At 42.2% G+C, this 57,671-nt stretch carries 49 protein-coding genes and 1 riboswitch (2 of these 50 running past the window's edge); of the genes, 9 read left to right on the top strand and 40 right to left on the bottom strand.

Annotated elements, in window-relative coordinates; genetic code table 11:
* The 8 genes from NQ503_RS04990 to NQ503_RS04955 form a co-directional block, all read right to left on the bottom strand.
* Positions 1-248, bottom strand: the start of a protein-coding gene (locus NQ503_RS04990; RefSeq protein ID WP_005426858.1) for a hypothetical protein. The gene continues 349 nt to the left of window position 1, outside the view; the window shows 248 of its 597 coding nt (coding positions 1-248); it begins with the start codon at positions 246-248; the stop codon falls past the left edge of the window.
* A 17-nt stretch (positions 249-265) separates the two neighbouring features.
* On the bottom strand, positions 266-748 hold the full coding sequence (locus NQ503_RS04985) for a hypothetical protein (RefSeq protein WP_005426863.1): 483 nt from the start codon (positions 746-748) through the stop codon (positions 266-268).
* A 213-nt stretch (positions 749-961) separates the two neighbouring features.
* Positions 962-1,945 (bottom strand): AAA domain-containing protein, encoded by a 984-nt coding sequence (locus tag NQ503_RS04980; protein WP_207642970.1) that lies wholly within the window; start codon positions 1,943-1,945, stop codon positions 962-964.
* A 21-nt stretch (positions 1,946-1,966) separates the two neighbouring features.
* Positions 1,967-2,899 carry an AEC family transporter gene (locus NQ503_RS04975; protein WP_005426868.1) on the bottom strand — a complete coding sequence of 311 codons (933 nt, stop codon included), beginning with the start codon at positions 2,897-2,899 and terminating at the stop codon, positions 1,967-1,969.
* 2 nt (positions 2,900-2,901) lie between these two features.
* Positions 2,902-3,462, bottom strand: a complete 561-nt coding sequence (locus NQ503_RS04970) for an NUDIX hydrolase (RefSeq protein ID WP_005426869.1) — start codon at positions 3,460-3,462, stop codon at positions 2,902-2,904.
* On the bottom strand, positions 3,446-4,735 hold the full coding sequence (locus NQ503_RS04965) for a DNA polymerase Y family protein (protein ID WP_005426870.1): 1,290 nt from the start codon (positions 4,733-4,735) through the stop codon (positions 3,446-3,448). Before NQ503_RS04965 ends, NQ503_RS04970 begins: the two co-directional genes overlap by 17 nt.
* 14 nt (positions 4,736-4,749) lie before the next feature.
* Positions 4,750-5,454 carry a hypothetical protein gene (locus NQ503_RS04960; protein ID WP_005426871.1) on the bottom strand — a complete coding sequence of 235 codons (705 nt, stop codon included), beginning with the start codon at positions 5,452-5,454 and terminating at the stop codon, positions 4,750-4,752.
* A gap of 9 nt (positions 5,455-5,463) precedes the next feature.
* Positions 5,464-7,035 (bottom strand): alpha-L-rhamnosidase-related protein, encoded by a 1,572-nt coding sequence (locus NQ503_RS04955; protein ID WP_055066418.1) that lies wholly within the window; start codon positions 7,033-7,035, stop codon positions 5,464-5,466.
* 188 nt (positions 7,036-7,223) lie between these two features.
* Here NQ503_RS04955 and NQ503_RS04950 point away from each other — a divergent pair, with 188 nt between their 5' ends.
* From NQ503_RS04950 to NQ503_RS04940, 3 genes are all read left to right on the top strand, one after another.
* Positions 7,224-8,573 (top strand): MATE family efflux transporter, encoded by a 1,350-nt coding sequence (locus NQ503_RS04950; RefSeq protein ID WP_005426875.1) that lies wholly within the window; start codon positions 7,224-7,226, stop codon positions 8,571-8,573.
* Positions 8,574-8,803: 230 nt separating this feature from the next.
* Complete coding sequence (pckA, locus tag NQ503_RS04945) at positions 8,804-10,408, top strand: phosphoenolpyruvate carboxykinase (ATP) (RefSeq protein WP_044925952.1); 1,605 nt, start codon at positions 8,804-8,806, stop codon at positions 10,406-10,408.
* Positions 10,409-10,533: 125 nt separating this feature from the next.
* Entirely contained in the window at positions 10,534-12,225 is a 1,692-nt protein-coding gene (locus NQ503_RS04940; protein WP_005426879.1) for an alpha-amylase family glycosyl hydrolase, read from the top strand.
* 108 nt (positions 12,226-12,333) lie between these two features.
* Here NQ503_RS04940 and NQ503_RS04935 read toward each other — a convergent pair whose 3' ends face one another.
* From NQ503_RS04935 to NQ503_RS04910, 6 genes are all read right to left on the bottom strand, one after another.
* Positions 12,334-12,948, bottom strand: a complete 615-nt coding sequence (locus tag NQ503_RS04935; RefSeq protein WP_005426881.1) for an ECF transporter S component — start codon at positions 12,946-12,948, stop codon at positions 12,334-12,336.
* Between the two features lie 12 nt (positions 12,949-12,960).
* A complete protein-coding gene (locus tag NQ503_RS04930) occupies positions 12,961-13,944 on the bottom strand; it encodes a nucleoside hydrolase (RefSeq protein WP_044926028.1) in 984 nt (327 codons plus the stop codon).
* Positions 13,945-14,030: 86 nt separating this feature from the next.
* Positions 14,031-14,075, bottom strand: a riboswitch (PreQ1 riboswitch).
* Positions 14,076-14,212: 137 nt separating this feature from the next.
* Positions 14,213-15,697 (bottom strand): AAA family ATPase, encoded by a 1,485-nt coding sequence (locus NQ503_RS04925; protein ID WP_044925954.1) that lies wholly within the window; start codon positions 15,695-15,697, stop codon positions 14,213-14,215.
* Between the two features lie 75 nt (positions 15,698-15,772).
* Positions 15,773-17,476, bottom strand: coding sequence for an adenine deaminase (ade, locus tag NQ503_RS04920; protein WP_118393069.1), 1,704 nt, complete (start codon positions 17,474-17,476; stop codon positions 15,773-15,775).
* Between the two features lie 89 nt (positions 17,477-17,565).
* A complete protein-coding gene (locus NQ503_RS04915; protein WP_005426888.1) occupies positions 17,566-19,755 on the bottom strand; it encodes a DNA topoisomerase III in 2,190 nt (729 codons plus the stop codon).
* Positions 19,756-19,869: 114 nt separating this feature from the next.
* Positions 19,870-20,535 (bottom strand): response regulator transcription factor, encoded by a 666-nt coding sequence (locus NQ503_RS04910; RefSeq protein WP_005426890.1) that lies wholly within the window; start codon positions 20,533-20,535, stop codon positions 19,870-19,872.
* A gap of 159 nt (positions 20,536-20,694) precedes the next feature.
* On the opposite strand from NQ503_RS04910, the gene NQ503_RS04905 reads away from it, so the two are divergent.
* Positions 20,695-21,618, top strand: coding sequence for a diacylglycerol/lipid kinase family protein (locus NQ503_RS04905; protein ID WP_118013018.1), 924 nt, complete (start codon positions 20,695-20,697; stop codon positions 21,616-21,618).
* 47 nt (positions 21,619-21,665) lie between these two features.
* Here the strand turns inward: NQ503_RS04905 and NQ503_RS04900 are convergent, their stop codons facing one another.
* Together NQ503_RS04900 and mutY are read right to left on the bottom strand one after the other, a co-directional pair.
* Complete coding sequence (locus NQ503_RS04900) at positions 21,666-22,679, bottom strand: glycosyltransferase family 2 protein (protein ID WP_005426893.1); 1,014 nt, start codon at positions 22,677-22,679, stop codon at positions 21,666-21,668.
* Positions 22,676-23,734: an A/G-specific adenine glycosylase gene (gene mutY, locus NQ503_RS04895; protein ID WP_259893513.1), complete on the bottom strand. Its 1,059-nt coding sequence runs from the start codon at positions 23,732-23,734 to the stop codon at positions 22,676-22,678. The genes NQ503_RS04900 and mutY overlap by 4 nt, the downstream gene beginning before the upstream one ends.
* Before the next feature lie 191 nt (positions 23,735-23,925).
* On the opposite strand from mutY, the gene NQ503_RS04890 reads away from it, so the two are divergent.
* Positions 23,926-24,546 (top strand): HAD family hydrolase, encoded by a 621-nt coding sequence (locus NQ503_RS04890; RefSeq protein ID WP_044925955.1) that lies wholly within the window; start codon positions 23,926-23,928, stop codon positions 24,544-24,546.
* 63 nt (positions 24,547-24,609) lie between these two features.
* On the opposite strand, the gene NQ503_RS04885 is transcribed toward NQ503_RS04890, so the two are convergent.
* From NQ503_RS04885 to gap, 8 genes are all read right to left on the bottom strand, one after another.
* Positions 24,610-24,906, bottom strand: a complete 297-nt coding sequence (locus NQ503_RS04885) for a DUF3784 domain-containing protein (protein ID WP_005426901.1) — start codon at positions 24,904-24,906, stop codon at positions 24,610-24,612.
* 23 nt (positions 24,907-24,929) lie between these two features.
* Entirely contained in the window at positions 24,930-26,705 is a 1,776-nt protein-coding gene (locus NQ503_RS04880) for a L,D-transpeptidase family protein (RefSeq protein ID WP_005426902.1), read from the bottom strand.
* A 217-nt stretch (positions 26,706-26,922) separates the two neighbouring features.
* On the bottom strand, positions 26,923-28,464 hold the full coding sequence (gene gpmI / locus NQ503_RS04875) for a 2,3-bisphosphoglycerate-independent phosphoglycerate mutase (protein WP_005426903.1): 1,542 nt from the start codon (positions 28,462-28,464) through the stop codon (positions 26,923-26,925).
* A gap of 84 nt (positions 28,465-28,548) precedes the next feature.
* Positions 28,549-29,697, bottom strand: a complete 1,149-nt coding sequence (locus NQ503_RS04870; protein WP_005426904.1) for a DUF2974 domain-containing protein — start codon at positions 29,695-29,697, stop codon at positions 28,549-28,551.
* A gap of 71 nt (positions 29,698-29,768) precedes the next feature.
* Positions 29,769-31,064: a homoserine dehydrogenase gene (locus tag NQ503_RS04865; RefSeq protein WP_005426905.1), complete on the bottom strand. Its 1,296-nt coding sequence runs from the start codon at positions 31,062-31,064 to the stop codon at positions 29,769-29,771.
* A 336-nt stretch (positions 31,065-31,400) separates the two neighbouring features.
* The gene (gene tpiA, locus NQ503_RS04860; protein ID WP_005426906.1) at positions 31,401-32,150 is read right to left on the bottom strand and encodes a triose-phosphate isomerase; all 750 of its coding nucleotides are present in this window, start codon (positions 32,148-32,150) and stop codon (positions 31,401-31,403) included.
* A gap of 17 nt (positions 32,151-32,167) precedes the next feature.
* Complete coding sequence (locus tag NQ503_RS04855; protein ID WP_005426908.1) at positions 32,168-33,364, bottom strand: phosphoglycerate kinase; 1,197 nt, start codon at positions 33,362-33,364, stop codon at positions 32,168-32,170.
* Between the two features lie 123 nt (positions 33,365-33,487).
* On the bottom strand, positions 33,488-34,507 hold the full coding sequence (gap, locus tag NQ503_RS04850) for a type I glyceraldehyde-3-phosphate dehydrogenase (RefSeq protein WP_005426909.1): 1,020 nt from the start codon (positions 34,505-34,507) through the stop codon (positions 33,488-33,490).
* A gap of 209 nt (positions 34,508-34,716) precedes the next feature.
* On the opposite strand from gap, the gene NQ503_RS04845 reads away from it, so the two are divergent.
* The gene (locus NQ503_RS04845) at positions 34,717-35,535 is read left to right on the top strand and encodes a histidinol-phosphatase HisJ family protein (RefSeq protein ID WP_081017273.1); all 819 of its coding nucleotides are present in this window, start codon (positions 34,717-34,719) and stop codon (positions 35,533-35,535) included.
* A 35-nt stretch (positions 35,536-35,570) separates the two neighbouring features.
* Entirely contained in the window at positions 35,571-37,763 is a 2,193-nt protein-coding gene (locus tag NQ503_RS04840; RefSeq protein WP_005426913.1) for an alpha-amylase family glycosyl hydrolase, read from the top strand.
* Positions 37,764-37,835: 72 nt separating this feature from the next.
* Here the strand turns inward: NQ503_RS04840 and NQ503_RS04835 are convergent, their stop codons facing one another.
* From NQ503_RS04835 to NQ503_RS04820, 4 genes are all read right to left on the bottom strand, one after another.
* On the bottom strand, positions 37,836-40,388 hold the full coding sequence (locus tag NQ503_RS04835; RefSeq protein WP_005426915.1) for a cation-translocating P-type ATPase: 2,553 nt from the start codon (positions 40,386-40,388) through the stop codon (positions 37,836-37,838).
* Between the two features lie 94 nt (positions 40,389-40,482).
* Complete coding sequence (gene nifU / locus NQ503_RS04830) at positions 40,483-40,923, bottom strand: Fe-S cluster assembly scaffold protein NifU (protein WP_005426917.1); 441 nt, start codon at positions 40,921-40,923, stop codon at positions 40,483-40,485.
* Between the two features lie 78 nt (positions 40,924-41,001).
* The gene (gene nifS, locus NQ503_RS04825) at positions 41,002-42,189 is read right to left on the bottom strand and encodes a cysteine desulfurase NifS (RefSeq protein ID WP_005426919.1); all 1,188 of its coding nucleotides are present in this window, start codon (positions 42,187-42,189) and stop codon (positions 41,002-41,004) included.
* 30 nt (positions 42,190-42,219) lie between these two features.
* On the bottom strand, positions 42,220-42,654 hold the full coding sequence (locus NQ503_RS04820) for an RrF2 family transcriptional regulator (protein WP_005426920.1): 435 nt from the start codon (positions 42,652-42,654) through the stop codon (positions 42,220-42,222).
* A 126-nt stretch (positions 42,655-42,780) separates the two neighbouring features.
* On the opposite strand from NQ503_RS04820, the gene NQ503_RS04815 reads away from it, so the two are divergent.
* The gene (locus tag NQ503_RS04815) at positions 42,781-44,085 is read left to right on the top strand and encodes an oligosaccharide flippase family protein (protein WP_005426922.1); all 1,305 of its coding nucleotides are present in this window, start codon (positions 42,781-42,783) and stop codon (positions 44,083-44,085) included.
* A gap of 186 nt (positions 44,086-44,271) precedes the next feature.
* A complete protein-coding gene (locus tag NQ503_RS04810; RefSeq protein WP_044925957.1) occupies positions 44,272-45,303 on the top strand; it encodes a 3-deoxy-7-phosphoheptulonate synthase in 1,032 nt (343 codons plus the stop codon).
* 47 nt (positions 45,304-45,350) lie between these two features.
* Here NQ503_RS04810 and xerD read toward each other — a convergent pair whose 3' ends face one another.
* The 12 genes from xerD to NQ503_RS04750 form a co-directional block, all read right to left on the bottom strand.
* Entirely contained in the window at positions 45,351-46,235 is an 885-nt protein-coding gene (gene xerD / locus NQ503_RS04805) for a site-specific tyrosine recombinase XerD (protein WP_022389273.1), read from the bottom strand.
* A gap of 186 nt (positions 46,236-46,421) precedes the next feature.
* The gene (locus NQ503_RS04800) at positions 46,422-47,015 is read right to left on the bottom strand and encodes a stage II sporulation protein M (RefSeq protein ID WP_005426928.1); all 594 of its coding nucleotides are present in this window, start codon (positions 47,013-47,015) and stop codon (positions 46,422-46,424) included.
* A gap of 110 nt (positions 47,016-47,125) precedes the next feature.
* A complete protein-coding gene (gene rny / locus NQ503_RS04795; RefSeq protein ID WP_022389272.1) occupies positions 47,126-48,685 on the bottom strand; it encodes a ribonuclease Y in 1,560 nt (519 codons plus the stop codon).
* Between the two features lie 123 nt (positions 48,686-48,808).
* Complete coding sequence (locus tag NQ503_RS04790; RefSeq protein WP_022389271.1) at positions 48,809-49,282, bottom strand: regulatory protein RecX; 474 nt, start codon at positions 49,280-49,282, stop codon at positions 48,809-48,811.
* A gap of 4 nt (positions 49,283-49,286) precedes the next feature.
* The gene (gene recA / locus NQ503_RS04785; protein WP_005426937.1) at positions 49,287-50,342 is read right to left on the bottom strand and encodes a recombinase RecA; all 1,056 of its coding nucleotides are present in this window, start codon (positions 50,340-50,342) and stop codon (positions 49,287-49,289) included.
* Positions 50,343-50,510: 168 nt separating this feature from the next.
* Positions 50,511-51,959: a glycogen synthase GlgA gene (gene glgA, locus NQ503_RS04780; RefSeq protein ID WP_005426939.1), complete on the bottom strand. Its 1,449-nt coding sequence runs from the start codon at positions 51,957-51,959 to the stop codon at positions 50,511-50,513.
* A gap of 101 nt (positions 51,960-52,060) precedes the next feature.
* Positions 52,061-52,885 (bottom strand): sporulation transcription factor Spo0A, encoded by an 825-nt coding sequence (gene spo0A, locus NQ503_RS04775; RefSeq protein ID WP_005426941.1) that lies wholly within the window; start codon positions 52,883-52,885, stop codon positions 52,061-52,063.
* Between the two features lie 130 nt (positions 52,886-53,015).
* Positions 53,016-54,218, bottom strand: coding sequence for a SpoIVB peptidase (spoIVB, locus tag NQ503_RS04770; RefSeq protein ID WP_044926042.1), 1,203 nt, complete (start codon positions 54,216-54,218; stop codon positions 53,016-53,018).
* A gap of 113 nt (positions 54,219-54,331) precedes the next feature.
* Positions 54,332-56,023 carry a DNA repair protein RecN gene (gene recN / locus NQ503_RS04765; protein ID WP_005426945.1) on the bottom strand — a complete coding sequence of 564 codons (1,692 nt, stop codon included), beginning with the start codon at positions 56,021-56,023 and terminating at the stop codon, positions 54,332-54,334.
* Entirely contained in the window at positions 56,017-56,472 is a 456-nt protein-coding gene (gene argR / locus NQ503_RS04760) for an arginine repressor (RefSeq protein WP_022389268.1), read from the bottom strand. Before argR ends, recN begins: the two co-directional genes overlap by 7 nt.
* Positions 56,473-56,499: 27 nt before the next feature.
* The gene (locus NQ503_RS04755; RefSeq protein WP_005426949.1) at positions 56,500-57,354 is read right to left on the bottom strand and encodes an NAD(+)/NADH kinase; all 855 of its coding nucleotides are present in this window, start codon (positions 57,352-57,354) and stop codon (positions 56,500-56,502) included.
* A 16-nt stretch (positions 57,355-57,370) separates the two neighbouring features.
* Positions 57,371-57,671 carry the 3' end of a TlyA family RNA methyltransferase gene (locus NQ503_RS04750; RefSeq protein WP_005426950.1) on the bottom strand. Its footprint extends 509 nt past the window's final position, so only the last 301 of its 810 coding nucleotides appear in the window; its start codon lies off the right edge, out of view; it ends in the stop codon at positions 57,371-57,373.

Here is a 57,671-nt window from a genome sequence, read left to right as displayed (position 1 = left end):
TTATATTCTTCTGCTGTATATTCCACACTGTGTTCTTCTATTAGTTTAAGAAGCTTATCTTCTGTTGTTTCTTTATTAATTTCCAGAAATATCTTTTGCAAAGCATCATATTCCTGCGTTTCCTCTGCTTTTGCTTCATTTGTTGAATCTGAAGCAGCCACGCTCCAGCATGAAACGGAAAAAGCAAGACCAGTTGCAATCCCTGTGGCAACAATTTTTAATATATTTTTTCTGATTTTCATTTTCATACAGTCCCTTCTCTTACCTAATTTCCGTTTTCTTCCCAGTAGTCATACGCATCATCGTATCCACCATCATAATCTCCGTCTCCAAATTCATCAGCCCAATCATCGGCAAAATCATCCGGGTCATCATAGTTACTGACATCATACGAATCACTCTTCCAGGAAGAATAGGAATTACCATTATATTTTCTTGGTACAGGTGTAGGAGTATTTCTCCTCTTTGGTGTATAATGATATTTTTGTGATTGGTTAAAAAGCTCAAAACTGTTATAAATTCTTTCACCATTGGAACTGCCTGAAGATTTCTTTTTGCTGTTTTCATAAATACTATTAATATGATCCCAACAGTACTGTGTTCCCGCATCTTTTAGATTCCAACACCCCGGCATTTCACAGAAACTATCATATATCTTCAAGCTCACAATCATCAGCAATAATAATCCCATGGTCACTGCGTATATTATTTTGAATTTCTTTGATTCAAAAAATGGTGGTAAAAACACATAGATTGCCCCCTTCTCTGTCGATTTACTAAATAATAAACTTTTGAGTATTCTAGCTTGCTACTTAACGAAATTCCACCGCACATGAATAATAATGAATTTCATTTTTTATTGATACTTCTCTTCCATGAGATTCCAAATACAAAAAGGATGCCAAAAAAATAGAGCGTTTTTTTCTGTTCAGTGCTTATGCTAAAATTTATACATCCACTTCTAATAAACTGAATAAGTTTTAAGATCTCGATAATTTGCAGATAAATATTCACTTACTTTATCTACTCTAATAAATTTTTGTTTTTTCCATTCATATATTTCGAAATAATCATTGATTTTTAGACATAAAAAAGTATCTTTGCCAAACATTAACTCATCCCTATAAGTCAATAAATTTTTAAACGCATTTAAAATTCCAGATACTACAAACACATTTCCCTCTGTGATATTGCTTACCGATGAATCGATCTTTTTTGCACTTCCAAGTCTGATTGCACGTATCTTAGGATTAGAAATCAATCGCTCCAACGCATTATCAACTGCCAAATTAGCTTGAGATGCAACTAAAACACGCTTATTTCGTATAACCAATTGATAAATTGCCTCTGCAATAACAGTTGTTTTCCCTGTTCCGGGAGGCCCCTGAATTAAACATACATCCGGAACAGACAATATTTTTTCTACCGCTTCTTTTTGTTTTTCGTTGATATCTGAATTCTGCCATGTACTTATTTTCTTGATTTCCTGTGGCGTTCTTGCTTTATTAATGTCAAAAAGCCATTGATCCAGTCCCTGTGAAGCAGCCTTTCCCATAACAAGATTGTTGACTGCACCTTTTAAACGATGAAGCAATGCAAAATCTCCAATTTGCGATGTTGCAATATAGCCATCTGCGTAAAGCTCTCCGGCCATTGTTTCCTCTACATCATCCTGAATGCTTCCCATTCGGCGTATCTGACGTTCAATCATTGTATTTGCATTCACTGTGAATTCAAAAACCAATTCCATCACATAAGGTTCAAAATAATTTCGATTAATTCCAGAAATCAGGGATCTTGTACCTGAATCTCGGTCATTCTCATATTTCTTTGCATAATCCTTTAATGTATCCCATTCATATGTTTCAAGTATTAAACTAAGCACAGTCATCACAAAAAACGTGCACAAAAAAAGACACCAGCCTCCCAGCCAGTGTCTTTTCAAAAACTTTCTTATTCATTCTTTCTACGCCATCATCTCATACGATCCCACCATCACGGGCATGGTCACGATTGACAACAGCGTCGTCAGAACATACAGTGAACTGGCGTATGCCGCATCTTTATCGTAGAGCTGTGCCATGGAGGTGACAGTCGCACAGGCAGGTGTTACAGATGCCAGATACACGGTCAGGAGAATCTGTTTTGCATCCATTATTCCGATAAATGCACAGATTATTTTCATCAGGAACAATACAAATATCGGATATACAATAAGTCTTAAAGCTGTAGAAACATAGTTTCTTTTTCGGTTAAAAACAGTTTTAAGCGGTACTTCTGCGATGACCATCCCAGCCAGCAGCATGCCAATTGGGCCGATCATATTATTCATCATATTCATGACATCCTGTACACCGGATGGCAGCTGGATTCTGCCAATAAACAGTACTACACCTACTATAATGGAGATGATATTCACATTCAGAAGTACCTTTTTCCATTCCAGTTTATCTTCTTCGCAGAGCATATTTTTGCAGTGTGTCCAGATTAATATAAGCTGTACTGCAATGTATGCACTTGAATAAATAACGTACTCCTGTCCGAGAAGTTCCTGCACCAGCGGAATGACAAGAATACCGGCATTTGAGTAGATTACGGTTGCCCGTTCAATTGCATCAAGATGCAGGATATTTTTTAACAATGCTGTAAGAATCAGGAATAAAATGTGTACCGCCACTGCTGCCACGCATGCCAGAATCAGACCCTTCTGGACATCTGGTGTGTATTTCACCTGAAATGCATTAATAATCACACACGGAATGACCAGGTATACCATGATCACAGATACGCTTTTGCTCTCTGAGGATTTCATAAGTCCTGCCTTTACGACTGCATATCCCATAAGCATGATTGCAAACAACTTCGCGATTTCTTCCATTAACAATAAACTGATTTCCATTTCTAGCCTCTCTTCTCCGTCATAAACTCCCGTACAATCTCCAGTCCGCCACTTGGTACGCAGAACTTCTCTCTGCTCTTCTGGCACTCTGCATAGGTTTCTTCCAGGGCAAACCATTCCACGGCCTCGACTTCTTCTTTCTGCAGAACCAGATCCGCGATATCTACCGGTTGATCATAGATATATACAAAAGCCAGTTCTTCATCTCGAAACATTTTGCCATGAAATTCTTTTGCAAACGAAATCGGGAATGTTCCGGCGAATACAAGCTGCTCCGGTGTGGCTTGTATTCCAAGTTCCTCTCCTAACTCGCGAAGTGCTGATTCCAGTGGTTCATCGCCTGCCTGGATGTGTCCCGCCGACGAAGTGTCAAATTTTCCCGGAAAAGAGTCTTTATTCATGGAACGCTTCTGAAGCAGCACTTCTGTTCTTCCATATTTCTCCCGTATGATCCATATATGTGCCGTCCTGTGTGGAATGCCTTCCGCATGCGCTTTCTCGCGGGTTACAGTCTCGCCGGTCGGATTTCCCTGTGTATCTATGATGTCAAATATTTCTTCCATTATCTTTGCCTTTCTCTGCCTGTTTTCCGCAACTTATCTCGAGTTCATTTTTCATCTGCGCGCGTGCTTTCCGCGCGATTCCGGAATTGCTGTTCATAATGCTTGCACGTGTGATCTTGTCGTTGCCGAATTTCTGTCGGATTTCGTCCATAGTTGCGTCCAGTTTTCGGTGACGTTCTTTCTTTTCATTATCTTCAAAAAGTGATAATTGCTCGAAGCTCTCGTCTGTAAGGTTTGTAAGTGCTACTCCGATCAGTCGGAGCGGTTCGCCTTTCCAGGATTCTGTAAAGAGTTTTTTCGCGTTCCTGAAGATTTCATCTGTCATATCCGTTGCATTGGAAAGTGTTGTCTGGTGCGACTTATTTTTGAAATCAAGCGTACGGAAAGTTACTGATACAGAAGTACATTTTTTTCCTTTTCGGCGCATTCTGGTGGTGACCACATCACATTGCTCCAAAAGAATCGGAAGTACCTGCTCTACTGAGACAATATCATCATTAAACGTTGTTTCTACACTGAAGCCCTTGGCTTCTTCAGGCTTTGCTTTGACTGGTGATTCATCGATTCCAAGCGCGTATTGATGCAGCTGATGTCCGGCTTTATTCCCTAATAATGCCTGTATTTCTGACTCACTTACATGTGCCATATCACCAATCGTGCGAATTCCGGCCTCTGTCAGTTTTTTCTCAAAAGCTTTTCCCAGAAACAACAGATCACGCACCGATAACGGCCACATCTTAGTCGGGATTTCCTCTGGAAAAAGTGTATGTACCTTGTCCGGTTTCTCAAAATCGGATGCCATTTTGGCCAGCAATTTGTTTGTAGAAATTCCTACATTAACTGTAAATCCCAGTTCGTCCCGTATCTTATCTTTTATCTCATGTGCTGTTTTTATCGGGTCTGGATAAATCAATGAAGTGCCTGTCATATCCAGAAAAACTTCATCTATAGAAAAGGATTCCATCACCGGTGCATACGACGCGCAGATTTCTTTAAATGCCCTGGAACATTTGATATACAGTTCAAAATCACTTTTTACAATGACGAGCTCCGGACATTTCCGAAGTGCCATTGCCACCGGTTCACCTGTCGTGATCCCATATTTTTTTGCCGGTATGGACTTTGCCACAACAATTCCTGTACGCTTCTTCGGATCACCGCCAATACATGCAGGAATATCTCTTAAATCTGACAGTCCCTGCTTCACTCTTCGTGCTGACTCCCATGAAAGAAACGCACTGTTGACATCTATATGAAAGATTAAACGGCTCATTTTTTGCCCACGTCCTATTCTTTCTTCTGATATTTCGTTCTCAAAAGCCACTTCTGATCGATCACTTTTATTTCATTTCCAAATCGAATATGCAGGGTCACAGATCCTGTCGCCTGCTCGATTTTTTCTATACAGCCTTCTCCAAACTTGGGATGCTGTACCTGCTCCCCGACCGTATACTGAACGATACTTGCCTGACTGCTTTTGTGTTCCTGCTGCCTTCGGTAGGTATCCCGTATCGCCACTGTCTTATCATGAATCGGATTTTTGAGTTTCTTTTCATAGTCATGTTTCATCAACGCTTCGCCAGCTTTGTAGTATGGTGTCGGCGCCGCTCCGACCAGGGAACAACAATATTTCCAGGCACTTCCATGAAGTCCCGGCTGCCACTGATATTCCCTTGGGATTACAATATGATGTTCCATATAATGGGCATACTCATGTTTATAAAGGTCCATACGGTCTTCTTTACTCAGGGGATTTTTTACTCCATATCCCACAAAAAGCAGAGAAAAATGGAAGTGTTCTTTTTCATGATGTCCGGTTCTTGTATAGGATCCCAGTGCATCTGTTTCAAATCCAAAAGTGATTGGAATCTGTGCCCCGCGAAGATGAAATTTCTTATCCAGTTCACGGTATAATGCCCGGATCTGCGCAGTCAGAATCGTAGTTTCTTTTTGTAAGGATGCATATAATTCTGTGTAATCTCTGTCACTCATATCATCTTATTATTTAAGGAAATATTTTCTCAGAAGGTACGTTGGTGTACAGCTCCATGCATGGCAGTAACTGTTTACGATACTGCTTCCATATGGAGACTCTGCCGGATTTTCCGGATTGTAGAGCTCCCAGAAAGTATCCGCACCGTGATTGATCATGCCGCCCCAGTAATATTTCATATAATCCATTGCCTGGTCTTTTTTGCCGCACATCAAAAGTGCTTCTACATAATGATGGTTCATGTATGGAGAGACCATTGCTTTTTCCGGTTTCAGCTCATCCAGCTTATCAAGCATTGCTCTGCCTTCTTCAATGCTGACTGCACCTGCAAGGATCAGCCATACCTGACTTGCGTAGTTGATCTGTTTTTCTTCGCCACTTACAAACAGGCCTGTTTTCTCATCCAAAAGATATTTTCTGACTGCTGCAGTCTTTTCTTCTGCTTCTTTTTTAAGCTCTTCTGCTTTTTCTGTATCACCAAGGATTTCTGCGATTTTCTGCACTTTCTTTGCGCAGTAGATATAAACACCCTGCATAGCTGTCTGTTTGTTCAGGCCTTCGGTCCAGTCAATGAATCCCCAGAAACCTTCACCGTTTTTCATAAGATTTTTTTCGTCAAACTGCTCGCCTGCGATCTCAATCTGGCGATATGCACATTCACTTAAATCCTGCAGAGTATCTTTATCGCCGGATGCTTCATAATAATCTAGAAGTGTTGCACCAAAGAACATGGAATAGTCCAGAAGAAAGGTATCATCTACGATGAATTTCGGCTCTGTAAACAGGCATGCACTTACCTGACCATTGTCTTTTGTCTGCCCTGCAAACAGGTACAGGCATCGTTTTACGAGATCCATGTTATGGAATGTTTCATAGTTTGCAAGTGCCTGAAGTCTTAAGTCTCCGAGCCACAGACGGCGGTCTCTCTTCGGTCCATCCTCAAATACGGACTGCATGCAGTTGTGCAGGGTACGAAGGCTGACCCTGTCCAGTTTACGGATTATTTCGTCATCACTCTCTACCGGTTTCACATCTTCCATGCGGACTGAAGAAACACTGGTGCAGTATACATCTTCCACTACCATCTGCCATTTCAGAGATGTGTCGATTGCCTCGATCTCCATATAACGAAATGCGTATCTTCTTGGAAGTTTCAATTCTGCCGGAAGGACATCGATATGGATAAATTCCTCCTGAATCCATCCACGGCTGATCCATCCGTCATAATCTTTTGAATCCTCGGTCATTTCTTTTGCGATCTCACCGAATTTCAGTCTGAAAAACGCCGGTGAATCCTGCGGACTTCCTACGGAATTCAGTTTCAGAGTCACATAGCCTACCTGATGATCTCCGAAATCCAGGCAGATTTTATCCCCTTTTGCAAGATGACAGGAAGAAAGATTCTCAATCTCATCTCTCTTATGGACTTCCGGAAAAATCTCTTCTGTTTTTACAATATCTACTATAGCAACAGGACGTACCACTGTCTCGATAAGTTTTGGCGTACATGCCTCTGCTTTTTTTACAAATTCATCATTGGTTACTCGAACCATATTTAAATCAATACTTACTGCTGGCATTATGTCATTTCCTTTCTAAATTCATGCAGACTGAATCTGCAAAATATCAAATTATTTTACCTTTTATTGTAAAATAAGCTATACCATTGCGTCAATATTTTTTACCTATCTTTCTCTTTACAAACCTTTCACGCTGACGTATTCTATAACAGGATGAAGAAAATATAATGTATTATTGAGGTTTTATTATGTCTGAAAATACGCAAAAAAAGGCCCGTTCCATTGAAATGGTAACGGGTTCTTTATGGAAAAATATTATTTTATTCAGTATTCCGCTGATGTGCTCGCAGCTTCTGGAAGTTCTCTTCAATTTAAGTGATGTCGCTGTTGTTGGGCGTTTTGCAGATTACAAGGCACTTGGTGCCGTGGGATCTACCACTTTGCTCGTCACATTGTTTGTCGGATTTCTGATTGGTATGGGAAGTGGAGTCAATGTCCGTGTTGCCCACGCACTTGGTGCCGGAAAGCACAAAGATACCGTGGAAACAGTCCACACAGCACTTCTTTTGTGTATGATGATGGGGCTCCTGATCGGAGCCGTCTGTTTCTTCTTTTCCGGGCGCATGCTCATGCTTTTGCATACAAAAGATGATCTGATCGGACAGGCATCTCTGTATCTGAAGATTTATGCGATCGGGCTTCCGGCCATGGGAATATACAACTTTGGTAATGGTGTCTTAAGTGCCCGTGGCGAAACAAAACGTCCACTTTATTATCTGGCGATTGCCGGTGTTTTGAACGTCATTCTGAATTTATTTTTTGTTATCGTACTTCACATGGCAGCAGCCGGTGTTGCGACTGCCACAGCAATTGCGCAATATGTTTCTGCCGGACTGATTCTGATTCACCTGCTCCGTCGCAAAGATGAATGCCGTGTTTCTTTAAAAGACATCAGATTTCACAGACACGCCGCCATTTCTATTCTGATGCTTGGTATCCCGGCCGGAATCCAGAATGCAATTTTCGCAATTGCCAATCTGTTTGTACAGACCGGTGTTAATTCTTTCGATACTGTCATGGTTTCCGGAAGTACTGCGGCTACAAACGCTGACACACTGATTTTTAATGTCATGTATGCGTTCTATACCGGATGTTCCAGCTTTATGAGTCAGAACTACGGTGCCAGAAACAAAAAGCGTGTGCTCAAAAGCTATTTCATCAGTCTGTTTTATTCATTTACAACAGGCTTGATCCTTGGTCTTCTGCTCTTTATTTTTGGTCATCAGTTCATGTCTCTGTTCGCCACAGACGCAGCGGTTATTGATGCCGGCATGCAGAGAATTAAGATCATGGCCTTTTCATATTGTGTGTCCGCTTTTATGGACTGCACAATTGCAGCATCCCGCGGTCTTGGAAAAACCGTCATTCCTACGATCATTATCATTCTGGGATCCTGTGTTTTCCGTATTGTCTGGATCTACACCATTTTTGCCTGGATTCATACAATTCCGGCATTATTCCTTCTGTATCTCTTCTCATGGATCATCACATCTATCGCAGAAATCATTTATTTCATAATAATCTACAGGAAGCTGTGATCCTGTAGATTATTTTTTTCTTTTCTTCTATATTAATAAGTAGGCTTTGTCATTTCTCCTTCATAACTGTTAAATTATTATCATTTTTTAAAAATTTCACTGTTTTTTTATTGCTTTTATTGATGAATTATGTATAATTAACTCTATGAGAAGTTGGAATGTTCCACTTCTTAGAGGTTAAAGAAGCCAGCATATAGATGGCCCTATTAAAGAAGAGAGGTAAATGTAAGATGGCAAAAATCGATTTAACTAAGTATGGCATCACAGGAACAACTGAAATTGTGTACAATCCTTCTTACGAAGTATTATTCGAGGAAGAGACTAAAGCAGGTCTTGAAGGATTTGAAGTAGGCCAGGAGACAGAACTTGGCGCTGTTAACGTTATGACAGGTATCTACACAGGACGTTCTCCTAAAGATAAATTCATCGTTATGGATGAGAACTCCAAAGATACAGTTTGGTGGACTTCTGATGAATACAAGAATGACAACCATCCTGCAACACAGGAAGCTTGGGATGCTTGTAAAGAAATTGCAAAAAAAGAACTTTCCAATAAGAAACTTTTCGTAGTTGACGCATTCTGCGGTGCTAATGCTGATACTCGTATGGCTATCCGTTTCATCGTTGAAGTTGCTTGGCAGGCACATTTTGTTACAAACATGTTCATCCAGCCAACAGCTGAAGAGCTTGAAACATTTGAGCCAGATTTCGTTGTATACAATGCTTCTAAAGCAAAAGTTGAAAACTACAAAGAACTTGGTCTGAACTCTGAGACAGCTGTAATGTTCAACATTACATCCAAAGAACAGGTTATCATTAACACATGGTACGGTGGAGAAATGAAGAAAGGTATGTTCTCTATGATGAACTACTTCCTGCCACTGAAAGGTATCGCAGCTATGCACTGCTCCGCTAACACAGACCTCAACGGAGAAAACACAGCAATCTTCTTCGGACTTTCCGGAACAGGTAAAACAACTCTTTCCACAGACCCGAAACGTCTCCTGATCGGTGATGACGAACACGGCTGGGATGACAACGGCGTATTCAACTTCGAAGGTGGATGCTACGCTAAAGTTATCAACCTTGACAAAGAATCTGAGCCAGACATCTACAATGCAATCAAACGTAACGCTCTTCTTGAGAACGTAACTGTTGATGCAAACGGAAAGATTGATTTCGCTGATAAGAGCGTTACAGAAAACACACGTGTTTCCTACCCGATCGACCACATCGAAAAAATCGTTCGCCCGATTTCTTCTGCACCGGCAGCTAAGAACGTAATCTTCCTGTCCGCAGATGCATTCGGTGTACTTCCGCCAGTATCTATCCTGACAGAAGCTCAGACACAGTACTACTTCCTGTCTGGATTCACAGCAAAACTTGCTGGTACAGAACGTGGAATCACAGAGCCAACACCTACATTCTCTGCTTGCTTCGGCCAGGCATTCCTGGAACTGCATCCTACAAAATATGCAGAAGAGCTTGTTAAGAAAATGGAAAAGAGCGGAGCAAAAGCTTACCTCGTTAACACAGGATGGAACGGAACTGGAAAACGTATCTCCATCAAAGATACCCGTGGAATCATTGATGCTATCCTGAACGGAGATATCAACAACGCTCCTACAAAGACAATTCCTTACTTCAACTTCGAAGTTCCTACAGAACTGACAGGTGTTGATACAGGAATCCTTGATCCACGTGACACATATGCAGACGCTGCTCAGTGGGAAGAAAAAGCTAAAGATCTTGCTGCAAGATTCATCAAGAACTTCGCTAAATACGAAGGAAATGCTGCTGGTAAAGCACTTGTTGCTGCTGGTCCTCAGTTATAATTTCATATTAAATAACAAAATCCAGGGGCTGCCGTTTAACGACAGCCCCATAATTTTTATCTCCCGGTGAGATACATTTTATTTAAATATGAAAAAGAAAATACTACGAAACGAGATGATGAGACATGAGTTGGTATAACGAAGCTATTTTTTATCACATTTATCCACTTGGCCTTACCGGTGCTCCCAAACAGAATGAGTACACAGAACCGGTACATCGCCTGAACACTCTTCTTCCATGGATCGACCATATCAAAGAAATCGGATGCACAGCCCTGTATATCGGACCGCTCTTCGAAAGTGTCGGCCATGGCTATGAGACAACAGATTACAAGAAACTGGACTCCCGTCTTGGAACAAACGAAGATCTGACTGCTTTTGTAAAAGCCTGTCATGACAAAAAAATCAAAGTAATTTTTGATGGTGTATTCAATCATACCGGACGCGATTTCTTTGCATTCAAAGATATTCAGCAGAATCGTGAAAATTCCAGATATCTGAACTGGTATTGTAATGTAAATTTCTGGGGAAACAATGAATACAACGATGGATTTTCCTATGATAACTGGGGTGGATACAATCTGCTTGTCAAATTAAACCAGAGAAATCCAGAAGTTCAGGATTATATCTGTGATGTGATCCGTTACTGGGTTTCTGAGTTTGATGTAGATGGAATCCGCCTGGATGCTGCCGATGTACTGGATTTTGATTTCATGCGTGCGCTCCGCCGTACTGCTGAAGAAGTCAAACCGGATTTCTGGCTGATGGGCGAAGTAATTCATGGAGATTACAGTCGCTGGGTAAATGGAGAGACTCTGCACAGTGTTACAAACTATGCTCTGCACAAAGCACTTTATAGCGGACATAATGATCACAACTATTTCGAGATCGCCCATACGGTAAAATATCTCCAGAATATGGGAAATCTGGATCTTTATAATTTCGTTGATAACCACGATGTAGAAAGAATCTATACAAAGCTATCCAATAAGGCGCACTTTACTCCGGTTCATATTCTGCTCTATACCCTTCCGGGCGTTCCAAGTATTTATTATGGTTCTGAGTTTGGGATCGAAGGACGTAAAGAACGCTCTTCCGATGACAGTCTGAGACCAGCACTTAATCTTGAAGATTACGAATCTGCCCTCAGTGATAATCCTTGCACTGCTCTCATTGCAGCTCTTGGTAAGATCAGACAGAATACACCTGCTCTGAGCTATGGAAGCTACACAGAACTGCAGCTTACCAATCGTCAGTTTGCATTTGCACGTGATCTGGACAGCGTGCGTGTGATTGTGACTGTCAACAATGACGACAACGATGCCTGGATGAATCTTCCTGCCGGAAATGCTGTTGAATATATTGGCACACTGACCGGGCAGAAAGTTTCTGTAGAAGGTGGACACATCAATGTACGCGTGGGTGCAAACAGTGGCGAAATCTGGGTACCATCAGAAGAAACATCTGTTCCTGAAACATTTTCTGAAAACAAGGACTCTATCGTTGAAGAAACACCTGTTACTCAGGAAGAAGTCAAAAACGAAGGCTCTGCAGAAACCAAAACAGCCTCAGCTTCCTCTGTACCGGAAGCTGCAAGTACAAAAGAAGACACCGATAGAACTCCTGCCTCTACTGAAAAGGAGCCTGTCAATTTCGATCCGAACAAAGCTCCGGAAGACATGTCCATCGAAGAGCTCCAGGCTGGCATCCTCGCAAAGATGGCAAACAACGGTCCCGTCACCGATCAGATGAAGAAAACAGTTTACGACAATATATGGCACGATTCTCTGGTCAACTGGCTCAAGAGCTTCTGCTGATTCATATTATAAAAGGCATACTGCATCGCAAATCGACAATTCTTTCTTAAGCGATGCAAAAAAGAGGAGTATCTCACACAATTTTCGTGTGATTACTCCTCTTTTCTTTTATATTGCTCTGTTATGCACATTCCCCGTCAGTCTCTGTCGCAATTCTCCACCGAGCATCGTCACAAATACACTTACCGCAAATACAGAAATGCATCTGTCCAGATAATCCGTCAGAAACTGTACTGCAAAGATACTTCCGGTCAGTCCAAGCGGTGTTCTGGAAAGAAGCTGGACCAGAATCGAAGATCCTGATGAGGTCACACCTCCAAATAATACTGCATTGATCACAGAACTTACAATCGTTCCCGGTACAGTGATCAGTACTGCAGCAAACAGCACTTTTACTTTCTTTACGGATAACTTACGAAAAACAAGTCCACTCATGATACCTGTGATCATACCCACAGGTGCAAAATATAACGAATAGATATCCACTGTCATACCCATAAAAATTCCACTGATCAGGTTCGGCAGCATACCAAACCACGGTCCCAGAACTGCACCTGTCAGAATAGTTCCAATGCTGTCCAGATAAACCGGCAGTTTCATAAAGAGTGCAATCTGTCCCCCGACAATATTGATTCCTACTGCCAGTGCCACCAGACAGATCTGGTAAACATTGATCTTGTTTTCTGAATAATCTTTTTTGTTTCTTTTCATTGTTATCTTCATTCTGTCACCTCTCTACAGCTCATGCAGAAGTTTAAATTCATCCTTCTTCCATCTGCTTCCATCATTTTTTCTGAGTACACGTTCCATAAAGAATGCAAAAAATCTTTCAGAATCTGTTTCTGTAAGAATCCTGCTATTCGGTTCTTTTTTCCAGAAGTTCATAGAATCTACAACAGTCTGACCACGACAAACTCCGTCAGTTGCAACGACTGTAAAGCTATCAAATCCATCGCACATGGATCGGTCAATAAAATATGCCACTGCCAGTGGATCATTGATCACGCAACCAATAATCCCCTCCTGTTCCCAGTGAAAATCCATATAAAATCCTGTGATCTTACGAATAAATTCTCCCATCTCCGGATCCAGGCGGCACATATATTCCAGCCTGTTCGGTGTCAGGACAATTTCACGCGTTACATCCAGTCCAATCATATGAATCTTGCTTCCTGCCTTTGCAAAAAGATCATACACAACGGCAGCTGCATCCGGATCACACCAGTAATTATACTCAGCTACCGGCGAACAATTTCCATGACTCTTGAAACTTCCTCCCATGGATACCATCTCTTCTACATTAGCGATCAGTTCCGGCTTTCTCGAAAATACTTTTGCTAGATTCGTCATCGGGCCAAGTGCGATAATGGATATTTTTTCTCTCTCCAGAAGTTCTGCCAGAAAATCAACTGCATTCTTCTTCTCATATTCACCTTCCACTTCCGGAAAAAAGCTTTCTCCAAGTCCATCCATCCCATGGGTATCCCTCGCATCAATATATTCTTCCCGGAGCGGAACTTCTTCTCCAATATAGATTGGAATATCCATTCTGCCAAGCTGCTTCAGAACCTTTCGTGCATTAGCCGCCCCCATATCAGATGGCACATTACCTGATACTGTTGTGATTGCCAGAATATCAAGTTCCGGAGAATTTGCAGCAAGCATGATCGCAAGTGCATCGTCAATTCCCGGATCACAGTCTATAATAATTTTACGCATAAAAAAACTTCCAACCTTTCCTTCTTCCAGGTGATTTTTATAAAAATCCTCCACAGAAAAAGGTATCGACGATCGGAAGATACCTGCATGACCTAGTTTTTTATACTGGGAGGGTTTCGAACCAGTTATGAAATTTATAAAACATTTCATAAAAATCTACTTATGAAACTTTTTGTAGTATAACAAAAAGGACTCCGGAATGCAAGTATATTTTTACATTCCGGAGTAAAATTTTAGTTACTGTGTATGAAATAAGTATTTACCGATTTTATTCAAATAACTTCTTCACCATATCCGCGTCAAAAATCACAGAAGATACATGATTTACTTCAATCTGATACAGAGCATTTGCAGCAATGTGTTCTGCCGCCTGTTCCAGATCACGGATACCGGTCGTATCAGCAAACTGATCGATCACTGCATCAAGTCCATCCGGAGCCACTACGCACTCTTCTTCTTTGAGACTCATGCGTTTTAATACTTTCGGAAGTGCAAATTTGGAGAAAATAACTTTCTTTTCTTCTGCTGTGTAATCCGGAAGTTCAATGACCGCAAAGCGGGACATTAACGGAGCACTGATCTGTGCTTTGTCGTTGGCTGTCGCAATCGGATAAACACCGCCAGTCGGAACCATACATTCCATATAGTTATCTGTAAATCCAAGGTTATCAAGGAGTGTCAGAAGTACATCCGCCGGATTACCATTTCCCTTGCCATTGGTTGCCTTATCCAGCTCATTGATAATAAATACAAGATTGGACTCGCCTGCCATGGAAAATGCTTCCATAATGATTCCAGGCTTTGCATTGGCATAGACACGGGAACTTCCGGTAAGCTGCTCCGGATCATTAATGGAACTCATATCCAATGTTGTCCACGGAAGTTTCAGGATACGTGCAACTGCATAAGCAATCTGGGATTTGCCGGTTCCTGCCGGACCAACCAGAAGCAGCCCGTATGCCGGAAGTGTATGCGTACGGTTAATCTGAATGATCGTCTCAATGATTCTCTGTTTTACTTTTTCCATTCCATAGAGTTCTTCATCCAGAATACGGCGCGCCTCTACTGGATCAATGGATTCAAAATAGTTATTTTTCCACTGAATATTCATCATAATGGACAGTGCTCTCTGTGCATGTCTGCGTTCTTCCTGCGATACCTCATGAGATTTCGCAACAGCAAGGTTTCTTCTTGCCCAGAGACGGATATTATCCGGCATGGTCCTTCCTGCACAGGTCATAAAATCCGTGATGCTCTGAATGCTGGTCAGCTTCATATCATCGCCGTCCTCATCTTCCTCATCTCCATCCGGAAGCTCTGTCGGTGCATTACTTGCCAGAAGACGTTCGATCATAAACTGCAGGAATCCATCTTCTGCTGAAAGTTTTCCGGCTCCTCCAAACGCAGTTTCACGAATCTTATAGATTGCATATCCATCTTCTGTATTCTGTCCAGATAATCGTACACTAATATGGTTTTCGCCCAGCCATTTTACGAGGCTCACAAAACGTGCATCAATTTTGAGAATATCTGCCGGGAAAACACCGTCCTGTTCTTTAAATTCAAAAGAAGATTTCTGGTTTGGATTGGAAAAGACACCACAGGAATGATGCTTCCACTGACGACTTTTATTATCAATGATCAGGATCGGTTTCTCCGGTGACGGTACTTTTTCATTCGACTGGAACGTCGTATAAGTACATTCCGGATCTTTCTTTTCTGTTTTGCTGTTGCTGAAATCAAATACTGGCATAATAAACTGCTGCTCCTCTTTTATTGTTTGTATTGTTGCAATGATTACCATGAATCTGTAATCACTTATCTGTCTTTAATTCTGATAAAACTCACCGCTGCACACATTATAGATTCCCCGTGGAGTAACGCGTATCTCTGGAATGACCGGCAGAGCCATAAAGGACAGAGTGATAAATGGCGCCATAGCATCCGGCACACCCATCTCGTGTGCCTTGCGGATCATTCGTTCCAGTTTTCTATGACTGTACTGAAAACCTGCATCACTCATCAGTCCCATTACCGGAAGTTCCAGTGTATCATATACATGATGATCTGCAACCAGTGTATAACCGCCCTGCGTACGGATCAGTTCCTGTACAGCAAGATACATATCTTCATCATTGTCACCAATTACAATGATATTGTGAGAATCATGGGATACACTTGACGCAATTGCGCCACCCTGAATACCAAATCCACTCACAACACCGACACCTGTTTTTCCAGTTGCTTTGTGCCTTTCAACCACCGCAATCTTCTGATACTGTTCATCTGCGGTGAATACTCCCATTTCATGAAGTATCTGTACATTTTTACGGACAGTTGTAATTTCACCTTCCTGCATTCCGACTACATTGAATATACCATCCGGAGATTCCAGTCGCAAGTCTTCCTTTGAGAATTCTCCAACATGAACTGTATTTTTCAGTTCTGATGGACATTCTTTTACAATGATCGCTCCGTCCTGATCAATTTTTCTGCCCTTATAGTAAACATCCTGGATCGTCATCTTTTCAAGATTATCCACAACAAGCAGATCTGCCTGATATCCAGGTGCAATCGCCCCAAGATGTGTTAATCCATAACATTTTGCAGAATTGATGGTTGCCATACAGATTGCATCTATCGGATTCATTCCGAGTCCGATAGCCTTACGTACATTATGGTCAATATGACCTTCTTTTTCAATATCTTCGATATGTTTATCATCTGTACAGAAGCAGAATCCCTCTCCATTCATCTGATTCTCTACGATTCCATTCACAATTGCTTTCAGATTTCTTGCAGCACTCCCTTCACGAATATGTACGATCATGCCATTTCGACGTTCTTTCATCGCATATGCAAAATCTGAACATTCATGATCTGTAGCAATTCCGGCCATCGCATATGCCTGCAGATCCATATCAGAAAGAAATGGTGCATGTCCATCCCTGACTTTATCCCTGAACAGTTCCAGTTTCCGGTGCATGGCTTCATCACCCTTTACAACTGATATGTAGTCCATGACTTCACCCAGTCCGAGAATTCTTTTTTTTGAAAGATAAGGTTCCATATCCTGTGCAGTAAGCGTGCATCCATTATCGTCGATTGCAGTTGCCGGAACACAGGATGGCATCATAACAAAAACATTGGCATCCACGTCTTCTGTCTGATTCAAAATATAATCAATGCCCTTTAATCCGGACACATTGGCCGATTCATGTGGATCTACGATAAACGTTGTCGTTCCATGCCTGGACGCCACTGTTACCAGCTCTGCCGGAGTCACAAGTGTAGATTCCAGATGCAGATGACTGTCTATAAATCCCGGACAGACATACCTGCCGCCCAGATCTGTTTCTTCTTCACCCTGGTAGTTTCCGATTCCAACGATCATTCCATCCTGAATCGCAATATCACCTTCCAGGATCTCTCTGGTAAAAACATTCACAATACGGGCATTTTTCAGTACAAATTCTGCTTTTCTCAGTCCACGGGTTACTTTTGAACATTTCTGATATTTCTGTAACTTCATAAAGCCCACACTCCTTTTTATTACCGCCCTTTACAGCAGTTCTATTTTTACCTTATTCTATTATTATCTGTGAAACTTCCGGCAGAAATTTAATCCAGTTTAATCCCGGAAAGTGCCTGTGCAAACGCATTGTTTACTGGTTCTGCTGCTTCTTTCTGCTGTTTTTTCAGATATTTCTGTACGTCTCTTTTGTTGACACCGGCTCCTTCTTTGGTTCTTCTGGCCTGGAAAGATGACAGCTTCTCTTTATATCCACATACACATACAAATGTTTCTTCTTTGCCTTTGACCAGCATCTCCATTCGCTTGTGACATTTCGGACATCGTGCATTTGTTGTACGTGAAATTGTCTCTCTGTATCCGCATTCACGGTCCTGACACACCAGCAGCTTACTGTTCTTGCCATTTACTGCAAGCATTCGTTTACCACAGTTCGGACAGATCTTATTCGTCAGATTATCATGACGGAAGGTTCCTGTTCCTGTCTTGATCTCAACAACGATCTCCTTGGTATATTCGCGAATTCCATCAAGAAAGACTTTCTGTTTCAGTTTGCCTTTGGATATATCAGACAGTTTCTTTTCCCAGTCTGCTGTCAGTTCCGGCTTCTTAAGCTCTTCCGGTACAAGTTCCAGAAGCTGTTTTGCTTTGGAAGTCAGATAGATTTCATTGCCTCTCTTTTCCATAAGGAAGGTGTGGAAAAGTTTTTCAATAATATCTGCTCTGGTGGCAACTGTGCCAAGTCCACCGGTTTCTCCCAGCGTCTTTGCTGCTTGTGTATCTTTTGAGGACATATATTTCACCGGATTCTCCATTGCCGCCAGAAGCGTTGCCTCAGTAAAATGTGCCGGCGGCTTGGTCTTACCTGTTGTCAGACGAACACTGCCTATCGGAAGCTTCTCTCCCTGTTTCAATACCGGAAGCTTCTGGTCTTTCAGTGTCTGCTCTTCTTCGTCATCGTCCGTGCTTCCGCCTTCGTAAACTTCTTTCCAGCCAGCACTCACAACCGTCTTGCCACTTGCCACAAAACTCTGTCCCGCTGCCTTCCCTTCCATGGAAGTCTGTTCATATTCAAATGGAGAATAAAGAACACTCAAAAATCTCCGCACAACCATATCATAGATTTTGCGTTCTTCATTTGTCATATGATCCAGCTGCACAAACTGCTCTGTCGGAATGATCGCATGATGGTCACTGACCTTTTTATCATCCACGAAACTTCCGTTTGTATGGATTGGTTTAGTAAGCAGCGCACCGGCAAGTTTTCGATATGGGCCGGTTCCACAGGCTTTCAGTCTCTCTTTGATCGTCGGGACAACATCCTTGCCGATATAACGGGAATCCGTTCTCGGATACGTAAGTACCTTATGATTCTCATATAATCTCTGCATGATATTGAGTGTTTCTTTTGCGGAAAATCCATATTTCTGGTTTGCTTCCCGCTGCAGAGTCGTCAGATCATAAAGTCCGGGAGCCATTGTTTTCTTAGGCTTTCTGTCCACAGATACAAGTTCCAGATCCGTATTGGAAATCTTCTTCTGGATCTCCTCCGCACGCTCTTTCTGAAAAGTTCGATAGCTTCCGTTCTTCGCATCTTTCCAGGTCCACTGTATTCCACCAGCCTGCAAAGTTACTCCAAAGTAATCCTCTGGTTTAAACTTACGTATTTCTTCTTCTCTTCTCGCAATGATTGCAAGTGTCGGTGTCTGTACACGCCCGCAGGAAAGCTGTGCATTATGTTTACAGGTCAGCGCTCTTGTTCCATTGATTCCAACCAGCCAGTCTGCCTCTGCTCTGGCAACTGCCGCACGATAAAGATTATCATAATCTCTGCCGTCTTTCAGATTGTGAAATCCGTCACGAATTGCTTTATCGGTTACTGAAGATATCCACAGACGGCGAATTGGTTTGTGACATCCGGACTTATCCAAAATCCAGCGGGCAACCAGTTCTCCCTCTCTTCCGGCATCGGTTGCAATGATGATATCACCGATATCTTTTCGGAACAGCTGTGTCTTCACTGCCTGATATTGTTTGGAAGTCTGTCGGATAACGACAAGTTTCATTTTATCCGGCATCATCGGTAGAGTTTCCATATCCCATTTCATATATTTCTTATCATATTCTTCCGGATCTGCAAGTGTCACAAGATGTCCCAGGGCCCATGTTACAACATATTCTTTGCCCTCAAGGATTCCGTTACCCTTCTGGGTACAATGGAGTACTCTTGCAATATCCCTTGCTACAGATGGCTTCTCTGCTATTACCAATGACTTCATACTTCTGCCTCTTTCTCAGGTTATTATCCGTTGCTGTCTGTTTTCCCAGCAAGCTTTCAGTTAAATCTGCTTTGATGTGAGTATATCATATCCCAACAAAAAAAGGAAGGTATGTCACCTTCCAATCTTATATCCTACGCCACGCACTGTTTCAATCAGATCTCCGGCGCTTCCCAGCTTCTGCCTGAGTGTCCGGATATGTACATCCACAGTTCTGCTTTCACCATCAAATTCATATCCCCATATCTGATTCAGAAGCTGTGTTCTTGATAAAACCATTCCGCTGTTTTTCAGAAGCAGCACCAGCATCTCATACTCCTTCAATGTCAGATTAACAGGTTCCTGATCCACCGTCACTATATGTCTTCCCGGACACAGATACAGGTTTTCCAGATGATATTCTTCTGCGCCTTTATCCTCTGCCCGACGAAGCCGTGCCTTGATACGTGAGATCAGCTCCATCATACGAAACGGCTTCGGGATATAATCATCTGCACCGCTGTCCAGTCCCATGACCACATCATATTCTGTGCCTTTGGCCGTCAGCATGATTACCGGAATCTTGCGTGTGTCCGGTCTGGTACGCAGTTTTCGTAAAATCGATATTCCGTCTTCTTCAGGAAGCATGATATCCAGAAGGATCAATGCCGGCACTTCTTTCTCCAGTTCTTTCCAGAACAGGGACGGTCGTTCAAATCCTTTTGCATCCATTCCCTGACTCTTTAATGTATATACTACAAGTTCACGAATACTCTCATCGTCTTCTACAAGATAGATCATTTATTTCCTCCTGCCTGTCTGTTTCTTCACAAACAGGTTCTTTTTTATCTTTTTGCAAAGTATAAAAAATGAACGTTAAATTTCCGGCCTGCACAGTGTTAAATGTTTGTAAATTTCTGTCGAACATGCTATGATAAAGAGAACATAAGGGAGGAACTCATGTACTATTTTATTATAAATCCCAACTCCCGTTCCGGCAAAGGTGCTCTGATCTGGAGGGATCTGGAGAACATTCTGCGTGAACGGAATATTAAATACCAAACTTTTTTTACAGAATATAAAGGACATGCTGTTAAGCTTTCTGCTTCCATTACTGCCTCGATTCCGGAAGATAGTCAAATCAAGCTGATTGCCGTTGGCGGTGATGGTACGATACAGGAAGTCCTGAGCGGAGTAAAAGATATTTCCCGTGTCATTTTCGGCTACATTCCCACCGGATCCGGAAACGATTTCTGCCGCAGTATGAAACTTCCACAGGATCCTATGAAGGCACTCGAACTGATTCTTTCCGATAAACGTCCACATCTGATGGACGTTCCTCATATTTCCTGTGGTTCCAACAGCAGTCGTTTCGCGATCAGCTGTGGAATCGGTTTTGACGCAGCGGTATGCCATGAAGTTGGCGTCACTCCTATGAAAAAAGTCCTGAACAAAATCGGCCTCGGCAAACTGGTCTATCTCTTTGTCGCATTGAAACAATTGCTTTTCCTGAAGCCATCTTCTATGACACTGCTCATGGATGACAATAAAAAAGAAGAGTTTTCCAAAGTATATTTTACTGCCATCATGAATCAGAAATACGAAGGCGGTGGATTCAAATTCTGTCCCGATGCCAGTCCTTCCGACGGCTATCTGGATGTGATCGTTGTAGACAGTTTGAGCAAACCCAAAGTAATATGTTGTCTTCCTACTGCTTTCTTCGGAAAACATACACATTTCAATGGTATCCACATTTTTCGCTGTAAAAAAATTGATATCCACAGTGAAGCCAGACTGGCCGTACATAAAGACGGAGAATCCGCTGGTCTTTTGCATGATTTTTCTGTATGTATGGAACCGAAACAAATCAATATGATCTCATAGAAGTAATTTCTGCAACGCAAAAAACTTCCCCATAAAGGGGAAGTTTTTTAGTTGAATCCATAGAATTTCTGACATACTTTGTAAGCAGCTACAAACATTTTGCGTCCACCTCTGCCCGGAAGATTGGCTGCACGTCCCAGAATACTGTAACGCAGTTTATGATACAGCCAGAGATCCTGTTCACGAATATACTCCAGCATTTCTTTTTTCTTATCCAGTGCTTCCTGAGTACCTGCACGTACCAGCATGATCGAGGACACGGTCGTAATGATATCCAGATAGCTGAGCATATATTTCTTAAGATGTTTACTGTCAAACTGACAATTATGGAATGCGTCCGCCATCAATTTATTGACACGGATCTGCTGGTCAATTCTCTTAATCATTACCTTTTCATTGACAGACTGATCATCTCTTCCGATAAAATAACGATAAAAATTGACATCCAGATAGTACATATTCTTCACAAACGGAAGCGGCTCAAATGCAAACAGGTTATCCACATAGAATGTATGCTTCGGCAGTTCCAATCCACATTCGTGAAGCAGTTTTGTACGATAAATAATAGAATGCATCAACAGATATTTACCTTTTGACATATGCACACTGTCCCATCCGAAAATTTCATTCACCGGAAGACAATGTCTGTACTGCATGACTTTTTTTCTGGAAGCACCCTGTTTTTCATATACAAAATTGCTGATCAGCATATCCAGTGTTTTTGGTCCTCTTGTCAGTTCTTCAAGTGTTTTTAAGATTTGTTTATATGCCTCTTCATTTACCCAGTCATCACTGTCAACAACTTTGAAATAAAGGCCTGTCGCATTACGGATTCCGGCATTTACTGCTTCACCATGACCACCGTTTTCCTGATGAATAGCTTTTATGATCGTCGGATATTTTTCGGCATAAGCATCCGCAATCTCAGCAGTTCGGTCAGAAGAACCATCATTGACCACAAGGATCTCCACTTCTTCTCCACCTTTTAACAAAGATTCGATACATTTCTCCATATATGCTTCTGAATTATAACACGGAATTGCTATACTCAACAATTTCATTTTCCAGATTCCTCCTTCATGTATTTTACATAAACTCTGAATGCAGACGGAATCGCGTACTGCTTTTCAGACTGTTTTTTCTCAGCAAAAATAAATGGCAATCCTCTGTCTGTGTCCAGCGCTGCCACCCGAATCAGATATCCGGTCATCCTCCATTCAATATGCGAAAAAATATGCTTCGCATCCGGAAGTTTCTCAATATAAAGCGGTTCCAGCTGCATATTTTTTACCTTATCCAGCACTTCCTCCCGTGTAAGATGGCCCAGGAGATTCGGAAGCTCATATAATCCGGCAAGAAGACCTTTTTCCGGTCGTTTCTGTATAGCAGTTTTCTCTCCGTCCTGAATCACAAGCACTGTCCTGTTTTGCAGAATACGCTCCTTCTTCGGTGCTTTGACCGGCAGCTCCTCTACTGTCCCGTGTCTGTATGCAAGACAGTACTCCGACACCGGACATGCTTCACAGCGTGCTGGTCCATTCGGCACACAAACCACTGCCCCAAGTTCCATCAGCGCCTGATTAAAATCTCCTGGTGTCTCTTCCGGCATTATCCCCAAAAGGTTTTCTTCAATCTGACGGCGTACTGACTGTTTCATAATATCCTGTCTGTCCTCTGTAATTCTGGATATCACACGAAGAACATTTCCATCTACTGCTGGTACCGGAATCTGATAAGCAATGGATGCGATCGCACCTGCTGTGTAATTCCCGATTCCTTTCAGACTCAGCAGTTCTTCGTAAGAAGCCGGAAGTACTCCCTCGTATTCACAAACTACCGTCCGGGCTGCCGTCTGCATATTGCGGACGCGATTATAATATCCCAGACCTTCCCAGAGCTTCATCAGCTTCTCTTCCGGGCATTCTGCCAAAGCCTGGACATCTGGAAGCTCTCCGATAAAACGCTGAAAATAAGGCTTCACGGCCTCAACTCTTGTCTGCTGAAGCATGATCTCCGATACCCACGTATAGTAGGCATTGTTCTGATCTCTCCAGGGAAGAATCCGTTTATTCTGTCTGTACCAGTCTGTAAGAGGTTGTACGATTTCATTCAGCATGCTTCTGTCTTTTATCTGATCATTTTTCATCTTTTACCCTCAGTATGTTTTAGTATAACATAATTTCAGCCAAATGCCAGTTGATTTTTTTTATTTTACCGGATAGAATGTTATTACTTGGGATTATACCTGTAAATAATTATCTCCCATTACTAAAATTAATATTATTTTTGATACGAAAGGACCCTATTATGGACAGTATTATTTTTGATGTTGATGGAACTCTGTGGGATTCAACAGAAAGTGTTGCTCAGTCCTGGACCGCATATCTGCAGGAAAAAGAACATATGGATATTACCCTGACATCAGCCCGTCTGATGACACTTTTTGGACAGACTCTGTCTGATATCGCACGCCAGATTTTCCCTGACTGTTCAGAAGCAGAACAGCTTCGCCTTATTGATGGATGCTGCCAGGCTGAACATGAAGCTCTCTTAAAAAAATGTGCCCCACTTTATGAGGATCTTGAAAAAATGCTGCAGATCATGTATAAGAAATGTCCACTCTATATTGTCAGTAACAGTCAGAGTGGCTATATTGAAGTTTTTCTTCAGACATCAGGTCTTGAAAAATATTTCAAAGGTCATCTTTGTAATGGAGATACCGGTCTGGACAAAGGCTCCAATATCCGTAAACTTGCAGACACATATGATCTGAAGTCCCCCGTATATGTCGGTGATACGTTTGGCGATTACCAGGCATGCCAGAAAGCAAATGTTCCTTTTATCTTTGCTGAATACGGATTCGGAGAAGTTCCAAAACCGGATGCACGCATCTGCAAACCAATGGATCTTGTCAATATTTCTTTATAAATTCTCTCAAACAAAACAGGCACGGAAGATTTTTATCTCCCATGCCTTGTTTTATCTTTGTATTTATTTCTTGATGCATTTCTTTTTCAGGTATACCACAAATCCTACAAGAATCGCAAGAATTGCAAGAATATAAATAAACTTTGCAGTAAGACTTGTTGTGTAAGAATCTATAAATGTCACGATACCAAACAGAATCAATGTCACTCCGGATCCCTTAGTCATTTTTTTCTCATCATACTTTTCTTTGCGAAGTTTTGTGTTTCCACCCTTCAGAAAAATATCGCCATGTCCTGTCAGAAGCATGATTCCAACGATCAATGCTATTCCCGCAAGGATAAAATCAAATGATCTGTCCATTTTTTATCTCCTGTAATTATATATTAGTAAAAGCATACGATTGGCACACCATACTGTATGATATCATACAGAACCGCTGCATTATCCGGTGGAAGATTGATACATCCGTGAGATCCGTCCGTAAGATAAATATCGCCACCGAATTCATCTCTCCATGACGCATCATGGAACCCAATACCTCCATCAAATGGCATCCAGTACTGTACCTCTGATTCATATTCATAAGTTCCGTCTGCTTTCATGGTTCCTCTCAGTACATCCGGACTTTTCTTATAGTACAATGTAAAGATACCTGCATGTGTCTGACGATCAGCATAACTCATATTTCCAGATACAAAATCTGACTCAAAGATATCGGAACCATTTTGATAATAATACATATGCTGTTCACTTAAATCTACTTCTATATAAGTGTCACCCAGATCATTCACTCCGTAAGAATTGGCCGTCTGTGAATAAACAGGCTCTCTGGTCGTCTGTGTACCAGACTGAATTTCCTTGCTCAGCTGAGCAGCCTCGGCAGCCTGATCGATTTTCCAGCCATATACAGAACTGGAAACGTAAACGGTTCTGCCACTTGTGGTCTGGAACTCACGCTCCGTACCGACCGTATCATAAGTAGCTGCAAGCTGTGCAACATAATCTGCAACATGCTGCTGGAAGGAATTATCGTCCCAGATCAGCTGACCTTTCTCATCAAACTGCAGCCAGTCTTTGATCGTGTCGCCATTCAGAGTTGTTGTCTGACTGCCAAATGTATAGGTAATACTTGCTTTTGTATAATTATTACATGCTTCCAGTGCAGACTGCAGTGCCGGATCATCCTGTGTAACCTCTGCATTCACATATGCCTCCGGTGTATCACTGAAATTTACCGAAGTCTGACCTGCATCTACAGCAGCATTCAGTACTTTATATGCTTCTTTGATATTCAGTTTACTTCCCACTGTTTCCGGTACGATCACAAACTGTCCGTTCTGATATGCAACATATGCATTTTCCGGTTCTGTCTGATTCTCTGCCTGGGCACAGCTGAGTGTCTTAAGCTGTTCTTGCAACTGTGTTCTGTTATACCCTGTATTCTCGGATACAGTATAACTTTTCTGTTCATAGAGTCCTCTGATCCACTCATATGGCTTCTGCTGTTTCAGAAGCTTCAGAACTTCTCCTGTAGAAAGGTACTGATAACTGATATCCGCTCCGGAAATCGTCTGTGGTGCCTGATCTCTGGCTGAAACTTCAATGGTATAATTCTCAAACTTTTGTTTGAAAAGATTTTCTACCTCTGCTGCCGTCATCTGAGAACAGTTCACACCATTGATCCACGTACCTTCAAAGAATCTGTCCGCAAAATAATAACTTGCAGCCGCATAAGCACTCCCGCCAAGAACTACGATCATCAACATAATAAGGCCAAAAATCCGCGCCCCTTTGTGTTTCTTCGCAGGTTTAGAATTCTGATACTCTGGTTTTGCTGATCTGTTCTTTTGCGTATTTGTTTTTCTGGATTTTTTCTTCCTGGAAGTTGACTGATCCGGCATTTCCATATCATCTACCGGAACATATACAACCGGACCTGGTCTGGCAGATTTGCGATGATGTCTTACCGGCTGTGGATCTGGTTCTTCCTCTGCAGAATCATCATAATCTCCAAGGTCATCCATCTCATCTTCGTCCGTTTCCGGTGGAGCTATGATTTTATCCATGGTTGCATTGATTTCTTCTTCAATGCCTGTATTCTCATCCGACACTCCAGAAGTGTCTTCCTGAAGTCCGTCCCTCATTTCTTTGTTGCTCATTTAATATACTCCCTGAATATAAACAATTGAATACAACCATCTATTTATCCTGTTTTTTCCTGTAACGTTTCCATTATAACATACTTCTGTATTTTTGCACCTTAATTTATTGCTTTTTTATATTCTTTTTCCGAGGGTTGGAGCATTATAGTAACAAACCCCTGAATCTTAAGACTCAGAGGTTTGTTCAAAGTTCTGTTTATTTTAGATATTGTGATTATTTCTCAACCAGAAGACTTTCTCCCGTCATTTCTGCAGGCTGTTCCATTCCCATCAGCTGAATCAGAGTCGGGATGATATCTGCGAGGCATCCGTTCTCTCTCAGAGTGTATTTCGGATCAGCGTTTACAAGAATGAACGGAACCGGATTCGTTGTATGAGCAGTCCATGGCTCTCCTGTCTCATAATCAATCAGCTGCTCTGCATTTCCGTGGTCAGCACAGATAAACATCTGTCCGTCAACTTCTTTGAGAGCTTCTACTGCTCTTCCCACACATCCATCAACTGTTTCGATTGCTTTGACAGCTGCTGCCTGTACACCAGTATGACCTACCATATCCGGGTTTGCAAAATTGATAATGATCACATCATATTTATCAGATTTGATTGCATCCACCAGCTTGTCACAAACTTCCGGTGCGCTCATCTCCGGCTGAAGGTCATAAGTTGCAACCTTCGGAGATTTAACGAGGATTCTGTCTTCTCCTTTGTTTGGTTCTTCTACTCCACCGTTAAAGAAGAAAGTAACATGTGCATATTTCTCTGTCTCAGCAATACGAACCTGTGTCATATCATGAGCCGCAAGATATTCACCAAATGTATTCTTAAGAAGTACTTTGTGGAACGCAACCTGTTTGTTCTGAATTGTTTCATCATAATCTGTAAAGCAGACATAAGTAAGATCCAGTTTCTTAGCTCTTTCGAAGCCTTTGAATTCATCATCACAGAATGCTCTTGTGATCTCACGTGCACGGTCTGGACGGAAGTTAAAGAATACTACAGAATCTTTGTCCTGGATCTTTGCAACCGGCTGTCCGTCTTTCTCAATAACTGTCGGAAGGACGAATTCATCTGTCTTATCATTATCATAGGAAGCCTGAACTGCTGCTGCAGCGTCTGTACCTTTGACACCTTCACCTTCTGTCAGGGCTTTGTATGCAAGTTCTACACGATCCCAGCGATTATCTCTGTCCATTGCATAGTAACGTCCGGAAACAACACCGATCTGTCCAACACCGATTTCTTTCATCTTGGCTTCCAGCTGTTCAATGAATTCTTTTCCTGATGCCGGCGGTGTATCACGTCCGTCAAGGAAGCAGTGTACATAAACTTTCTTAAGTCCTTCTCTCTTTGCCATCTCAAGCAGTGCATAGAGATGTGTATTGTGGCTGTGTACACCACCATCAGAAAGAAGTCCCATAAAATGAATAGCAGAATCATTTTCTTTTGCATTTTTCATTGCTGCAAGAAGTGCTTCATTTTTAAAGAAATCTCCATCGTTGATTTCTTTTGTGATTCTGGTAAGCTCCTGGTATACAATACGGCCTGCTCCCATATTCATATGCCCTACCTCGGAGTTACCCATCTGTCCGTCCGGAAGACCTACTGCCAGTCCACTGGCATTTCCTTTTACAAATGGATATTCTGCCATTAATTTATCCATAACAGGAGTTTTTGCTTCGTAGATTGCATTTCCCTCATGTTTGTCGTTCAGACCATAACCATCCAGGATCATTAATACGGTTGGTTTCTTACTCATAATGTTCTCCTTTTACTGTATACTTTTTCTGCATTTTACAGCAGTATTTACTGGTATCATTTCCTATTATATAGTACCAAAAATTTAGAATTTTTCAAGGATTTTATCAGAAAAGCTTAACGGAAGTACGGATAGTTTGTCTTTCGTATCTGCCTGGAGCTGTTCGAGCCAGCCTCCGCAGATTGCTGTCAAAAGTTCCTGCATCATCCCGCGGGATTCCGGAGCAAATTTTTCCACACGTTTCACCATCGCGGCCAGACTTTTCAGTCCTCCGGACTGTACTTCACTCAGATTCTCATAACCGGATGCCTGTAATGTTGCAAAAAGATCTTCAATCAGAAGTCTCTTCTGTTCCATATCCATACCATCGATCCATTTGTGCAGGATTTCGATAAATCGGAGTGCCGTTTTGTTCAGACTGTCTCGCCGTACCAGCGCCGGTCCCTGCACCTCCCAGGAAAATGCATCATGCTGGAGAAGTCCCTTACTGGAACTTGCAACAATAACCGGTTCTTTTTCATGCTCCAGAAGCGTCCCTATAATAGAATACTCCGGAATAATGCGAATAATCTTCGGCATCATTTCTTTCGTTTCCGGCAGCTCTTGAAATTCTCTGGAAAATCCGGGTCCGTCATTAGAATAGATTTCAAGTATCTTTTCATGAGCACTTTTGCACATCACCGAGCCATAAATCGCAAGGTTTCCACCTTTAGAATGTCCTCCGACTCTGAGCATTCCATCTGTATGTTCCGAGATTTTCTGCAAATACTCTATGGCTCTTTTTTGTGCCGGAACTACACCTGTGCTGAGATTAAAATCTTCTTTCCATCCTATGATCGTATCATCCGTTCCACGAAAAGAAACATAGGAAGTTCCGTCCTCAAGAACAATTTCCATTGCAGCAAACTGCTGCTCAGCTTCCGTTACAATATCATTCACATAATTTCTTACCACACATTTTCCAAATCTGACAGACTTCGCCATTTCCATCATCATAAACGGAGCCAGGCGGATAAAAGATTTATCCGCCTCCAGTTCTTTCATCGTATGAAGTTTCATAAATTCTTTCGTCAGCTTTTTCAGTCCGATTCCCTTCTGTTTTGTCACTGCCGAAATTCCATCCAGATTCACATATGAAAAACATGCAAGAATCAAATTGTCCACTTCGTTAAACTGCGACTGTTCAAAGGAAAGATCCCCTCTCCAACTGATGTAATCCATAATATTTCCCATAAGCAACCCCTTTTGTGAAATTTTATACTCCGTCCACAAAGCAACTTAAGGTATCTCTGATCTATACGATCTTATTCTCCATATACACGAAGCATGCTACTTACTTTACGTACTGAGCTTCTTCCACTCAGTTCTTCCATTGCCGTACGGAAATCGCCTTCGCGAACTTTGGCTGTGATGACAACAACTTCGGCACTTCCTTCTGCACGGAAAGCTTTCTGAATGATCTGTGCTACGCTGACTCCATATTTTGCAAAGACCGCAGTCATTTCAGCAAGTACACCACAACGATCCTCTACGATCAATCTCATAAAATAACGATTATAAGTATCTGCCATCTTCTTTACCGGAAGTTCTTTATAACAGGTACATCCGATTCTTGCACAGCAGTTTGCCTTAATATTTCTTGCAATATCAAAAAGATCTCCTACAACAGCGCTTGCTGTCGGAAGCTCACCTGCGCCACGACCATAGAACATGGCATTTTCTACTGCATCACCATTGACAAATACAGCATTATAAGAATCATTTACAGATGCAAGCGGATGACTGCTTGGAATCAGCATTGGGCAAACATATGCTTCAATTCCCTCTTCTGTATTCTTTGCAACTCCAAGAAGTTTTATGTCACAGCCCATTTCTTTGGCATATTTGATATCTTTTGCTGTAATCTTAGTAATTCCTTCAATATAAACATCATCAAAAACAACTCTGGAATTAAATGCTACAGACGCTAGAATTGCCACTTTTCTTCCTGCATCCAGTCCTTCAATATCTGCTGTCGGATCGGCTTCTGCATAGCCAAGTTCTGTTGCAAGTGCCAGTGCATCTTTAAATTCCATTCCATCCTGGGTCATCTTTGTAAGAATAAAGTTTGTTGTACCATTGACAATACCCATAACTTCTGCCATATGATTACCGGCAAGACATTCTTTCAATGGACGAATGATCGGAATTCCACCTGCTACAGCTGCTTCAAACAAAAAATCCACATGATGTGCTTCTGCTGCATCAAGAAGTTCTTTACCATGTACCGCAATCAGATCTTTATTTGCCGTTACGACATGTTTTCCTGCATTTATTGCTGCCAGTATGTAGCTTCTTGCCGGTTCAATTCCACCGATCAACTCGATCACAATATCAATTTCCGGATCATTTACGATCTCATCCCAATTGTTGGTCAGAACGGCCGGATCTTCAACCTTTGCAGCAGCTTTTTCCAGATTACGTACCAGGATCTTCTTGATTTCAATCTGACTTCCAAGCTTCGGAATCATGTCTTCTTTCTGCTTCTGTAATACCTTATATACACCTGTTCCTACTGTACCAAAGCCCAGAAGGGCAGCACGAATGATTTTTTTATCCATTTTGAAATAGGCTCCTTTCTCCTCGTCCCTTATCTCTTTATTCTTATATTACTGTTCACAGGTAATATCCCGCGAGGTGTTTTTCCATGAATATGGCAAAATCCCGAGACATACGGGGCAAAATGCTATCACCGAAGGTGATGTGGAATGCATTTTGACCAAGCTACTGTGAACGAAGTGAACAGTGAATATTTTACCACTTGTGTTTAATAGTATTGTATAAAGCGGATTTTGTCAAGCGCGGACATTTGTACGTCTCTGGAAACAAAAAAAAGCCAGATACCTCTTACCTGGCCGGTTTGAAGTATCTGACTCTTAAAATCATCTTATTGATAATTATTTGTAGTTAACGATCTTTCCGAAATCTGGTTTCAGGGAAGCTCCACCAACAAGTCCACCATCGATATCACCCATTGCAAACAGTTCTGCTGCATTTCCTGCATTTACAGATCCGCCGTACTGGATACGGATAGCTTCTGCTGTATCTGTGTCATAGATTTCAGCAACACACTCACGGATACCTTTGCAGATTTCCTGGGCCTGTTCGCTTGTAGCTGTTTTACCTGTTCCGATAGCCCAGATTGGTTCGTAAGCGATAACCATAGTTTTAGCCTGGTCAGCTGTTACGTTCTGAAGACCAACTTTAACCTGCTGACGGATCCAGTCCATAGTGATGCCCTGTTCTCTCTGCTCAAGAGATTCTCCACAGCACATGATTGGTGTAATACCATGTTCGAAAGCTTTAAGTACTTTCTTGTTAACGTCTTCGCTTGTTTCTCCGAAGTAATCTCTTCTTTCGGAATGTCCAAGGATAACATATTTAACACCAGCGTCAACCAGCATAGCCGGAGCGATTTCACCTGTGTAAGCACCTTTTTCTTCGAAGTACATGTTCTCTGCTGCTACAGCAATATTTGTACCTTTGCAGGCTTCAACAACCGGAACGATGTCGATTGCCGGAACACCGAATACTACGTCTACTTCATCGTTCTGTACAAGTGGTTTCAGAGTTTCTACTAATTTAACTGCTTCGCTTGGAGTCATGTTCATTTTCCAGTTTCCAGCGATAATTTTCTTTCTTGCCATTTTTATTATCTCCTTTTTTATTTATCATTAGCTGCTGCTACGCCCGGCAGTTCCTTTCCTTCCAGGAATTCCAGAGATGCTCCACCACCAGTAGAGATGTGAGTCATCTTATCGCCATAGCCAAGGATATTTACAGCTGCTGCGGAGTCACCACCACCGATGATAGTTGTAGCTTCTGTATCTGCAAGAGCTTTAGCAACTGCTTCTGTACCATGAGCAAAATTCGGCATTTCGAAGCAACCCATTGGTCCGTTCCATACAACTGTCTTAGCATCTTTTACAGCGTCACAGAAAATCTTTTCTGTTTCTGGTCCAATGTCCATTCCTTCCCAGCCGTCCGGAATGCATCCACGTTTTACAACCTGGATATTGCAGTCGTTAGAGAAGTCATCACCGATTCTGTTGTCAACAGGAAGAAGAAGCTTAACGCCTTTTTCTTCTGCTTTTTTAAGCATGTCTAATGCATACTGAAGATAATCATCCTCACAGAGGGAATTACCAATGTGTCCGCCAAGAGCTTTGGAGAATGTATAGGACATTCCACCACCGATGATCAGAGTATCAACTTTGTCAAGAAGGTTGTTGATAACAGAGATCTTGCTGGAAACTTTCGCTCCACCAAGGATAGCTACAAATGGTCTCTCCGGATTTTCTACTGCATTTCCAAGGAATGCGATTTCTTTTTCCATCAGATATCCAACAACTGCGGTATCTACATATTTGGTAACACCAACGTTGGAGCAGTGTGCTCTGTGAGCAGTACCAAATGCATCATTTACGAATACATCGCAAAGGGAAGCAAGTTCTTTACTGAACTCATCACCGTTTTTGGTTTCTTCTGCACGATAACGTGTATTTTCAAGAAGAATAACTTCTCCGTCTTTCATGTCAGCTACTGCTGCTTTTACGGTATCATCAACAACAACCGGGCTCGGAACGAATTTAACTTCCTGTCCCAGAAGCTCTGTGAGACGTTTTGCAACAGGTGCAAGAGAAAGTTCCGGTTTCGGCTCTCCCTTCGGTTTGCCAAGGTGTGAGCAAAGAATGATCTTTCCGCCATCTGCGATCAGCTTCTTGATTGTAGGAAGAGCTGCTACCAGACGGTTCTCATCTGTGATTTTGCCGTCCTGCAGAGGTACATTAAAGTCACATCTTACCAGAACTCTCTGGCCTTTTACATTGATATCATCAACGGATTTTTTGTTTAATCCCATGCTAATATTCCTCCAAATTCATAAAAAATGGGCCCGGTCCAAATCAGACCGGACCCTGACTGAGTCTATTTGTGTCATTGCAAAATGCAACAACTTACTCCACACTTTAACTTATGGACTTAATTAAGCGTTCAGAAGTTTTCCAAAATGTTTGATTGTACGAACCATCTGGCTTGTGTAGGAGTTTTCATTGTCATACCATGAAACAACCTGTACTTCTGTTGTGCCGTTCTCAAGTGGCAGAACCATTGTCTGAGTAGCATCAAACAGAGAACCAAATCTCATACCAACGATATCGCTGGATACGATTTCGTCTTCGTTGTATCCGAAGGATTCGTTAGAAGCTGCTTTCATAGCTGCGTTGATCTGCTCTTTTGTAACGTTTCCTTCAACTACTGCTGTAAGGATTGTTGTAGAACCTGTTGGGGTTGGTACACGCTGAGCGGATCCGATCAGTTTGCCGTTCAGTTCTGGGATAACCAGACCGATTGCTTTTGCAGCACCTGTGCTGTTCGGAACGATGTTAACTGCAGCTGCACGAGATCTTCTCAGATCACCTTTTCTCTGCGGTCCGTCAAGTGTCATCTGATCACCTGTGTAAGCGTGGATTGTGCACATGATACCAGATTTGATCGGTGCAAGATCGTTAAGAGCCTTAGCCATTGGTGCAAGGCAGTTTGTTGTACAGGATGCAGCGGAGATGATTTTATCTTCGTTTGTAAGTCCTTCATGGTTTACATTGTAAACGATTGTCTTAAGGTCGTTTCCAGCCGGAGCGGAAATAACAACATGTTTAGCACCTGCATCAATATGAGCCTGAGCTTTGTCTTTGGATGTATAGAAACCTGTGCACTCGAGAACTACGTCTACACCGATTTCTCCCCAAGGAAGTTCTGCAGCGTTAGCTTTTGCATAGATTTTGATTTCTTTTCCGTCAACTGTGATGGAATCTTCTCCTGCTACTACTTTGTCAGCCAGAGCATATCTTCCCTGAGTTGAGTCATATTTTAATAAGTGAGCCAGCATTTTCGGGGATGTAAGGTCGTTGATAGCAACGATTTCAAATCCTTCTGCTCCAAACATCTGACGGAATGCCAGACGACCAATACGGCCAAATCCATTAATTGCAACTTTTACTGCCATGATAAATTCCTCCTATGAAATAAATGGTTGATTATGGCGTTTGTTAAAGAAACGTCAACCTATTGCATATTGTATCGAATCTCATACAAAAATTCAAGGGGATTTTATAAAAAACATCAGAAATTTCTATTTAAAAGGAAATGAAACCATAGCATATGCGATTTTTGCATGCTATAATAATGTCAATCCATACAAAGGAGGATACAAAAATGTCAAATCAGATCTTATGGGACTGCCATATGCATTCTTCTTTTTCTGCTGACTCAGACACATCTATGGAAGATATGATCCGCGAAGCAATCTGCCGGGGTCTCACCGGCATCTGTTTTACAGAGCATCTGGATCCTGATTACCCACCTACACCGGATAATGAAATATTTGAGCTGGATCTTGATGGATACAGAGAGACTCTCTTTAGACTCCGAGAAAAATATCAGAAGGAACTACAGATTCATTTCGGTATTGAACTTGGCCTGCAGCCACATTTGCACGACTACTTTCACGAGCTTCTGGCAACAATGCCGTTTGATTTTGTGATCGGATCTTCTCACGTTGTCCATGGATATGACCCTTATTATAAGGAATATTTTAAAGGGCGCGAAGAATCTGCATGTTACCGGGAATATTTTGAATCCATTCTCGAAAATCTGCATGCATTTTCTGAGATGGATGTATATGGACATATTGATTATATTGTACGCTATGGCCCGAATCAGAATAAATACTATACTTATGAACGTTACCAGGATATTCTTGATGAGATCCTGCGCACCGTCATTGCCAAGGGACGGGGAATTGAGCTGAATACCGGCGGTTTCCACTACGGCCTCGGAGAGCCAAATCCCTGCCGTGCAGTCATTCGCCGCTATCGCGAACTTGGTGGTGAGATCATCACTGTCGGTGCTGATGCGCATGGACCGGAAAAAATTGCCTATGATTTCGATAAGGCTGCTGCAATACTTGCAGACTGCGGTTTTAAGTACTATACTGTATTCCAAAACCGTAAACCGGAATTTGTCAAATTATAATTTTCAGATAAAGATACAAAAGGAGGAGATCCATCATGGCAAAAAAACGTCTTCAGAAAAAGCGTGAAGCTGCCAAAACTTCTGCTTTCCAGGCTGCTGCTGCGAAAGCAGAAACCCCGAAAATAACTACAAAAAAAGTTCAACCAATTAAGGTTGAAACAACAAAGACTGAACCTGTTAAAGTCGAGACTAAGAAAACAGAGCCTATCAAGGTTGAAACAAAGAAAGTCGAACCTGCTAAAGTTGAAACGCAAAAAGCTGAAGCTGTCAAAGTTGAAACAGCTAAGGTCGAATCAGCTAAGGTTGAGACTAAAAAAACAGAGACTGCCAAAGTCGAAACTACAAAAGCTGAACCAGTCAAACTGGAAAATAAGCGTGATGATGATCACATCTATCGTGAGCGTCTTGCCCGTCATCTGGACGAGCTGAAATGGCTCTACTGTGAACTGTATCAGGATAACCCATATGTCACAATGCATCTCAATGATCTTCTCAAAGTCCTGAAGAAATTCTATGATATGAGAAATGATGCCCTGAAAGAATCTGATCTGAATCGCGAAAAAGATCCGACATGGTATAAACGCAACGATCTCATCGGTATGATGATGTATGTCAACGCTTTTGCCGGTACTCTTTCCAATCTGGAATCCAAACTGGATTATATACAGGAATGCAATGTCAATTATCTGCATCTGATGCCACTCCTTGACTCCCCGAGGGGACGCAGTGACGGTGGTTATGCAGTTGCTGATTTCCGAAAGGTTCAGGAAGAACTTGGAACCATGGATGATTTTGCAGCACTGACTGCTGCCTGCCATAATCGCGGCATCAACGTCTGCCTTGACTTCGTCATGAACCATACATCCGAAGACCACGAATGGGCAAAACGCGCCCGTGCAGGAGAAAAAGAATATCAGGACCGTTACTTTTTCTTTGATAATTATGATATTCCTTCATTATATGAGCAGACCTGCCCGGAAGTGTTCCCGACAACTGCACCTGGCAACTTCACCTGGCTGGAAGACCTTCATAAACATGTTATGACTACTTTCTATCCGTATCAGTGGGATCTGAACTACCGCAATCCGATCGTCCTGAACGAAATGATCTTTAACATGCTGTACCTGGCTAACCAGGGTGTAGATATTGTCCGTCTGGATGCTGTACCATATATCTGGAAGCAGCTTGGGACGAACTGCCGTAACCTGCCACAGGTTCACACCATCGTTCGTATCATGCGTATGATCTGTGAGATCGTATGCCCTGGCGTTCTTCTTCTCGGAGAAGTTGTCATGGCTCCTGAAAAAGTTGTTCCATATTTCGGAACTGTCGAAAAACCAGAATGTCATCTGCTGTACAACGTTACGACTATGGCAAGCACATGGCACACAGTTGCAACAAAAGATGTCTCCCTGCTTCGCCGTCAGCTGGATATCATCTCCGAACTTCCGAGAGATTATGTATTCCAGAATTATCTGCGTTGCCATGACGATATTGGATGGGGACTGGATTATGAATATCTTGAAAACTTCGGTATTCAGGAAGTACCTCATAAAAAATATCTGAATGATTTCCTTACAGGAAAATATCCAGATTCTTTTGCACGAGGAGAACTTTATAATGATGATCCGCGTCTTGGTGATGCAAGACTGTGCGGAACAACAGCTTCTCTCTGTGGTATTGAGCGTTTTGGATTTGAAGGAAATCAGGAAGGTGTGGACAGAGCTGTCCGTTATGATATTACACTGCATGCATTCATGCTCTCTCAGTCCGGTATCCCGGTAATTTACAGTGGTGACGAGATCGGTCAGGTGAATGATTATTCTTACAAAGATGATCCGGAAAAATCCGATGATTCACGTTATCTTCACAGAGGAAAATTCGACTGGAAGCTGGCTGAAAACCGTCATGATCCTGCTACTGTACAGGGCAAACTTTTCCCTGTGCTTAATAAACTGGAGCATATCCGTTCAAGCCACAGTGTATTCAACAGTAATGTTCCAATTCGCACCATTGACACCTGGGATACTTCTGTTCTTGCTTTTATACGTGAGAATAATAAGGAGAAATTTATCGGTATCTACAACTTCAGTGAGAATGATAAAGTTGCATGGATCAATGAAGAAGATGGTATGTACACAGATCTTATCTCCGGACGAGAGATGGAAGCCAGGGGTGTGCAGATTCCGGCATTCGGATGTTACTGGCTGTGCAGAAATAAACAATAATTTTTAAGTACATAAATATACCAAAAGGCTCCGGTCACAATTGACCAGAGCCTTTTTATTCGAATTCCTATTCTATTTACGTAATTTATCAATAAATGCAGTAAATTTTCCTGGGTTTTCTTTATCCAGAGAACGTGCATAGATTCCCTTCAGCCAGACAGTGATCACATCGATCAGTACCGGTGCAAAGGTCATCAGTATGAATACCAGGATGATCATTCCAAAATCCAAAGAACCAAGAGAAAGCAGTTTCTGGAAAATAACGGCCGCCGCAAAGAATATAAACTGCATACCGTAAATGATCGTCTTACGATAGGTATTCAGTGGTGCATAAACGGTCTTCAATGCAGCCATATAGTTCCATCCTGTAACAAGAACACAGGCTGTATTCAACATTTCTGTGGAATGATATACATTCTGACAAACGAGCATGACCGCAAACACACACGATGTAATCGTGAGTGCTGCCGGAAACGCATTGATAAATACATGCCTCAGGAACGTATGATCAATCTTCTCGTAATTGTTTTCCTGTGCAAGCAGGAATGTCGGAATACCTACCGCACACGCGCTGATCAGTGACATCTGGATCGGTTCAAACGGATACGTATTTCCAAAGAAGATCGTCAGCAATGACAACATAACGGAAAACATCGTCTTGATCAGGAACATGGATGCCGCCGTACGGATGTTGTTTACGACTCTTCGTCCCTGATTTACAATATGCGGCATAGATGCAAAATTTGAATCCAGAAGAACGACATTTGCAATATTCTTTGCAGCATCACTTCCCTGTGCCATGGCAATACTGCAGTCAGCCTCTTTCAGGGCAAGAACATCGTTGACACCGTCACCAGTCATAGCTACTGTATGTCCCTGGGATTGCAGTGCCTGAACCATCGCTTTTTTCTGCTGTGGCGTCACCCGTCCGAACACGCTGTACTCTGCAACTGCATCCTGAAGCATCTCATCGGATGTCAATGTCGTCGCATCTACATATCTGTCGGCATTTTTAAGTCCGGCACGCTTTGCAATCGCTGCGACCGTCACCGGATCATCACCGGAAATGACCTTAAGATCTACCTCCTGGCTTTCAAAGAATGCCAGTGTATCTGGTGCTTCCTCTCTGATCACATCTGTCATAAGCATCAGTGCAAGCGGTTCCAGTCCCTCTGGAAGTTCTGTTCCTTCTACCATCTGGGAACTATGCGCCAAAACCAGTACTCGAAGCCCGTCTTCAGCATATACCTGACATCGTTCTGTCAGCTCCTGGTTATCTTCTGGAAACAGGAACTGTGCTGCTCCCATCAAATATGTGCCTTTTTCTTCAAAAACGGCACCACTGTATTTTCTGTCGGAAGAAAATGGAATCACATGTTCCAGTGTCATACCCTGCTTTGCCGGAAAACGTTTACGCAATGCATCGATCGTTGCATTCTGATCTTTGAGTACGTACATCATATTGCACATGATCTCGCCGACTTCGTCCATAAATGCCGGACCTGCGTCTGTTTCATCTGCCGAAACCTCAGTTACAGAAACTTCTGTTATTTCTGTATCGGATACTTCGGCTGCCTGTACTTCTGTCTGTCTGGATTCCGTATCCATTTCTGTCAGTTCTGCTGATTCCGTAATCTCGGCCAGTCCTGCATCGACTTCCGCATCCGTACTCTCATCTTTAGAAACTCTGTAAGGCTCCACACGCTCCACGCACATGGTTCCTTCGGTGATCGTACCAGTCTTGTCCAGACAAAGTGTGTCAACTCTGGCAAGCGTCTCAATACAATAGAGCTCCTGCACCAGTGTCTTCTTATTAGCAAGGACAAGTGCTCCAAGTGTCAGTGCAACGCTGGTCAGAAGAACAAGGCCTTCCGGGATCATACCAAGGACTCCGGCTACCATACTTACGATAGAATCCTTAAATGTATCTCCAACAATATAGTACTGCTTGTAAAACAACAATGCTCCAATCGGTACAATAATGATACTGATCACCTTCAGAATCGCATTCAGAGAATTCTTCAGTTCTGAATTGTGACGCTTGAATTCTTTTGCCTCACTGGTGATCTGGGCTGCATAGTTGTCCTTTCCGACATGGATGATCTGACAGTTTGCCTCTCCGGAAGTCACAAAACTTCCGGAAAAAAGCTCATCTCCCACATTCTTGGGAAGATTGTCTGATTCACCAGTCAAAAGAGATTCATTGACCTCTACACTGCCTTCAAGCACCCTCGCATCTGCCGGTACCTGATCACCGGTCTTGAGACAGACCACGTCATCCAGTACCAGTTCTTCTGTCGGAACGGTCCATTTCTGTCCTTCACGGATAACAACTGATTTTCTCGCTGTAAGGATTGCCAGCTTATCGATTGTTTTCTTGGCACGTATCTCCTGTGCAATACCGATCAGGGTATTGATAACAATGATACATACAAAAAATGCATTCTTATAAGAGCCAACCAGAAGTACAAGCACCAGAAGTACAAGGTTCAGAAAGTTGAAAAATGTCAGTGTGTTTTCTCTTATGATCTGCTTATAGGTCCGGGTATTCGGATTCTCGTCCGCATTAACCTTGCCTTCTGCGATTCGCTCATTTACCTGTTCATCTGTAAGTCCTGTCAACATTTCACCTCACAATTTACTGTTTGCTACAAATTAATATTTCCAAACAGCATTCTCTATTTTACCGTTGGCATTCTCCCCCTCACAGCCGAATTTATTAATATTCTTCTTCCTCTTCACCCTCACTGATGTCAGACTTTGGTTTGTCCAGTCCCTCGATCACGATTCCATGTTTCTGTGCATAATCCCACAGTGCAGCATGGATTGCTTCTTCTGCAAGAAGTGAGCAGTGTACTTTGACCGGCGGAAGTCCGTCCAGAGCTTCCATAACGGCTTTATTTGTGATCTGCATTGCCTCTTCGATAGTTTTTCCTTTTACCATCTCTGTTGCCATACTGCTGGTTGCAACAGCAGCACCACAGCCAAATGTTTTGAATTTGCATTCTTTGATGATATGAGTCTTATCATCGATATCAAGGAACATTCTCATGATATCGCCACATTTAGCGTTACCAACGGTTCCTACACCACTTGCGTTTTCGATTTCTCCTACATTTCTTGGATGCTGAAAATGATCCATAACTTTTTCACTGTACATAATATAACTTCCTCCTGTTATTTTCTTCTTATTTTCTTCGGTCTATCATCGTCTGCCCTTGATAAACACTTTTATTTATTACTGCTGATGTTTCTTGATAAAATCTTCATATAATGGAGACATACTTCTCAGATACTGTACAATTTCTTTCAGTTTATCTACTGTAAAATCAAGATCTTCTTTTGTTGTCTCATCGCTTAAAGTAAGTCTCAGAGAGCCATGTGCAACCTCATGCGGTACACCGATCGCAAGAAGTACATGAGACGGATCCAGAGAACCTGATGTGCATGCAGATCCACTGGAACCGCAGATGCCGTTCTGGTCAAGCATCAGAAGCATAGATTCTCCTTCAATGAACTGGAAACTTACGTTTACATTGTTCGGAAGACGTCTTACTTTGTCACCATTCAGTCTGGAATATGGAATCTCAGTAGTCAGGCGATTGATCAGGTAATCTCTCAGCTCGATTTCCTTAGCAGTACGTTCTTTCATAGTTCTTACTGCACGTTCTGCTGCTGCACCATATCCAACAATTCCAGGAACATTCTCTGTACCTGCACGACGTTTACGTTCCTGTGCGCCTCCATGTACAAAGGATTTGATCTTGACACCTTTACGAATATAAAGGAAGCCGATTCCTTTCGGTCCATTAATCTTGTGTCCACTGGAGCTCAGCATATCAATGTTGTATTCATCCACATCGATCGGTACCTGGCCAAATGCCTGAACTGCATCTGTATGGAACAGGATGCCATGTTCTTTGGCAATACGTCCAATTTCTTTGATTGGCTGAATGGTTCCGATCTCATTGTTTGCAAACATTACAGAAATAAGGATGGTTTCCGGTGTGATTGCTTTTTCCAGTTCATCCAGACGGACAACTCCATTCTCATCCACATCAAGATATGTGATCTTTGCTCCTCTTTCTTTTTCCAGATATTCACATGTATGCAGAATAGCATGATGCTCGATCTTGGTTGTAATAATGTGATTACCTTTGGACTTGTATGCTTCAAAGGTAGCCTTAAGTGCCCAGTTATCTGCCTCACTTCCGCCTGCTGTAAAATAAATATCTTCTTTTCTGGTATTCAGTGCATCTGCAATCTGCTGTCTTCCTTTTGTTACAGCCTCTTTGCTCTTCTGTGCAAAATCATAGATACTGGAAGGATTTCCATAATATTCAGAAAAATACGGAAGCATTGCATCAAGAACTTCCGGAGCAGTTTTGGTTGTTGCTGCGTTATCCAGATATATTAATTTACTCATGTTTTTTCCTCCTGCTTAAAAAATGAAATTTTACATTTTTTCCTGTTGTTTTTTCCGGCTTTCTTCAATCAACTGATCCAGCATCATAGTATCTACCGCCTGTGTAATACTGTCGTTGATTCGTTTCCACACATATTTCGTCACGCAGATATCGTGATTCTCACAGGTGCTCTCATCTTCCATTCCGGAACACTGTGCAGCTTCCAGACTTCCCTCCAGAACCCTCAGGACATCACCCACGGAAATCTCTGCTGCCGGTCGTCCCAGCCGGTAACCACCACCGGCACCTCTGGTACTATCCACCAGACCAGCCTTCTTAAGCTTCGCCATAAGCTGCTCCAGATAGCTGTCTGAGATATTCTGTCGGCTTGCAATACTCTGAATGGAAACGGCTTCTGTTTCACAATGCAGACCCAGATCAATCAATGCTTTGAGACCGTATCTTGCCCTTGTTGACAGTTTCATCCACTCACCTCTTTAATTCCTAGTGTTTTCGTCGGATTTATTTCAAGTCATACTTTAGCAGAAACCCTCTGTTCTGTCAAGGAGGTTTTCTGCATATACTGTCAAAAAAGCCACAGGACGTTTTTCATGTCGAAAGAACGATTTTTCAAAGGAACTTTCCTTCTGACTTCTGCTGGCCTGATCAGCCGTATTATGGGCTTCTTTTATAGAATATTCCTTTCACATACCATTGGTGCAGAAGGAATCGGTCTGTATCAGCTGGTTGTTCCTCTGCAGCATCTGGTTCTTGCCATGACCACCTTCGGGATTCAGACATCACTCTCCCGCCTGATATCCTCTCACACGGCACTTGGAGAAAAAAAAGAAGCGCAGGACTGTTTCCGCATTGGTACCTTTCTTGCTCTTTTTCTCTCCGGCATGGCCGCATGGAGCATTTTTACTTTTTCTCATTTTTTTGCTGTACAGATTTTAAAGGAACCGGCTACTGAATCACTGATTCGCCTGCTCGCCCTAAGTTTTCCCTTTGCTTCCGTCCATCTCTGTGTTAATAGCTACTATCTTGGACTAAAAAAAGCTTCTTTTCCCGCTGCCACACAGATTCTGGAACAGGCCGTCCGTATTTTTTCCACCTGTCTGCTCTGGCAGATCTGTCTATCCCGCAATATTGCTGTCACCGCAATGATTGCAGTTGCAGGAAGTTTTCTCTCAGAGCTTGCCGCTGCTCTGTGTTCTTTTATCTGTATAAGTCTGAACAGTTCTGTATCTTCACATCATATAGAAAAACCTGTGCAAAAAATATCTGAGATCGGGCATATGGCACTTCCCCTGACTCTGAACCGGCTTCTTCTCTCTGTACTGACCGCCATCGAAGTTGTATTGATTCCCCAGTGTCTCCGTATGTATGGTCTCTCTCCATCCGAAGCTTTGAGTCTCTATGGAGTTTTTACCGGAATGGCTCTTCCCTGCATTCTTTTTCCTTCTACCGTTACCAGCTCTGCATCTGTCATTCTGATGCCCTCTGTTGCAGAAATGCAGGCACTTGGACACCGCAGAAAAATCCGCTATATCACACGTACCACCTGTGCTGCCTGTATCCTTCTCGGATCTTTATGCACCACCGTTTTTTACTTTGGGGGAAATTTTGCCGGAACCATACTTTTCCATAATACAGATGCCGGACTCTACATTCGTACACTTTCATTTATCTGTCCGTTTCTTTATACAAATATTGCACTTACCAGTATTTTGAATGGTCTGGGAAAAACCGGAACAACACTCGTTCACAGTGTTCTCGGGATTCTTCTCCGAATCTCTTTCGTAATATTTGCCATCCCCGTCCTTGGTATACGTGGATATCTGTATGGACTTCTGCTTAGTGAAATTCTGCTCAGTCTTTTACATATTTATGCACTGTATCATATGGAATTTTAGCAATTACACATGGTAACTTTATAAAGTTTTGCGTTAAATATATAACATTTCTATCGACAACCACTTTTTAATCGTTTATAATAAACGCGATATGTCCGATGCTGTCAGACAAACGGGGAACGCCCCGCATATGCAATTATGAATATACCATTATGTCCGGTAAATTCCGGATGCGAGGAGGAAAATATGGGATTCACTTTTTTAAAGAAACTGCCTACACCTGCTGAGATCCGCAACCAGTATCCCATCGATGCTGCAATTCAGGAACTGAAAGCAAAAAGAGATCAGGAGATCCGTGATGTCTTTACAGGCAAATCAGATAAATTTCTTGCAATCATTGGTCCATGTTCTGCCGATAATGAAGATGCTGTATGTGATTATCTTCTTCGTCTGCGTAAAGTGCAGGATAAAATCGCAGACAAAGTTCTGATCATTCCACGAGTTTATACAAATAAACCACGTACTACAGGTGAAGGATACAAAGGTATGGTTCATCAGCCAGACCCTGAAAAAGCACCTGATATGCTTGCCGGGCTGATTGCCATTCGTAAAATGCATATTCACGCAATTCAGGAAAGCGGTTTCACCTGCGCAGATGAAATGCTTTATCCGGAAAACTATCGTTATCTTTCCGACATTCTCTCTTATGTAGCTGTCGGTGCCCGTTCTGTTGAAGATCAGCAGCATCGCCTTACCGTCAGTGGTATGGATGTGCCTGCCGGCATGAAAAACCCGACCAGCGGTGATTATAGCGTTATGCTGAACTCTGTCGTTGCTGCACAGGGTTCTCATCGTTTCATTTACAGAAGCTGGGAAGTTGAAACAACTGGTAATCCACTTGCACATACTATCCTTCGTGGTGCTGTAAATAAACATGGAGAAGCTATCCCGAACTACCATTACGAAGATCTTCGTCTTCTGTGGGAAAAATATCAGGAAAAGAATCTCCAGAACCCGGCAGTTATCGTAGACACCAACCACTCCAACTCCAACAAAAAGTATGAACAGCAGGTTCGTATCGCCAAAGAAGTTCTTCACAGTCGTATGGTCGATCCTGAACTTCATAAACTGGTAAAAGGTTTCATGATTGAAAGTTATATCGAACCTGGCAATCAGAAGATTGGCGGAAATCATATTTATGGAAAATCCATCACAGATCCATGTCTCGGATGGGAGGAATCCGAAAAACTGCTTTACACAATTGCAGAAATGTGTTAATCACTAAGAACACCAAAAGGCAGAGCCGTTTATCTGGCTCTGCCTTTTTAATGTCTGGGATGTGCTTTCATATACACATCTCTCATTCTTGCTACATTCATTCCCAGATAAATCTGTGTAGAAGAAATATCCGAATGTCCAAGCATTTCCTGCACGCTTTTTACATCTGCTCCGTTCTGCAGCATATGTACCGCAAAGGAATGGCGTAATGTATGTGGTGTAATATCTCTGTGAATTCCGGCATCTACCGCATATCCTTTCAAAACTTTCCAGAATCCCTGTCTGCTCATAGATTTCCCCGAACAGTTTGTAAATAAAGAGGATTCTTTTTTGTTCTTAACAAAAAAGCCTCTGGAATGCTCCATATATTGCAAAATTGCATTTCTGCTCACATTGCCGATTGGAATGATCCGCTCTTTTTCTGAATCATGGCAGATCACATATCCCATCTGCAGATTAATATCTGTAATCTGTAAATGGATCAGTTCACTGACTCTCATTCCTGTTGCATACATCAATTCCATCATAGCATTGTCCCGAATACCCTTAGGTGTGTTCAGGTTCGGTTGTTTTAGCAGCCTGTCTACTTCTTCTACCGACAGAATTTCCGGCATTTTTTTCTCTAATTTTGGCGGCTTTAGTGTTTCAGACGGATCTTCCTGCATTTTCCCTGTTCTTATCATATAATGATACAGTGCTCTTATTGATGCAATATTTCTGGAAATTGTAGATAATGCCAGATTCTCCTTCTGCAATTCCTTCAGATAACCTTGTAGATCCGTCTTGGTAACTTCTGAAAAATCCATAATCTTCTGATTACGAAGATATCGGGCCAGTTTTTTCAGATCACGCTCGTATGAAATCTCCGTGTTCTGCGATGCCTTCTTTGCCTCTCGCATATACGCAATAAAATTTTCTATTACTTTTTCCATTCCCATTACTTCCCGTATTATATTAAAAATTTATCTTCCCCAAATGTATCTGTATTATACTTGCAATTTTACATAAAATCAAATCTTTTTTCTGTGCTAAACCCTTTTAAAATCAGGCTTTTCCGTGTTTTCTACAAAATATCGCAGATTTATTGTCAACCAATACTATATATGGTAAAACAACCTTTAAAATATTTTCAAATTCTGTATTAAAATTTTCATTATGACCGGATTGCAGTAAACCTCTGACAGAATTCCAGCACACAGGACAACTGCACATATCAGCATTTTCACTATATAAGTCGATACCTGTCCCGAAAAAGAGCTATGGTTTTTCCAAATTCTCATCGAATATTCATATACATTCTTACTTACAGCAAAAAAACATGGTACGTAAATAATAAACTGAGGAAACATCAGTCCTATGCCGATCAAACCACCGTGAAATCCGAACTGAAGGATTGACATGGTCATCAACATACCCATTCCTATTCCCAACAAAATCATTCCACCTACCGCAACCAAAACCCCAAATATCGTCAGGCCACTGCCAGCAACAAGAAGAAACAAACCTCCCCTCATTCTCAGCACTTTCCAGAAATACTCTCTGCTCCCTTTTTCTGCATAAATTCCCATAAGATATAATGCAGATACTGTATTTTGTTTCCACTGCATTTTATATATCAGATTCGGAAGCACAATCCCAATGACACACCCAATAAAAAACAGATAATAAGCCGGTAATTCTCTGTTTTTATTTACTGATAGTTTTTGTTTCATCTCCTCACCCCATACCAGTCTACGGAGTTTTTCTCAGACTTAGAACATAAAAAAAGGATATGACACTTCTCAGTATCATACCCTTTCTGAACTTCTATGTCCCCGAAAGATTACTTCGCATAATCTACCGCACGGCTCTCACGAATCACATTAACTTTAATCTGACCCGGATATTCCAGTTCAGCTTCGATCTGTTTGGAGATATCTCTTGCCAACAGAACCATATCTGCATCTGTAACCTGTTCCGGTACTACCATTACACGAATTTCCCTGCCTGCCTGAATAGCAAAGGACTTGTCGACTCCCTTAAATTCATTTGTAATGTCTTCCAACTGTTTCAAACGGTTTGTGTAAGTCTCAAGTGTCTCTCTTCTTGCACCCGGCCTTGCTGCTGAAATTGCATCAGCTGCCTGAACAATACATGCAACAAGAGATTCCGGTTCCACATCTCCATGGTGAGACGCAACTGTATTGATGACAACTGCGGATTCTTTGTATTTCTTACAAAGATCTACGCCAATCTGAATATGTGAACCCTCTACCTCATGATCGATAGATTTACCTATATCATGAAGCAATCCGGCACGTTTTGCCATACGGACATCTACACCGATTTCTCCGGCGAGAATTCCTGAAAGCTGTGCCACCTCGATAGAATGTTTCAAAGCATTCTGTCCATAGCTTGAACGGAATTTCATACGTCCAAGAAGTTTCAGCAGTTCTGGATGGATACCGTGAACACCAACATCCATTGCTGCGTTCTCACCATCTTCACGAATCTGTGTTTCTACTTCTTTCTGTGCTTTCTCTACCATTTCTTCGATTCTAGCCGGATGAATACGTCCGTCAACGATGAGTTTCTCCAGAGCCACTCTGGCGATCTCACGGCGAATCGGGTCAAAAGCAGATAAAACGACTGCTTCCGGTGTATCATCAATGATCAGATCAACACCTGTCAGTGTTTCAAGAGTACGAATGTTACGTCCTTCACGTCCGATGATTCTACCCTTCATCTCATCACTTGGAAGCTGTACAACAGAAATTGTAGTCTCTGCGACATGGTCAACTGCACATTTCTGAATTGCATTTACCACGTACTCTTTTGCTTTCTTGCCAGCTTCTTCCTTGGCTCTGTTTTCCAGTTCCTTGTACATTCTGGCAACATCAACTTTGACATCATCTTCTACACTTCTGAGTAACTCGTCTTTTGCCTGGTCGGAGGTCAGACCGGAAATTCTTTCCAGTTCCTGTACTCCTTTTTGTTCAAGTTCGTCTACTTTCTTTTCTCTTTTTTGTAACTCAGCAACTTTTGCTGTGCACTCTGCCTCACGCTTCTCTACTGCATCCGCTTTTTTATCAACCGATTCCTCTTTTGATAAAACACGTCTTTCGTATTTCTGCAGCTCGGATCTTCGTTCCTTGGTTTCCTTCTCAAGTTCATTTTTCGTTCTGAGGGATTCTTCCTTTACTTCCAATAAAGCTTCTCTCTTCTTCGTCTCAGCAGTTTTTAAAGCTTCATCTATGATGCTTCTTGCTCTGTTTTCTGCTGTGCCAACAACTTCAGCATCTTTTTTAGCTTTGTTGTTAACCGCAACCTTGCAAGTAAGAGGAACCGCAATAAGCAGTGCGACCGCTACAGCGACAATTGCTACAATAATTGTAATTGCCACAGGAGCACCTCCTTATTTAGTTTTCATTGTACAAATACAACAATACAAGTTTAGCTGTTTTTAGGATTTATGTCAAGTTTTTCTACATAATTTTTAACTCATAACTGCTCAGGTACAGAACCATTATGAGATATCCATTTCTTCCAATACGGAAAAAATATCTCCGGACCGAAAACCACGTCGTGCCAGATACCCATACAGCCGTCTCATTTCCTTCTCATCAAGGCTGCTACCTGGAGCATATTTCTTCTCTACCATCTGCCGAAGGAGTTTCCTTTCATCCGGCATCTCCAGTTCTGCTGCTTCGTCCCATGCACTCTGGATCGTCTGACGGTCAATTCCTTTCTGCTGCAATTCCTGGAATATCTTCTGACGACTCTTGTCATGAATCCTGTACATAATATAATTCGTCGCATATCTCGCATCATTTACATATCCATAATCCTTCACATATGCGACAGCATCTGCTGCCAGAGCTTCCGAAAAGCCGGCACGGAGAAGCCGATCATATAATCCCTTCTCCGTGCGGTCCATATGTTCCAGAAGCTTCAGTGCTTTCTTACGAACTTCTTTCTGCTGCTGTTCCATATCTGTCATTCAATTATTCCTGCTCTTCTTCTGCATCCTGCGCTGCCGGATTCTGCTGTGCAGCCTCCTCTTCCGGAAGAAGATGATACTGGATTCTTACCTGTTTTTCGATTTCTTCACAGATTTCCGGATGATCTTTCAGGAAAATCTTCACATTCTCTCTTCCCTGTCCGATACGCTCTCCATTGTAAGAGTACCATGCACCACTCTTATTCACCACATTGCATTCTGATGCAAGATCAAGAATCTCACCTTCTCTGGAAATGCCAGTACCAAACATAATATCAAACTCAGCCTGTTTGAACGGCGGAGCAACTTTATTCTTAACAACTTTGACCTTGACATGGTTACCAACCATCTCGCCACCCTGCTTCAGGGTTTCTGTTCTTCTGACATCAAGACGTACAGAAGCATAGAACTTCAGAGCTCGTCCACCGGTCGTTGTCTCCGGATTACCAAACATAACGCCAACTTTCTCACGAAGCTGGTTGATAAAAATAACCACACAGTTGGATCTGCTGATCGCTGCAGTCAGTTTTCTCAAAGCCTGCGACATCAGACGGGCATGCAGTCCAACATGGCTGTCTCCCATATCACCCTCGATCTCCGCCTTCGGAACAAGCGCCGCAACAGAGTCCACGATTACAATATCAACAGCCCCTGAACGAACCATTGTCTCAGTGATCTCCAGAGCCTGCTCACCATTATCCGGCTGTGAAATATATAAATTGTCAATATCAACACCGATATTCTTTGCATACACCGGATCAAGTGCATGTTCTGCATCAATAAATCCGGCAATTCCGCCTCTCTTCTGCACCTCAGCTACCATATGTAATGCAACCGTTGTCTTACCACTGGATTCAGGTCCGTAGATCTCCACGATACGTCCCTTCGGCACTCCACCGACTCCAAGCGCAATATCCAGTCCAAGAGAGCCTGTCGGAACCGCTTCTACTACCATATTAGAACTGGAATCCCCAAGCTTCATTACAGATCCTTTACCGTACTGCTTCTCAATATGTCCAAGAGCTGCCTCCAGCGCTTTCTGCTTCTCTTCATTAATCATCTTATGGATTCTCCTTATATTTTCTTAATTTCAAACGCTCATACCAAACCTATGTTCGTGTTTTCTTCTTATATGCTATTATAAATCGTCGGCAAAGTCAAGCAAAACTTTTCGACAAAAAGGGCACCGTTTCTGCACGGTGCCCTGCATCATATTTGGGTTTACTCCTTATTTATCACCGATCAGCCAGTTGTACATTTCTTCGTACTGTTTTGCAGAATGACTCCAGGAGAAATCTGCTGCCATGGCACGATCAACCATCTTGTTCCACTCGCGTTTATTATCGTAATATACACGTTCTGCATTGCGGACTGTTGCAAGCATTTCATGTGCATTGTAATTCGTAAAGCTGAATCCGGTACCTGTTCCTTCAAATTCATTGTACGGCTGCACTGTATCCTTCAGGCCGCCTGTCTCACGCACGATCGGAAGTGTTCCATAACGGAGACTCATCAGCTGGCTGAGCCCGCATGGTTCAAACAGAGACGGCATCAGGAATGCATCCGATGCTGCGTAGATTCTGTGTGAAAGCGGCTCATCATAATAAATCTGTGCCGATACTTTTCCATGATATTTCCAGTCAAAATGACGGAACATATTCTCATAGCGCTCTTCTCCTGTTCCAAGCACTACGATCTGTACAGCGTCCTGACAGAGTTCATCCATTACATATGCGATCAGGTCAAAGCCTTTCTGATCTGTCAGACGGGAAACGATTCCGATCAGCATCGCATTCGGGTCTTCATTCAGTCCAAGATCTTTCTGAAGCTGGATCTTATTCTTAACTTTTTCCTTACGGAAAGTCTTTGCATTGTAGTTTCTGGTAATACATTTATCTGTTTCAGGATTGAATACATCATAATCAATTCCATTGACAATACCTCGAAGATCATGTGCTCTGGCACAGAGAAGACCATCCAGACGTTCTCCATAGAACGGAGTTTTGATTTCTTCCGCATAAGTATTACTTACTGTAGTTACTGCATCAGCAAAAACAATTCCACCTTTCAGGAAGTTTGCATCTTTGTATGCTTCCAGTTTATCCGGTGCAAAATAATAATCAGAAAGTCCTGTGATTCCCTGAACAGTCTTTACATCCCATACTCCCTGGAATTTCAGATTGTGAATTGTCATAACTGTCTTGATTCCCCAGAAAAATTCATTTTGCTGGAAGGAATCATGCAGATATACCGGAACAAGACCTGTCTGCCAGTCGTGACAGTGGATCACATCCGGGCGGAAACCGATAACCGGAAGGACAGACAATACAGCCTTTGAGAAGAATGCAAATTTTTCAAGATCCCATGGGGCACTGTCATATGGCTTCGGTCCACTGAAATAATATTCATTATCGATAAAATAAAACTGGATTCCTTCGTATTCCATATGCATAATGCCAACATAGCAGTTTTTGTATCCCAGATCCATATAAAAATGAGTAATGTATTCCATTTTATCTTTCCATTCCTGTTTCATACAGGCATATTTCGGCAAGATAACACGGACATCAAAATAGCGCTTATCAAAACATTTCGGAAGTGCACCAGCTACATCGGCAAGTCCTCCTGTTTTAATAAATGGTACCGCTTCTGATGTTGCAAATAAAATTCTTTTCATCTGTAAATACCCCTCCTTGTATCTCGATGCCAGATTATTGTTATTTCGAACATCCGCTCGCTATTTTCTGACATTTCTGTCTGTGACAGACCTTTTGTTTATTATACTCCAAAACCACCTTGTTGAAAAGAGTGATTTTTGTATTCAAGGCGAATTTTATCTGCAATAAGTGCAATAAATTCTGAGTTGGTCGGTTTGCCTTTTCCTGTGCTGACCGTGTACCCAAACAGTGCATCGATCGTATCCATCTTGCCTCTGCTCCATGCAACTTCGATTGCATGACGGATAGCCCTCTCCACCCGGCTCGGAGTAGTCTGATGTTTTTTTGCAATTGTCGGATAAAGTACTTTTGTGATCGAATTCAACATTTCCATATCGTTAACAGACAGAATGATCGCATCTCTCAGATACTGATAGCCTTTTATGTGTGCCGGAACACCAATTTCATGTATAATATTCGTCACATCTGTTTCCAGATTCCGCTTTCCGTAAGGAGCCGGTTCCTCTCTCACCGCCTGTCGCACCGGTTCTCTCATTTTTCGTTCATTTCCCCTGCGTATATGTTTTATACGACTTAAGAGCACCTGTTTGTCAAAAGGTTTCAGCATATAATAATATGCGCCAAGATTGAACGCATCTTCTGTGATTCTTTCCTGTCCCACCGCCGATACTACAATAAAAGCCGGCTGTTTCTTTACTGAACTGTCATGACTGCAGTGTTCCATAACGGTAAGTCCATCCATCTTCGGCATAATGATATCCAATACAACAACATCCGGTTCTTTTTCTCTGATGATGCTGCAGATTTCTTCTCCATTGTGTGCTTTTCCGACCAAAGTCAGGTCTTTATCTTCTTCGATCATCTGACCGAGTATGTCAGCCATTCTAACGTTATCATCTGCAATCGCCACATTTAATTTTTCCATGAGGCCTTTCCCTCCTAACCAACAAAAATCTTCTTCCTTACAACAAGGACATTATAGTGGAAAGGCCTTCGCGAAATCAAGCCGAAACTGGCTGAAATACGGCATTTTCGTTCGGCCTGAATCGACTTTTTCAGATATTTTCCAGCATGTTTTCTGCAAAAATACCATATCCTCCTGTAGAATCCTGTATAAAAACATGCGTGACAGCTCCCACGAATTTTCCATTCTGAATCACCGGGCTTCCACTCATTCCCTGTACAATTCCTCCTGTCAGTTCCAGAAGTTCGGGATCTGTCACCTGAATTACAAAACTTTTATTTGTATCTTCATGATTCATGTCAATTCTTGTTATCTCAGCATAGAATTCACGTACCGTTCCATCCACACAGCACAATATGGATGCCGGCCCGATTTCCAGTTCCTGTTTGTATGCAACTTCCATCTTTCGCAATCCAAGCTCCTCCGGCAGTTCTGATAATTTTCCATAAATTCCCTGTTCACAGTTTTTTTCTATACTTCCGATTATTTTTTCCGCCTCATAATGAATCAGACCGGAAAGTTCACCCGGACTTCCGCTGCTTCCTTTCTGGATTCCAACGATCTGTGCCTGATACAGGTCACCATCATCAATATGAAGAAGCTCTCCGGTATCTACATCGCTGATTCCATGACCAAGTGCTCCGTAATTTCCATTCTGATCAACAAATGTGAGTGTCCCGATTCCCTGTGTATTATCTCTCACCCATATACCCAGCTTATACTCGCCCTTGATATCTTTTACCGGACTCAGCGACAGAGGAATCTTTTTTCCTTTTCTTATTACCTGCAACTCCACAGTATCCTGTTTCAGCTTTTCGAGATCTTCTACAAGATCTTTTTTAGTTTCAATAATTTCATCATTAAATGCAACGATATAATCTCCCGGCTCTATAATTTTTTCTGCCGGTTCCTCCGCACGGCCTTCTTCAGAAATAATCTCACCGGTATCAATTACCAGTACTCCGTCGGTTTCCATATAGATTCCGACAGTGCTTCCACTGACAAGCACTGTCGTACTGTCTGTGGGGATTACTTTGACATCTTTAAACGGTATCACTCCCAAAATTCTGCTGGATAACAGATAACTTCCATCTCCGGAAACCGTAATTGCATCATCAAAAGAAAGCAGCGGATAATCCAGTACATTCTTCACCTGCTGTTCCTGACTTTCTGTCACATAAAGCTCATCAGGAATCTTCCTGTCAAGATATCGATATCCCAGCCATATCACCGTCAGCAGATCCAGGCATATAATCCACCAGAGAAGATGTCTGTATTTTGTTCTTCTGTCCATTCTGCCACATCCTTTCTTTTGTAAAACCAAACTCTCTTCCACCAGCATTTTTACAGAAAAAAAAGAGAAGCGATCCTGTTGGATCATCCTCTCTTATTATGCTGTGAATACAGCTATTTCAGTCTTGTATTTTTATGAACCCGTGCCAATTCTTTCATTTCTTTTGCGTTTTCAAAAACTGCCTGTGTAAGTTCAGCTCCACCCAGAAGTCTGGCAAGTTCTCTCACAGAATCATCTCCTTCCAGCGGATGAATCTCCGTGATCGTTTCTGTACCCTTCTGATGTTTTTCGATTTCAAAATGTGTATCTGCCATTGCAGCAATCTGCGGAAGATGCGTAATACACAATACCTGGTGACATTTTCCGATAACTGCCATTTTTTCGGATACTTTCTGCGCTGTCCTGCCACTGATACCTGTGTCGATCTCATCAAAGATCAATGTCTCTATCTGATCTCTGTCTGCAAGAATTGCTTTTATTGCAAGCATGATCCTGGAAAGTTCACCGCCAGATACAATCCTGCCTAATGGTTTTACGCTCTCACCCGGATTGGTAGAAATTTCATATTCTATATCATCAAACCCATTATCTGTATATTCTTTTTTTCGTTGAAAATCAATATGAAACTGTACGTCCAGAAAATTCAGATCTTTCAATCCCTCAATAATCTTATCCGTAAGCATCTGGCTGTATTTTTTCCGGATAACAGAAAGTTTATCCGAAACAATTTCAAGCTGTGCTCTGCTTTTTTCTACTTCAGCTTTTGCTCTCCGGAAATTCTCCTCATATCTGTCAAGATCTTCCAGTTTTTGTTTCTGGTTGCCGCAGTATGTGTGGATTGCCTCGATTGACTGTCCATACTTTGCTTTGAGATTGTTGATCAGATCCAATCTTCTTTCTGTTTCATAAAATGTTTCTCCGTCAAAGTTCAGTTCATCCACATAAGAGGAAAGCTCTCTGTTGAAATCATTCAAAAGCCCATCGATTTCCTGAAGTGCTGATGACATGGATTTCAGCTGGCTGTCATACTCCGTGACACGCATCAGCTCTTTCACTGCATTTCCAACCGCTTCTCCGGCTCCCTGCACGGAATCATTTCCTGTCAGATCCCGCACCTCCTGCAGAGTCTCAAGAATCTTCTTCCCGTTATCCAGCTTACGGTACAGCTTTTCCAGTTCTTCATCCTCTCCCGGATTCAAATTCGCGCTTTCAATTTCTTTAATCTCAAATTCCAGAAAAGCACGCTCTCTGTTTCTCTGTTCTTCATCCATATCAAGAGACTTTAACTTTTTCAGGCTGTCACGATATGTACGATATGCACGATTCACTTTTTCTTTGACCGGATAGATTTCATCTTTACCATATGCATCCAGAATCTCCAGCTGTTTATCCTGATAAAGCAGAGACTGGTGCTCATGCTGCCCGTGTATATCCAGAAGGCAGGAAGCTACTGCTTTCATCTGTCCAACCGTGCAGGTCTCCCCATTAATCTTGTTGATACTCCTGCCATCCAGAATTTTACGTGTCAGCAATACCTGTCCTTCTTCCAGCTCAATCCCCAGTTTGCCCAGTGCTTCTTCAGCTCTTGGATTTTCTACCTGAAACAACAGCTCCACCAGTGCATATGACGCACCTTCGCGGATCATATCCTTTGCAATTCTGCTGCCCAGGATCAGCTGCATGGAACCCAGCAGAATCGATTTACCTGCTCCTGTCTCACCAGTCAGAATATTCAGTCCCGGCCCAAATTCTACTTCAATATCTTCAATAAGTGCCAGATTCTTCACATGAAGATGAACTAACATAATTTCAGAATTCCTTTCAGCTTCTCAGCAACAATTTCTGCCTGCTCTGCATCACGTGCCACACACATGACTGTATCATCTCCGGCAATACTTCCAAGAATCTCCTTCCATTTCAGGGCATCCAACGCAGCCGCCACCCCCATGGCCATTCCCGGCACAGTGCGGATCACAAGCATATTCTGACCTACATCAAGTGATGTCAGTGTATCCTGGAGAATCCTTGTGTATTTGTCTCCCAGTTCCGCAGACGGTTCTGTAAGAATCGCGTAACGGGATTTTCCATCCTTTCCTGCAACTTTCATAAGCTTCAGTGCCCGGATATCTCTGGAGACTGTAGCCTGTGTTACTTTGAATCCTGCCTCATTCAGTCTGGCAGCAAGTTCCTCCTGTGTATCAATATCATATTCCTGAATCAGTTCTATGATCTTTTCATGTCTTGCACTTTTCACTGCATTACCTCCATCACATTGTCACTGTTATTCCATCTTCTGCCGTAATACCTCTACAAAGCTTAAATGATTTAATTTCAGAATTTTCACACTGGCTGAAGCTTTTTGAATCACGATCCTGTCTCCCGTCACGATCGGAATTTCTGTATCTCCGTCAAAAGAAGCAAGCCCCTGTTCCTGAACCTGCCTGCGGCCTTCTCCCAGCTCTACTGTAATAACATCTTCCTCCGGAAAAATAATACTGCGGGTATTCAATGTATGCGGAGCGATCGGTGTCATCAGCGTCATCGCCGCATTTGGAGATACAATAGGTCCTCCACATGAAAGGCTGTAACCGGTAGAACCTGTCGGTGTGGCAATAATAATTCCATCTGCATTATACGAATTAAGATAGACATCATTCACATAATTTTTAAATCTTACAACTCGAAGGGGGCCCTCTCTGCCTATTACAATATCATTCAGTGCAATGTCCTGCCCAATGATCTTATCACCATGCCAGACTGTTCCTGTAAGCATCATTCTTTCTTCAATCTCATAGTCATCTGCGATCAGTTTATCCAGTGCAGCATGTATCGACTGTCTGTCTACTTCAGCCAGAAACCCCAGCGTCCCGAGATTGATTCCCAGCATTGGAATTTTTCTGTAAACAACATCTCTGGCAGCCTGAAGAAGTGTACCATCACCGCCCAGAACCAGAATACACTGTGTTCCCTCTGGAATCAGTTCCGGATTTGTATAATGGTATGCCCCTTCCAACTTACGTTCCGCCTGCTGAACCTGACATTTCTTTCCATTTTTTTTCAGATAAGAAACAATTTCATTTGTGATCTGAAAATCTTTATCTTTATCACTGTTTGTGATGATATAAAACTTATCCATCTCCCCTAGACCTTCCTTAATCCAGTTGACTGTGTGCCTCCTGCACTACAGCCTCAGGTGTTACTTCAAGAGAGGACTGGATCACTTCCCCTTCCGGTCTCTTTTTCAAATGAAGCAAGTATTCAATATTTCCCTCTGGTCCCTTGATCGGTGAAAACGAAAGATGGCACGGCTCCATTGCAATTGTAGACGCATAAGCGATCACTTTTTCAATGACTTCCAGGTGCACTGCCGGATCACGTACAACGCCTTTTTTCCCAACTTTTTCTCTTCCGGCTTCAAACTGCGGTTTGATCAGACAGACGATCTCTCCATCA

Source organism: Blautia obeum ATCC 29174, from assembly GCF_025147765.1.
In the GTDB taxonomy this organism is placed as follows: Bacteria; Bacillota; Clostridia; order Lachnospirales; family Lachnospiraceae; genus Blautia_A; species Blautia_A obeum.
Note: the sequence above shows the minus strand (reverse complement) of the source record. Positions and strands in the feature narration are given on the sequence as shown.

Excerpts from the sequence above, each read along its gene's own strand:
- NQ503_RS04975 (WP_005426868.1), bottom strand. The coding sequence starts at position 2,899 with ATGGAAATCAGTTTATTGTTAATGGAAGAAATCGCGAAGTTGTTTGCA.
- NQ503_RS04970 (WP_005426869.1), bottom strand. The coding sequence starts at position 3,462 with ATGGAAGAAATATTTGACATCATAGATACACAGGGAAATCCGACCGGC.
- NQ503_RS04965 (WP_005426870.1), bottom strand. The coding sequence starts at position 4,735 with ATGAGCCGTTTAATCTTTCATATAGATGTCAACAGTGCGTTTCTTTCA.
- NQ503_RS04960 (WP_005426871.1), bottom strand. The coding sequence starts at position 5,454 with ATGAGTGACAGAGATTACACAGAATTATATGCATCCTTACAAAAAGAA.
- NQ503_RS04955 (WP_055066418.1), bottom strand. The coding sequence starts at position 7,035 with ATGCCAGCAGTAAGTATTGATTTAAATATGGTTCGAGTAACCAATGAT.
- NQ503_RS04950 (WP_005426875.1), top strand. The coding sequence starts at position 7,224 with ATGTCTGAAAATACGCAAAAAAAGGCCCGTTCCATTGAAATGGTAACG.
- pckA (WP_044925952.1), top strand. The coding sequence starts at position 8,804 with ATGGCAAAAATCGATTTAACTAAGTATGGCATCACAGGAACAACTGAA.
- NQ503_RS04940 (WP_005426879.1), top strand. The coding sequence starts at position 10,534 with ATGAGTTGGTATAACGAAGCTATTTTTTATCACATTTATCCACTTGGC.
- NQ503_RS04935 (WP_005426881.1), bottom strand. The coding sequence starts at position 12,948 with ATGAAGATAACAATGAAAAGAAACAAAAAAGATTATTCAGAAAACAAG.
- NQ503_RS04930 (WP_044926028.1), bottom strand. The coding sequence starts at position 13,944 with ATGCGTAAAATTATTATAGACTGTGATCCGGGAATTGACGATGCACTT.
- NQ503_RS04925 (WP_044925954.1), bottom strand. The coding sequence starts at position 15,697 with ATGCCAGTATTTGATTTCAGCAACAGCAAAACAGAAAAGAAAGATCCG.
- ade (WP_118393069.1), bottom strand. The coding sequence starts at position 17,476 with ATGAAGTTACAGAAATATCAGAAATGTTCAAAAGTAACCCGTGGACTG.
- NQ503_RS04915 (WP_005426888.1), bottom strand. The coding sequence starts at position 19,755 with ATGAAGTCATTGGTAATAGCAGAGAAGCCATCTGTAGCAAGGGATATT.
- NQ503_RS04910 (WP_005426890.1), bottom strand. The coding sequence starts at position 20,535 with ATGATCTATCTTGTAGAAGACGATGAGAGTATTCGTGAACTTGTAGTA.
- NQ503_RS04905 (WP_118013018.1), top strand. The coding sequence starts at position 20,695 with ATGTACTATTTTATTATAAATCCCAACTCCCGTTCCGGCAAAGGTGCT.
- NQ503_RS04900 (WP_005426893.1), bottom strand. The coding sequence starts at position 22,679 with ATGAAATTGTTGAGTATAGCAATTCCGTGTTATAATTCAGAAGCATAT.
- mutY (WP_259893513.1), bottom strand. The coding sequence starts at position 23,734 with ATGCTGAATGAAATCGTACAACCTCTTACAGACTGGTACAGACAGAAT.
- NQ503_RS04890 (WP_044925955.1), top strand. The coding sequence starts at position 23,926 with ATGGACAGTATTATTTTTGATGTTGATGGAACTCTGTGGGATTCAACA.
- NQ503_RS04885 (WP_005426901.1), bottom strand. The coding sequence starts at position 24,906 with ATGGACAGATCATTTGATTTTATCCTTGCGGGAATAGCATTGATCGTT.
- NQ503_RS04880 (WP_005426902.1), bottom strand. The coding sequence starts at position 26,705 with ATGAGCAACAAAGAAATGAGGGACGGACTTCAGGAAGACACTTCTGGA.
- gpmI (WP_005426903.1), bottom strand. The coding sequence starts at position 28,464 with ATGAGTAAGAAACCAACCGTATTAATGATCCTGGATGGTTATGGTCTG.
- NQ503_RS04870 (WP_005426904.1), bottom strand. The coding sequence starts at position 29,697 with ATGGGAAATATTATGGATTACATCAGTTGGAGAGGGGATCTTTCCTTT.
- NQ503_RS04865 (WP_005426905.1), bottom strand. The coding sequence starts at position 31,064 with ATGGATAAAAAAATCATTCGTGCTGCCCTTCTGGGCTTTGGTACAGTA.
- tpiA (WP_005426906.1), bottom strand. The coding sequence starts at position 32,150 with ATGGCAAGAAAGAAAATTATCGCTGGAAACTGGAAAATGAACATGACT.
- NQ503_RS04855 (WP_005426908.1), bottom strand. The coding sequence starts at position 33,364 with ATGGGATTAAACAAAAAATCCGTTGATGATATCAATGTAAAAGGCCAG.
- gap (WP_005426909.1), bottom strand. The coding sequence starts at position 34,507 with ATGGCAGTAAAAGTTGCAATTAATGGATTTGGCCGTATTGGTCGTCTG.
- NQ503_RS04845 (WP_081017273.1), top strand. The coding sequence starts at position 34,717 with ATGTCAAATCAGATCTTATGGGACTGCCATATGCATTCTTCTTTTTCT.
- NQ503_RS04840 (WP_005426913.1), top strand. The coding sequence starts at position 35,571 with ATGGCAAAAAAACGTCTTCAGAAAAAGCGTGAAGCTGCCAAAACTTCT.
- NQ503_RS04835 (WP_005426915.1), bottom strand. The coding sequence starts at position 40,388 with ATGTTGACAGGACTTACAGATGAACAGGTAAATGAGCGAATCGCAGAA.
- nifU (WP_005426917.1), bottom strand. The coding sequence starts at position 40,923 with ATGTACAGTGAAAAAGTTATGGATCATTTTCAGCATCCAAGAAATGTA.
- nifS (WP_005426919.1), bottom strand. The coding sequence starts at position 42,189 with ATGAGTAAATTAATATATCTGGATAACGCAGCAACAACCAAAACTGCT.
- NQ503_RS04820 (WP_005426920.1), bottom strand. The coding sequence starts at position 42,654 with ATGAAACTGTCAACAAGGGCAAGATACGGTCTCAAAGCATTGATTGAT.
- NQ503_RS04815 (WP_005426922.1), top strand. The coding sequence starts at position 42,781 with ATGTCGAAAGAACGATTTTTCAAAGGAACTTTCCTTCTGACTTCTGCT.
- NQ503_RS04810 (WP_044925957.1), top strand. The coding sequence starts at position 44,272 with ATGGGATTCACTTTTTTAAAGAAACTGCCTACACCTGCTGAGATCCGC.
- xerD (WP_022389273.1), bottom strand. The coding sequence starts at position 46,235 with ATGGAAAAAGTAATAGAAAATTTTATTGCGTATATGCGAGAGGCAAAG.
- NQ503_RS04800 (WP_005426928.1), bottom strand. The coding sequence starts at position 47,015 with ATGAAACAAAAACTATCAGTAAATAAAAACAGAGAATTACCGGCTTAT.
- NQ503_RS04790 (WP_022389271.1), bottom strand. The coding sequence starts at position 49,282 with ATGACAGATATGGAACAGCAGCAGAAAGAAGTTCGTAAGAAAGCACTG.
- recA (WP_005426937.1), bottom strand. The coding sequence starts at position 50,342 with ATGATTAATGAAGAGAAGCAGAAAGCGCTGGAGGCAGCTCTTGGACAT.
- glgA (WP_005426939.1), bottom strand. The coding sequence starts at position 51,959 with ATGAAAAGAATTTTATTTGCAACATCAGAAGCGGTACCATTTATTAAA.
- spo0A (WP_005426941.1), bottom strand. The coding sequence starts at position 52,885 with ATGGAAAAATTAAATGTGGCGATTGCAGATGATAACGTTAGAATGGCT.
- spoIVB (WP_044926042.1), bottom strand. The coding sequence starts at position 54,218 with ATGGACAGAAGAACAAAATACAGACATCTTCTCTGGTGGATTATATGC.
- recN (WP_005426945.1), bottom strand. The coding sequence starts at position 56,023 with ATGTTAGTTCATCTTCATGTGAAGAATCTGGCACTTATTGAAGATATT.
- NQ503_RS04755 (WP_005426949.1), bottom strand. The coding sequence starts at position 57,354 with ATGGATAAGTTTTATATCATCACAAACAGTGATAAAGATAAAGATTTT.